This is a genomic window from Dyella sedimenti, assembly GCF_022760995.1.
In the GTDB taxonomy this organism is placed as follows: Bacteria; Pseudomonadota; Gammaproteobacteria; order Xanthomonadales; family Rhodanobacteraceae; genus Dyella; species Dyella sedimenti.
Genome location: NZ_JAKWJO010000010.1, coordinates 57,672 through 114,185 on the forward strand (window position 1 = coordinate 57,672; position 56,514 = coordinate 114,185).

50 protein-coding genes (1 of these 50 cut by a window edge) are annotated in these 56,514 nt (G+C 64.9%); 26 read left to right on the plus strand and 24 right to left on the minus strand.

Going from position 1 to position 56,514, the window contains the following annotated elements; all coding sequences use genetic code 11:
- Positions 1–54: 54 nt before the first annotated feature.
- Positions 55–351, minus strand: a complete 297-nt coding sequence (locus MJ605_RS17505) for a YcgL domain-containing protein (RefSeq protein ID WP_243042829.1) — start codon at positions 349–351, stop codon at positions 55–57.
- A 303-nt stretch (positions 352–654) separates the two neighbouring features.
- Between MJ605_RS17505 and MJ605_RS17510 the strand changes: the two genes are divergently transcribed.
- Positions 655–2,094: an OmpP1/FadL family transporter gene (locus MJ605_RS17510; RefSeq protein ID WP_243042830.1), complete on the plus strand. Its 1,440-nt coding sequence runs from the start codon at positions 655–657 to the stop codon at positions 2,092–2,094.
- A 219-nt stretch (positions 2,095–2,313) separates the two neighbouring features.
- Here MJ605_RS17510 and MJ605_RS17515 read toward each other — a convergent pair whose 3' ends face one another.
- From MJ605_RS17515 to MJ605_RS17535, 5 genes are all read right to left on the minus strand, one after another.
- Complete coding sequence (locus tag MJ605_RS17515) at positions 2,314–3,726, minus strand: coniferyl aldehyde dehydrogenase (RefSeq protein ID WP_243042831.1); 1,413 nt, start codon at positions 3,724–3,726, stop codon at positions 2,314–2,316.
- Positions 3,727–3,739: 13 nt separating this feature from the next.
- A complete protein-coding gene (locus MJ605_RS17520) occupies positions 3,740–6,205 on the minus strand; it encodes a TonB-dependent receptor (protein ID WP_243042832.1) in 2,466 nt (821 codons plus the stop codon).
- A gap of 61 nt (positions 6,206–6,266) precedes the next feature.
- Entirely contained in the window at positions 6,267–7,415 is a 1,149-nt protein-coding gene (locus tag MJ605_RS17525; protein ID WP_243042833.1) for an SO2930 family diheme c-type cytochrome, read from the minus strand.
- A gap of 10 nt (positions 7,416–7,425) precedes the next feature.
- Complete coding sequence (locus tag MJ605_RS17530; RefSeq protein WP_243042834.1) at positions 7,426–8,664, minus strand: parallel beta-helix domain-containing protein; 1,239 nt, start codon at positions 8,662–8,664, stop codon at positions 7,426–7,428.
- A gap of 280 nt (positions 8,665–8,944) precedes the next feature.
- Positions 8,945–10,015, minus strand: coding sequence for an AraC family transcriptional regulator (locus tag MJ605_RS17535; protein ID WP_243042835.1), 1,071 nt, complete (start codon positions 10,013–10,015; stop codon positions 8,945–8,947).
- Between the two features lie 134 nt (positions 10,016–10,149).
- Between MJ605_RS17535 and MJ605_RS17540 the strand changes: the two genes are divergently transcribed.
- Positions 10,150–10,956: an acid phosphatase gene (locus MJ605_RS17540; RefSeq protein ID WP_243042836.1), complete on the plus strand. Its 807-nt coding sequence runs from the start codon at positions 10,150–10,152 to the stop codon at positions 10,954–10,956.
- Between the two features lie 90 nt (positions 10,957–11,046).
- Here MJ605_RS17540 and MJ605_RS17545 read toward each other — a convergent pair whose 3' ends face one another.
- Together MJ605_RS17545 and putA are read right to left on the minus strand one after the other, a co-directional pair.
- Complete coding sequence (locus MJ605_RS17545) at positions 11,047–11,772, minus strand: TlpA family protein disulfide reductase (RefSeq protein ID WP_243042837.1); 726 nt, start codon at positions 11,770–11,772, stop codon at positions 11,047–11,049.
- 20 nt (positions 11,773–11,792) lie between these two features.
- Entirely contained in the window at positions 11,793–14,948 is a 3,156-nt protein-coding gene (gene putA / locus MJ605_RS17550; RefSeq protein WP_243042838.1) for a bifunctional proline dehydrogenase/L-glutamate gamma-semialdehyde dehydrogenase PutA, read from the minus strand.
- A gap of 456 nt (positions 14,949–15,404) precedes the next feature.
- Here putA and MJ605_RS17555 point away from each other — a divergent pair, with 456 nt between their 5' ends.
- From MJ605_RS17555 to MJ605_RS17575, 5 genes are all read left to right on the plus strand, one after another.
- Positions 15,405–15,848, plus strand: a complete 444-nt coding sequence (locus MJ605_RS17555; RefSeq protein WP_243042905.1) for a DUF2244 domain-containing protein — start codon at positions 15,405–15,407, stop codon at positions 15,846–15,848.
- Positions 15,849–15,868: 20 nt separating this feature from the next.
- Positions 15,869–16,834, plus strand: coding sequence for a cytochrome c oxidase subunit II (gene coxB, locus MJ605_RS17560; RefSeq protein ID WP_243042839.1), 966 nt, complete (start codon positions 15,869–15,871; stop codon positions 16,832–16,834).
- A gap of 43 nt (positions 16,835–16,877) precedes the next feature.
- Positions 16,878–18,494 carry a cytochrome c oxidase subunit I gene (ctaD, locus tag MJ605_RS17565; protein ID WP_425601027.1) on the plus strand — a complete coding sequence of 539 codons (1,617 nt, stop codon included), beginning with the start codon at positions 16,878–16,880 and terminating at the stop codon, positions 18,492–18,494.
- The gene (locus tag MJ605_RS17570; protein WP_243042840.1) at positions 18,457–18,678 is read left to right on the plus strand and encodes a hypothetical protein; all 222 of its coding nucleotides are present in this window, start codon (positions 18,457–18,459) and stop codon (positions 18,676–18,678) included. The genes ctaD and MJ605_RS17570 overlap by 38 nt, the downstream gene beginning before the upstream one ends.
- Positions 18,679–18,790: 112 nt before the next feature.
- Positions 18,791–19,681 (plus strand): cytochrome c oxidase subunit 3, encoded by an 891-nt coding sequence (locus tag MJ605_RS17575; RefSeq protein WP_243042841.1) that lies wholly within the window; start codon positions 18,791–18,793, stop codon positions 19,679–19,681.
- Positions 19,682–19,932: 251 nt separating this feature from the next.
- Here the strand turns inward: MJ605_RS17575 and MJ605_RS17580 are convergent, their stop codons facing one another.
- Complete coding sequence (locus MJ605_RS17580; RefSeq protein ID WP_243042842.1) at positions 19,933–20,154, minus strand: twin transmembrane helix small protein; 222 nt, start codon at positions 20,152–20,154, stop codon at positions 19,933–19,935.
- 59 nt (positions 20,155–20,213) lie between these two features.
- On the opposite strand from MJ605_RS17580, the gene MJ605_RS17585 reads away from it, so the two are divergent.
- From MJ605_RS17585 to cyoE, 4 genes are read left to right on the plus strand one after another with little or no spacing between them, the layout of a single operon-like run.
- The gene (locus MJ605_RS17585; protein WP_243042843.1) at positions 20,214–20,954 is read left to right on the plus strand and encodes an SURF1 family protein; all 741 of its coding nucleotides are present in this window, start codon (positions 20,214–20,216) and stop codon (positions 20,952–20,954) included.
- Entirely contained in the window at positions 20,951–21,520 is a 570-nt protein-coding gene (locus MJ605_RS17590) for a hypothetical protein (protein WP_243042844.1), read from the plus strand. Before MJ605_RS17585 ends, MJ605_RS17590 begins: the two co-directional genes overlap by 4 nt.
- Positions 21,520–22,686, plus strand: a complete 1,167-nt coding sequence (locus MJ605_RS17595; RefSeq protein ID WP_243042845.1) for a COX15/CtaA family protein — start codon at positions 21,520–21,522, stop codon at positions 22,684–22,686. The genes MJ605_RS17590 and MJ605_RS17595 overlap by 1 nt, the downstream gene beginning before the upstream one ends.
- Positions 22,687–22,688: 2 nt before the next feature.
- On the plus strand, positions 22,689–23,600 hold the full coding sequence (gene cyoE / locus MJ605_RS17600; RefSeq protein ID WP_243042846.1) for a heme o synthase: 912 nt from the start codon (positions 22,689–22,691) through the stop codon (positions 23,598–23,600).
- Positions 23,601–23,750: 150 nt separating this feature from the next.
- Here cyoE and MJ605_RS17605 read toward each other — a convergent pair whose 3' ends face one another.
- From MJ605_RS17605 to MJ605_RS17615, 3 genes are all read right to left on the minus strand, one after another.
- Entirely contained in the window at positions 23,751–24,443 is a 693-nt protein-coding gene (locus MJ605_RS17605; RefSeq protein ID WP_243042847.1) for an HAD family hydrolase, read from the minus strand.
- A 14-nt stretch (positions 24,444–24,457) separates the two neighbouring features.
- On the minus strand, positions 24,458–25,714 hold the full coding sequence (locus MJ605_RS17610; protein WP_243042848.1) for a LysM peptidoglycan-binding domain-containing protein: 1,257 nt from the start codon (positions 25,712–25,714) through the stop codon (positions 24,458–24,460).
- A gap of 375 nt (positions 25,715–26,089) precedes the next feature.
- Positions 26,090–27,460, minus strand: coding sequence for a Do family serine endopeptidase (locus tag MJ605_RS17615; RefSeq protein WP_243042849.1), 1,371 nt, complete (start codon positions 27,458–27,460; stop codon positions 26,090–26,092).
- A 341-nt stretch (positions 27,461–27,801) separates the two neighbouring features.
- Here MJ605_RS17615 and MJ605_RS17620 point away from each other — a divergent pair, with 341 nt between their 5' ends.
- The 5 genes from MJ605_RS17620 to MJ605_RS17640 all read left to right on the plus strand — a co-directional run bounded on the left by MJ605_RS17620 (position 27,802) and on the right by MJ605_RS17640 (position 33,470).
- Positions 27,802–29,949 carry an adenosylcobalamin-dependent ribonucleoside-diphosphate reductase gene (locus MJ605_RS17620; protein WP_243042850.1) on the plus strand — a complete coding sequence of 716 codons (2,148 nt, stop codon included), beginning with the start codon at positions 27,802–27,804 and terminating at the stop codon, positions 29,947–29,949.
- A 116-nt stretch (positions 29,950–30,065) separates the two neighbouring features.
- The gene (locus MJ605_RS17625) at positions 30,066–30,638 is read left to right on the plus strand and encodes a histidine biosynthesis protein HisIE (protein WP_243042851.1); all 573 of its coding nucleotides are present in this window, start codon (positions 30,066–30,068) and stop codon (positions 30,636–30,638) included.
- Between the two features lie 238 nt (positions 30,639–30,876).
- Positions 30,877–31,614, plus strand: coding sequence for a TSCPD domain-containing protein (locus tag MJ605_RS17630; protein WP_243042852.1), 738 nt, complete (start codon positions 30,877–30,879; stop codon positions 31,612–31,614).
- A 121-nt stretch (positions 31,615–31,735) separates the two neighbouring features.
- The gene (locus MJ605_RS17635) at positions 31,736–32,773 is read left to right on the plus strand and encodes a ParA family protein (protein ID WP_243042853.1); all 1,038 of its coding nucleotides are present in this window, start codon (positions 31,736–31,738) and stop codon (positions 32,771–32,773) included.
- A 1-nt stretch (position 32,774) separates the two neighbouring features.
- Complete coding sequence (locus MJ605_RS17640; protein ID WP_243042854.1) at positions 32,775–33,470, plus strand: hypothetical protein; 696 nt, start codon at positions 32,775–32,777, stop codon at positions 33,468–33,470.
- 3 nt (positions 33,471–33,473) lie between these two features.
- On the opposite strand, the gene MJ605_RS19380 is transcribed toward MJ605_RS17640, so the two are convergent.
- The 8 genes from MJ605_RS19380 to MJ605_RS17680 form a co-directional block, all read right to left on the minus strand.
- Complete coding sequence (locus tag MJ605_RS19380; RefSeq protein WP_243042855.1) at positions 33,474–34,205, minus strand: CPBP family intramembrane glutamic endopeptidase; 732 nt, start codon at positions 34,203–34,205, stop codon at positions 33,474–33,476.
- A 42-nt stretch (positions 34,206–34,247) separates the two neighbouring features.
- The gene (locus MJ605_RS17650; protein ID WP_243042856.1) at positions 34,248–34,850 is read right to left on the minus strand and encodes a DUF3267 domain-containing protein; all 603 of its coding nucleotides are present in this window, start codon (positions 34,848–34,850) and stop codon (positions 34,248–34,250) included.
- Positions 34,851–34,852: 2 nt separating this feature from the next.
- A complete protein-coding gene (locus MJ605_RS17655) occupies positions 34,853–35,512 on the minus strand; it encodes a DUF3267 domain-containing protein (protein ID WP_243042857.1) in 660 nt (219 codons plus the stop codon).
- A gap of 17 nt (positions 35,513–35,529) precedes the next feature.
- Positions 35,530–35,892 carry a hypothetical protein gene (locus tag MJ605_RS17660; protein WP_243042858.1) on the minus strand — a complete coding sequence of 121 codons (363 nt, stop codon included), beginning with the start codon at positions 35,890–35,892 and terminating at the stop codon, positions 35,530–35,532.
- A gap of 133 nt (positions 35,893–36,025) precedes the next feature.
- Positions 36,026–36,208, minus strand: a complete 183-nt coding sequence (locus tag MJ605_RS17665; protein WP_243042859.1) for a hypothetical protein — start codon at positions 36,206–36,208, stop codon at positions 36,026–36,028.
- Between the two features lie 74 nt (positions 36,209–36,282).
- Positions 36,283–38,445, minus strand: a complete 2,163-nt coding sequence (locus MJ605_RS17670) for a peptidase domain-containing ABC transporter (RefSeq protein ID WP_243042860.1) — start codon at positions 38,443–38,445, stop codon at positions 36,283–36,285.
- Positions 38,438–39,685 (minus strand): HlyD family secretion protein, encoded by a 1,248-nt coding sequence (locus MJ605_RS17675; protein ID WP_243042861.1) that lies wholly within the window; start codon positions 39,683–39,685, stop codon positions 38,438–38,440. Before MJ605_RS17675 ends, MJ605_RS17670 begins: the two co-directional genes overlap by 8 nt.
- 272 nt (positions 39,686–39,957) lie before the next feature.
- Positions 39,958–40,437 carry a bacteriohemerythrin gene (locus MJ605_RS17680; RefSeq protein ID WP_243042862.1) on the minus strand — a complete coding sequence of 160 codons (480 nt, stop codon included), beginning with the start codon at positions 40,435–40,437 and terminating at the stop codon, positions 39,958–39,960.
- A gap of 250 nt (positions 40,438–40,687) precedes the next feature.
- Between MJ605_RS17680 and MJ605_RS17685 the strand changes: the two genes are divergently transcribed.
- The gene (locus MJ605_RS17685) at positions 40,688–41,623 is read left to right on the plus strand and encodes a M14 family metallopeptidase (protein WP_243042863.1); all 936 of its coding nucleotides are present in this window, start codon (positions 40,688–40,690) and stop codon (positions 41,621–41,623) included.
- A 28-nt stretch (positions 41,624–41,651) separates the two neighbouring features.
- Here MJ605_RS17685 and MJ605_RS17690 read toward each other — a convergent pair whose 3' ends face one another.
- Complete coding sequence (locus tag MJ605_RS17690) at positions 41,652–42,482, minus strand: restriction endonuclease (RefSeq protein WP_243042864.1); 831 nt, start codon at positions 42,480–42,482, stop codon at positions 41,652–41,654.
- A 284-nt stretch (positions 42,483–42,766) separates the two neighbouring features.
- Here MJ605_RS17690 and MJ605_RS17695 point away from each other — a divergent pair, with 284 nt between their 5' ends.
- The 4 genes from MJ605_RS17695 to MJ605_RS17710 all read left to right on the plus strand — a co-directional run bounded on the left by MJ605_RS17695 (position 42,767) and on the right by MJ605_RS17710 (position 47,049).
- The gene (locus MJ605_RS17695; protein ID WP_243042865.1) at positions 42,767–43,072 is read left to right on the plus strand and encodes a DUF2845 domain-containing protein; all 306 of its coding nucleotides are present in this window, start codon (positions 42,767–42,769) and stop codon (positions 43,070–43,072) included.
- Between the two features lie 330 nt (positions 43,073–43,402).
- Positions 43,403–45,025, plus strand: a complete 1,623-nt coding sequence (locus MJ605_RS17700; RefSeq protein WP_279237657.1) for a methyl-accepting chemotaxis protein — start codon at positions 43,403–43,405, stop codon at positions 45,023–45,025.
- A gap of 279 nt (positions 45,026–45,304) precedes the next feature.
- Positions 45,305–46,435: a Cache 3/Cache 2 fusion domain-containing protein gene (locus MJ605_RS17705; RefSeq protein WP_243042867.1), complete on the plus strand. Its 1,131-nt coding sequence runs from the start codon at positions 45,305–45,307 to the stop codon at positions 46,433–46,435.
- A gap of 50 nt (positions 46,436–46,485) precedes the next feature.
- Positions 46,486–47,049, plus strand: coding sequence for a DUF8082 domain-containing protein (locus MJ605_RS17710; protein WP_243042868.1), 564 nt, complete (start codon positions 46,486–46,488; stop codon positions 47,047–47,049).
- A 116-nt stretch (positions 47,050–47,165) separates the two neighbouring features.
- Here MJ605_RS17710 and MJ605_RS17715 read toward each other — a convergent pair whose 3' ends face one another.
- On the minus strand, positions 47,166–48,155 hold the full coding sequence (locus MJ605_RS17715; RefSeq protein WP_243042869.1) for a zinc-dependent alcohol dehydrogenase family protein: 990 nt from the start codon (positions 48,153–48,155) through the stop codon (positions 47,166–47,168).
- 587 nt (positions 48,156–48,742) lie between these two features.
- On the opposite strand from MJ605_RS17715, the gene MJ605_RS17720 reads away from it, so the two are divergent.
- The 4 genes from MJ605_RS17720 (at position 48,743) to MJ605_RS17735 (ending at position 51,894) form a co-directional block, all read left to right on the plus strand.
- Positions 48,743–49,054 (plus strand): hypothetical protein, encoded by a 312-nt coding sequence (locus MJ605_RS17720; protein ID WP_243042870.1) that lies wholly within the window; start codon positions 48,743–48,745, stop codon positions 49,052–49,054.
- Between the two features lie 283 nt (positions 49,055–49,337).
- Positions 49,338–49,676, plus strand: a complete 339-nt coding sequence (locus MJ605_RS17725) for a YnfA family protein (protein ID WP_243042871.1) — start codon at positions 49,338–49,340, stop codon at positions 49,674–49,676.
- A 142-nt stretch (positions 49,677–49,818) separates the two neighbouring features.
- On the plus strand, positions 49,819–50,538 hold the full coding sequence (locus MJ605_RS17730) for an IclR family transcriptional regulator (protein ID WP_243042872.1): 720 nt from the start codon (positions 49,819–49,821) through the stop codon (positions 50,536–50,538).
- A gap of 81 nt (positions 50,539–50,619) precedes the next feature.
- Positions 50,620–51,894, plus strand: a complete 1,275-nt coding sequence (locus MJ605_RS17735) for an MFS transporter (protein WP_243042873.1) — start codon at positions 50,620–50,622, stop codon at positions 51,892–51,894.
- Here the strand turns inward: MJ605_RS17735 and MJ605_RS17740 are convergent.
- Both MJ605_RS17740 and MJ605_RS17745 read right to left on the minus strand, forming a co-directional pair.
- A complete protein-coding gene (locus MJ605_RS17740; RefSeq protein ID WP_243042874.1) occupies positions 51,873–53,042 on the minus strand; it encodes a mandelate racemase/muconate lactonizing enzyme family protein in 1,170 nt (389 codons plus the stop codon). The two genes, MJ605_RS17735 and MJ605_RS17740, sit on opposite strands and share 22 nt — an antisense overlap.
- Positions 53,039–53,971 (minus strand): dihydrodipicolinate synthase family protein, encoded by a 933-nt coding sequence (locus MJ605_RS17745; protein ID WP_243042875.1) that lies wholly within the window; start codon positions 53,969–53,971, stop codon positions 53,039–53,041. Before MJ605_RS17745 ends, MJ605_RS17740 begins: the two co-directional genes overlap by 4 nt.
- A gap of 271 nt (positions 53,972–54,242) precedes the next feature.
- Here MJ605_RS17745 and MJ605_RS17750 point away from each other — a divergent pair, with 271 nt between their 5' ends.
- On the plus strand, positions 54,243–56,514 hold the 5' portion of the coding sequence (locus tag MJ605_RS17750) for a TonB-dependent receptor (protein WP_243042876.1). It continues 464 nt past the right edge of the window; 2,272 of the gene's 2,736 nt are visible here — the first part of the coding sequence; its start codon is at positions 54,243–54,245; the stop codon falls past the right edge of the window.

Here is a 56,514-nt window from a genome sequence, read left to right on the forward strand (position 1 = left end):
ATCGTTACGACCCCAGACGGTAATCCGGTGTTAACGGCGGCGAATGCCGCGACTTCAGTGCTTGCCGCCGCGGTCCTGCGGCGTGCTCATGTAGGCGGGATGATTGGCGGTGGCCAGCGAATGCGGCGGTGGCATCTGCAGGTGCCAGCCCTGCTGCTGCAGGTGCTTGAGCACTTGCTGCGCGTCCTCCAGCGGCAGCTTGCGCTGGCCGGTGAGTTCCACTTCCAGCGCGAAGCGCAGTTCGCCCAGCATCAGGGCCAGTGACTCGGGGATGCAGGCGAAGTCGTCGCGGCGGCCCAGCCACAGGTAGGTGTCGCTCTTGCGTTGGCTGGCATAGACGTAGCAGTGCATGGCGACACCCGTCGGCGTGAATCGGAAGGATGGGCGCACTGGTGCAGCGCGGGTAACAAGGTTAGCAGCCCCGGGCCAGCCCATTCCATGCCGACGTGAGGACGATCTGCAGTCATTCACCTGCGATCGGCGGAGAACGGTGCCCATCGGCGCAAAACGTTTTGCTGCAACCGCACTTGCAAGCCCTGTGGCGAATCGGCACAGTGCCGGCCTGGGGTATCAAACGCGCGTATGAAAATCGATTCCGCCGTCAAGCCCCCGCTACGACCCGAGCCAGACCAAACGATAAGCAGGAGCTTGCTGATGCAGATGTCATTCCGTCAATTTTCGCGTGCGGGCCGTCCGCTCACGCTCGCTGCGCTGAGCCTGGCCATCCTGGGGACGCTTGCGGTGCCGCAGCGCGCGCATGCCAGCGCCTTCCAGTTGCACGAGGACAGTGCCGCCGCCATGGGCCGTGCCTACGCTGGTTCCACCACGGCGGGCGGCGATGTGTCGGTGGTGGCCAACAACCCGGCCGCCATGAGCGAGCTGCACGGTACCTATTTCCAGGCGGACGTCACCGCCATCAACTTCGGCGCCAACTTCAGCGGTTCGGCCCATGATGCGCTGGGTCGCCCGATCAGCGGCGGCAACGGCGGCAACGCGGGCACCACCATGCCGGTGCCGGCCTTCTTCTTTGCCACCCAGCTGGGCGACAAGTGGCATGTCGGCGCGGCCTTCACCGTGCCGTTCGGCTTCCAGACCGAGTACGACTCCAACTGGGTGGGCCGCTACAACGCCATCAAGTCCAAGTTCGAATCGCTGGACGGCACGCTGTCGCTGTCCTACGACGTGTCCGACACCTTCTCGCTGGGCGTCAGCGGCATCGCGCAGAAAACCTCGGCCGAGCTGACCTCGGCAGTCAACTACAACGCCGTGGGCCTGGGCCTGATCAGCCAGGGCGTGGGCGCGGGAGCGATCCCGCCGGCCGCCGCGCCGGGGCTGATCAGCCAGGTCGGTGCCGTGGTGCCGCCGGGTACGGACGGCTATGCGCGCATCAAGGGCGACGACTGGGCGTACGGCTACCAGGTCGGCATGCTGTGGAAGATCAGCCCGAACGACCGCTTCGCGCTGAACTACCGCTCCAAGATCTCGCACACGCTGGAAGGCACCGCCAACTTCACCGTGCCGGCCAACGTGCAGGCGCTGCTGGCCAACCCGACCGTGGCCGCGTTGCTGGCTGGCGCCGGCGGCGTGCCGTTCACCCACACCGACGGCGCCGCGCCGTTCACCACCCCGGCCGAGGCCACCGCCAGCTACTGGCACCAGGAAGAGAAATTCGGCCTGGGCATGGATGTGTCCTGGACCAAGTGGGACGTGTTCAAGAGCCTGAACGTGTACTACGCCAACCCGGCGCAGCCCACCACCAGCGAAGCGTTCAACTGGAAGAACAGCTGGTACATCGCCATCGGCGGCGACTACTACGTCAACGACAAGCTGACCCTGCGCGCCGGCGTGGCGCTGGACACCACGCCGACCCAGACGGCGACCCGCGACCCGCGCGTGCCCGACGGCACCCGCCAGTTCGTCTCCGTCGGCCTTGGCTACAAGGTCAACGAGCGCTTCGAGCTCAACGCCTCGTATGCGCACATCTTCGTCAACAGCGCGCGCGTCAATGCGGCCAGCTCCACTGCCGACATGATTACCGGCGAGTACGACGACTACGGCAACCTGCTGAGCCTGTCGGCCCAGTACAAGTTCTGAGCGCGCCGTTCGCGATGCATCGGGAGGCCGCCCCATGGGCGGCCTTTCTTTTTGCCGAGTGGAACCTCGCTGCCCTCCGCCCTTACCTGTGGGAGCGCACCTTGTGCGCGACAGGCCTACGTAGCGGTGATGCCGAACCTCTCTATCGCGACCGCCGGCCATCGTGGCAAGCGCGTGGCGTCGCGGTCGCGCACAGGGTGCGCTCCCACAAAAAGCGCTTCAGCCCAGCCGCATCAGCAGCTTCAGCATGCGCCGGAAGCGCTCGCCGTAGGGCGGGTTGAGCAGGCCGGCGCCATTGAGGCGGGATTGGTGGAACACCGGCTTGAGATGCGAGAAGGTGCGGAAACCTTCTTCGCCGTGGTAGCCGCCCAGGCCTGACGGCCCCACGCCGCCGAACGGCAGGCCGTGCTGGGCGATATGGTAGAGCGTGTCGTTGACGGTGACGCCGCCGGCATGCGTGCGCGACAGCACGCGCTCGACCCGCGCGCGGTCCTGTTCGAACAGGTACAGCGCCAGCGGCTGCGGATGGGCGTTGACGTACGCGATGGCCTCGTCCAGCGAGTCATACGGCTGCACCGGCAGCAGCGGGCCGAAGATCTCTTCCTGCATCACCGCCATGCGGTCGTCCACGCCGGTCAGCATCACGGGGCTGAGCAGGCGCCGCTCGGGCTGGTCCCGCGCATCGCCCAGCGGCTCGATGCGCGCGCCGGCCGCCACGGCGTCGTCGCGCAGCCGGGCCAGGCGCTGGTACTGGCGGTCGGAGACGATGGAGGCGTATTGCCCTTGTGCGGCCAGGTCGGGATACAGCCGCGCCACGGTGGCGCGCGCCGCGGCGACGAAGGCGTCCAGGCGCTCGCGCGGCACCAGCACGTAGTCCGGTGCGATGCAGGTCTGTCCCGCGTTGACCAGCTTGCCGAACACGATGCGCTCGGCCGCGTGCGCCAGGCGCGCGCCGGGACCGACGATGGCGGGCGACTTGCCGCCCAGTTCCAGCGTCACCGGCGTGAGGTTGGCGGCCGCCGCGCGCATCACGTGGTGGCCCACCGCGGTGGAGCCGGTGAACAGCAGGTGGTCGAACGGCAGCGCGGAGAAGGCCTGGGCCACCTCGGCATCGCCGGTGACCACCACCACCTCGTCCGGCGGGAAGTAGCGCGCCACCTGCTCGGCGAACAGCGCCGAGAAGCGCGGCGTGTACTCGCTCATCTTCAGCATCGCGCGGTTGCCGGCGGCGAGCGCATCGATCAGCGGCCCCACCGCCAGGTACAGCGGATAGTTCCACGGCACGATGATGCCCACCACGCCGCGCGGCTGCGGCAGCAGCGCGGTGCGCGCGGGCAGGAACACCAGGTTGGCCAGCCCGCGCCGGGGCTTCATCCAGCGCCGGCCGTGCCGGAGCGTGTGGCGCAGGTTGGACAGGCTGGGATACAGCTCCAGCAGCGCGGTCTCCTCCGCCGGGCGCCGGCCGAAGTCGGCATCGATGGCCTGGGCAAACGCCTCGCGCTGTTCGAGCAGCAGCCGCTCCAGCGTGCGCAGCCGCTGCGCGCGCACGTTCCACGCGGGCAGCGGGTCGCGCGCCTGCGCCTCGCGCAGGCGCAGCAGGATCGGGTGGAGCGAGGGGCTGGGTTCCTGCATGGTCGACTACCCTCTAGAACTTCGCGCGCAATTCCACGCCCCACAGCCGGGGCGGCGTGATGGTGGCGAACGGGGTGCCGAACACGCTGGTGCTGATGTTGTTCACGCCCGTCACGTACCGCTTGTTGAACACGTTGTTGCCGTACAGCGCAATGCCCCAGCGATCGCCCGGCGCGTGCCAATCCAGACGTGCGTCGGTGCGCTGCTGGCTGGTGCCGAGCCGGAAGTTCGGGCTGATGTCGCATTCGCCCTGCAACGGCGAATCGGCATTGCAGCGCGTCCTGCCGCGATAGGCCTGCGACAGGTCGAACTCCAGGTCGCCGTGCGCCACGCCGCGCCAAGTGTAGGCCAGCGAAAGCGCCCCGGAGAAGTAAGGCGCGCCGGTGGGCTGGCCGGACAGGTCGACGCCGTCCGGTGCGGTGGCCTGGCGGTAGGTGGCGTCGATATAGGCGCCGATGAAGCCGAGCCGCAGGCCGTCGATGGGTTGCCACTGCGCTTCCAGGTCCAGGCCCTTGGCCTCCTGGTTGCTGCTGTTGACGATGTAGATGGGCACGCCCGAACCCGTGCTGTTCGGGTCCAGCGCCAGCGCCTGCATGTTGTCGTAGCGGTAGTAGTACACCGAGGCGTTCAGCAGCAGGTTCTGCTCGGGGAACAGGCTCTTGATGCCGGCCTCGTAGTTGATGACCTTTTCCGGCGCGAAGGTGGAGCCGACCTGCACGCTGTTGTAGCCGCCCGCCTTGTAGCCCTTGGTGATGGAGGCGTAGCCCATCACGTCCGGCGTGAACTTGTAGCTGGCCACCACGCGGGGGCTCCAGTTGTTCCAGGTATTGCTGGCATGCGCAGGCATGCCCACCGCGCTGGTGAAGATCACGTTGTTGCCGAACGCGGCCAGCGCCGCCTGCGCCTCGGGCGGCAGCATCTGCAGGACGCCCAGCCCGGTGAGGCCGGCGATGGTGGCGTCGAAGGCGGGTGCGCTGCGCGGCATGTTGTACCAGCTGAATTCCTTCTCGTCGCGCGTGTAGCGCAGGCCGGTGGTGACATCGAAGCGGTCGCTGACATGCCAGATCACGTCGCCGAAGCCGGCATAGGCCTTGAAGTTGCCGTCGTTGCTGATCGCCTCGTGCCAGGGATCGCCGAGCAGGGTGAATGGCAGGCCGAAGGAGGCCAGCGCGTTGCTGATGTCGGTCAGCGGCGTGCCCGCGCCGAGCACGTTCTGCGCCAGCGTATCGAGGCTATCGGTGTTGATGTTGGTCTGGCTGGTCTGGCGCGCCTGCTCCTGGTAGTAGCTCACGCCGGCCACCCAGTCCATCAGGTCGGTGTTGCCGGAGAGCTTGAACTCCTGGTACCAGCTGTTGTTGTGCTCGATGTTGGTGGTGTCCAGGTAGGTGACCTGGTGGTTGGTGCCGTCGTAGTCGCCGCGGTTGAAAGTGTCGAAGCCACGCCAGGCCGTGGTGGACACCAGTTCGCCCCAGGGAAAGGCGTGGTCCACGGTCAGCGTGGCGCCGTCGAAGCGACGCGTCTCGGCGCCGCCGATGGCGTCGTTGTAGAGCGGCGCGTGCAGCGGGTTGAGGTAGGTGGACGGATCGGGCGGATACGGCGCGCGTTGGTTGGTGTCGTTGGTGAGCGGTACCAGGCCGATCGCGGGCGCGGGCGGCTGGTCGAGCTTCTCGTGGTCCCACGACAGCAGCACGCGGGTGTTGTCGGTGAGGTTCCAGCGATACACCACGCGCGAGCCCCATTGGTCGTCCTTGCCGTAGCGCTTGCCGGTGGCGGCATCCTTGATCCAGCCGTCGCTGCGGTCGTCCAGCACGCTCACGCGCAGCGCCATGTCCTTGTTGATCGGGATGTTGAGCAGCGCGTCGGCGTAGCGTTGCCCCTCGTTGCCCACGCGCACGCGCGCCTTGCCCTCGAAGTGGTCGCTGGGCTCGTTGGTGACGATGGAGATGGCGCCGGCCGCCGCGTTGCGGCCGAACAGGGTGCCTTGCGGCCCCTTCAGCACCTCGATCCGCGCGATGTCGTTGAAGGCCAGCAGCGAGCCGCCCGAGCGCGCCGCGTACACGCCGTTGACGTACACGCCCACCGCCGACTCGGTGCCGATGCCGAAATTGCTGGTGGCGATGCCGCGCAGCTCGTAGGTCGGCTGGGTGGGCTGGGTGGCGTCGATCACCAGGCCGGGCACGAAGATGTCCATCTTGCTGAGGTCGGTCGCCTCCAGTGTGTCGATCTCCTTGGCGGTGACGATCTGCAGCGGGATCGGCACCGACTGCACTTCCTGGCTGCGGCTCTGCGCGGTCACCGTGATGTTGCCCAGCAGCTTGGCCTTCTCCGGATCGGCCGGCGTGGCGGCATCCTTCCTGGTGCCGGTGTCCTGCGGCGCCGGATCGGCGGCGACGGCCACGTTGGGCAGGCTCGCCAGCAGGCATAGCGCGCTTCCCACGAGCAGGCGATGCAGGCAGACGGACAGCGGATGGATCGTCATCGGCGGTTTCTCCCCTCGGAATGGAATGGCCGCGTCCCGCAGGCCGCGGCTTGCTGCGTGTTCAATGGATCGACGTGCAGCCCCCCGACTGCGCGGCGATCCAGGCCTTGATCAGCGCCACGCCCTCGCGGTGCACCGTGCTGCGGCCAAGCTCGGGCATCATCACGCCGGGTTCGGCCGAGGCCATCCGGTAGGGCAGGATGGAGGCTTCCGGCTCTCCCGGCACGAGGTCGAACAGGTGGTCGCCGGTGCCGCGACCGGCGGCGACCGGCGGCTTGCAGAGACCCAGGTGGCGGTCCTCGGCGGCGCTGATGTCCAGCGTCAGCGCGGTGGTGTTGGCCGCGCCCCTGGCGTTGTGGCAGTGCCCGCAGTTGATGTCGAGATAGGCGCGCGCCCGCGCGTCCAGCGAGGCGTGCTCGTCCATCCAGTTCGCGTTGCGCGGCGCCTGTGCCGGCGAAGGCGCGCCGCTCAGGTAGCCCACCTTCGCCAGGTGCGTCAGCTGGTTTTCCTCGCCGCCCGCGTAGCGGTAGTCGCGGTTGAGGTGGCGCGCCTTGGGGCCGATCGGGTGCACCTTGCGCGAGACCCAGTCCTGCGCGTGGCAGCTGGCGCACTGGCTTTCGTCAGGCACCACGTAGTTGAAATCCTCGCGGGCGCCATCGCCGGCCACCAGGGTGAGCGGCAACACCGCGCCGGTGCGGGCCAGCAGCGCGTCGCTCTGGTCGTCCTTCCATACATAGGGAATGGCGGCCCAGCCGGACGCGCGGCGCACCAGGATGCGCGTCTCGACCAGGTGCACGCGGGCCATGTCCAGCCCTTCGCCCGCGAAGTCGCGCGAGCTGTCGTAGGTGCGCGCCACGTCGCTGAAGCTGCCATCCGCCGCGCGCGGGTAATAGAAGGTCTTGCTGATGACGGTGCCGAGCGGGAAGTCGAAGGTATCGGTGGGGTCGTACTTCGCCGAGACGCCCTTGGGCATCCAGATCGTGCGCAGCTTGTGCGCGTAGTCGGTGAACAGCGGCGTGTTCAAGTCGTACGGCACCACGCCCTGGTTCAGCACCAGCCGGCCGCCACGCACCTCGACCACGTGCCAGTCGCTCAGCTTCGGCGGGCGTCCTTCCGCCTGGAAGGCCACCGGGTCCAGGCCGCGCTGGCAGCCCATGGCGGCAAGCAGCAGCGCCAGCAGCAGGCCGGCGCGCGGGAACCATGTCGTCATCGGCGGGCCTTCAGGCTTTCGGGGCTGGATCGAGCACCACCGGCGGCAGCTTGGGCAGCGTGCACTGGTAGGGCTTGGTATCGGTGCTGGGGTTCTTGTAGCCGTGCGGGCCGTCGGCGTTGATCACGCCCACGTCGCCGTTCTGGATGCAGAAGCGGTCCTCCGCCGGCGGCAGGCCGTTCACCAGGGTCTTCTCGTCCACGTAGCCGTCCCACAGGATGTCCGGGAACCTGCCGTTGAGGCCGTACACGGCGGTCTTGAGCGTCTTGAGCTTGAGCCCGTCCGGCGAGTCGCCGCCGCCCTTGAAGCGGTTGTCGTAGATGAAGATGCCCTTGGGATAGGGGTTGTAGTCCGTCGCCACGCCCTTGGTGTTGTAGTAGTTGGTGGAGAAATAGCTGGAGACGATGACGTTGGCCGTGCGGTGGTCGGCGATGTCGTTGTCGAAGATCTCCACCTTGTCGTTGGAGTTCACCACCACGCCCGAACCCCGCGGCACGCTGGCCACCGCCGCGCCCTTGGCGGCGAAGTTGTCGGTGTTGTTGTCGAACACCTTGTTCTTGAACACGCGAGTGCCATGCCCGGCCTGCGAAAGGTTGGGCATGTTGAACACCAGGATGCCGCCGGTGTTGCGCGTGGCGATGTTGTCGTACACGTCGGCGTGCACCGAGTTCTCGATCTCGATGCCGGCCACGTTGTACTCGGCGTGGTTGCGGCGCACCACGATGTTGCTGGACTGGCCCACGTAGATGCCGGCGTCGGAGGCGCCGATCACCACGCAATCCTCCACCAGCACGTTCTGCGTCTTTACCGGATACAGGCCGTAAGCGCCGTTGGTGGTCTTGGGGCCGTCGGTCCACGCCACGCGCACGCCGCGGATGGTGATGTTGCGGCCCTGGTTGATCTTCAGCGCATCGCCCTTGGTGTCCTCGATGGCGAGGTTCTCGATGGTGAAGTCGTTGGCATTGACCAGCAGGCCTTCCGGTCCCACCAGCTGGCCCTTGAACGACAGTACGGTCCGCTCCATGCCCGCGCCCTTGAGGGTCACGCCGTCGGTGCGCAGGCTGAGCCCACGCTGCAGGTGGTAATGGCCGGCCGGGATCTCGATCACGCTGCCCGGCTTGGCATCGAGCAGCTGTTGCTGGAGCCTGGCCTCGAACGAAGCGTCGGCGCCGCTCTGCGCCGCCGGTTCCTCATGGTGGCAGGCGGCCAATACCAACGGCAGGGCAAGCAACGAAAGGGTCTTGCGCATGGTCGCCTTCCTCCCCAGGAGCGGCTATCGGCAATGACGCCTCACTGTCGGGGAATCGCGTCGCGGCGGGGAGGGCGGCAGTGGCGTGGATGGGGGGTAAATCGGCCAGTGTGGAGGCGCTTCTCCTGTGGGAGCGCACCCTGTGCGCGACCTCGGCGCCGCGGTTTATCTCTGCGAACGGTGATCGCCAGGGAGATAAAGGGGCCGTGGCGTCGCCGCTTCGTCGGCTTTTCGCGCACAGGGTGCGCTCCTACAAAAAGCGGCAGGCGGCGTGAAAGCGTCAGGCCGCGTGGCGGCGGGCGTTGCGTGGGGGCATGCCGGTCCAGCGCTTGAAGGCGCGGCGGAATTCGCGTGGGTCGCTGAAACCGATTTCCAGGCCGATCTCGGCCACGCTGAGGTTGCCGCCATGCAGCAGTTCCAGCGCGCGCTCGGCGCGCACGCGGTCGTGGATCTCGCGGAAGATGCGGCCGCTCTCGGCCAGCCGGCGGCGCAGCGAGCGTTCGCTCATGTTGAGCATGCGCGCCACGTCCGGCAGGCGTGGCGGCTGGCGCAGATGGCTGCGCAGCAGGCGTTCCACCGAGGCCACGATCTCCTGTTGCATGCCGGCGGTGTCATGTTGCTGCATGCACAGCGCCAGCGCCTGCTGGGCGGTGAGCGGGTTGTGCGCGGGCAGCGGATGCCCGAGCCATTGCACGTCCAGCACCACGCGGTTGCAGCGCGCGCCGAACACCAACTCGCATTGGAAAAAGTCGGCATACGCTTCGGCGTGCGGCGGCCGTGCGTAGGTCGCTTCCAGCCGCGACGGGCGGAAATGCCGTCCCAGCAGCTCGCGCGCGATCGCCAGCGAGCTGGCGAACAGCTCCTCGCACAGGAACGGCAACAGCGGCGGGTCGTTGAAGCGCGGCCATGCGGCCAGCGCCACCTCGCGCGGGCCGACCTCCTCGAAGCTCACGTCGAGCAGGCTGCCGCTCACACGATGGTGGGCGATGCCTACCTTCATGGCGTCGCCGAAGGTGGCGGAGGTCATCATCGCCAGGCCCAGCAGGCCGAAGCTGCCCAGCGTTTCCGAGCGACCCACGGCCAGCCCCAGGCCGGCGTCGCCGGTCGCCAGCAGGGCGCGCCGGATTACCGAACGGGCCTGCCGGTAGGACACCCGCAGCGTCGGGTCGTTGAGCTGCTCGCGGGTCAGCCCCGAGCCGGCGAACCAGCCATCGCAGCGCAGGCCGCGCGAGAGCGCCAGCTGGGCCAGGTGCACCAGGACATTCGGCGGCGTCTCGGCCGCGGTATAGCGCGGATCGGCGCCCAGCAGCAGCGCCGCATCGTCGAATGGATGGTCTGCGCCAGCGGACATGGTCGTGCCTTGCTCCCTCCCCAGGGCGACACACCGGACAAGCCGGTCCTGTATTGATCTATATCATGTCGTTCAGTTTGCCGCTTTATGCAATGCACCACGTCCCCCTCGTTACATGCCCTGGGAGAGAGCCGATGGACACGCCCCTGCCTTGGAAGCGCCCCGCCATTTGGCTGGGCCTGTGCTGGATGGCCGGTTGCGCGCCGGTGCAGACGCAGATGCCGCCATCCGCACCCGCCACAGCTGGCGCGGCGGCGGCCACGCTGCAGACGGCGGAACTGCTGCCGGCCGCGCCCAAGGCCGGCTCGGCGCGATACGAGGCGGACCGCCAGGTATTTCGCGCCACCCGGCCGTTGGCGGGTTCGCCGCGCTGGCTGCTGGCGCAGAACGACGTGGACTACGCCACGCCGAAGCTGCTGGCCGATTTCAGCTGCGCCATGGGCGTGCCGCTGGACGCCGCCAAGCTGCCCAGGTTGGCGGCGCTGGTGGAGCGGACCAGCAGCGCCGCCGATGCGTCCACCCGGCCCGCCAAGCAGGCCAACCAGCGCCAACGCCCATTCCTGATCGACCCGGGCGCCACCTGCCAGTCCTCCGCCTTGCTGGCGCACAGCTTCGACTATCCCTCCGGCCATGCCACGCGCGGCTGGGCGGTGGGGCTGGTGTTGACCGAACTGGCGCCCGACCGCGCCACCGACCTGCTGCTGCGCGCCCGCGCCTTCGCCGACAGTCGCGTGGTGTGCGGCGTGCACAACCTGAGCGCGATCGAGGCCGGCGCCATGAACGGGGCGGCGGTGGTGGCGACGCTGCATGCGACCGGGGATTTTCAGCGGGAATTAGCGGCCGCGCGCGGGGAGCTGGCGGACTACCGCCGGACGGCGCCCTCGAACGCCGGGCCGCAGTGCGCCGCCGAGCGTGCGTTGATCGAGCCGACGCCGTATTGATGGAAGGGAGGGCGGGTCGCGCACTGGGTGCGCTCCTACAACATCGCGGTGTGCCGTAGGAGCGCACCCAGTGCGCGACCCACGTGGCCCTCACCGCGCCGGCAAGGGCCTCCGCCACTGCCCGATCCACTGCTCGAGATCGGCCAGGCGCTTCTCCCGCGTATCGCGCATCGACATGCCCACGGCCGCGCCGGCAACGCGGCCGGAAGGATCGAGCAGCATCAGCGTGGGATAGACGCCCACGCCCAGCGTATCGACCAGCCCCTGGCCGTCGTGCAGCACGTTCCAGCGCAGGCCGCGCAGCCGCACGAACAGGCCGGCGGTGGCGGCGTCCTGGTAGGTGATGGCCACGAAGTTCATGTCGCCGTGCTCGCGCGCATAGGCGTTGAGCGTGGGCACCTCGGCGATGCACGGCACGCACTCGGCGAAGAAGAAGCTCACCAGCGTGTAGCGGCCATGGAAGTCGGCGAGGCGCTGCGTCTGGCCCTGCAGGGAGGGCAGCTCGAACGGCGGGAATGCATCGCCGCGCCCGAAGGCGAACCGGCCCGCCGGTGCGCCCGGCGGACGCAGCCGCAACACCGCCATGCCGGCCTGGCGGTCGCTGGTGAGGCTGTAGTCGCGGCCTTCGCCCAGCTGCTGCGCGAACGCGGCATAAGCCACCGGCTTGCCGGCCGCGTCGAGGTAGCGGACCTTGGGCGCAGCGCCCAGTTGCAGCGTGGCGAGGAAATGCGGCTCGTCGCTGGTGGCCGATGACGCGTGCGAGGGCGTCGTCGGCACCAGGGCCATCAGGCAGGCCAGCAGCGGGAAGCGTCGCATGGCCGCCGCTGGCCTCAGCGTCACTCGCCGATGGTCAGCAGCGAGGCGTTGCCGCCGGCCGCCGTGGTGTTGATGGTGAGCGTGCGCTCGCCGGCGAAACGCAGCAGGTAGTGCGGGCCGCCCGCCTTCGGGCCGGTGCCCGAGAGGCCTTCGCCGCCGAACGGCTGCACGCCGACCACCGCGCCGATCTGGTTGCGGTTGACGTAGCAGTTGCCCACGCGGGCGTGGCTCTGGATGAATTCCACGGTGTCGTCGATGCGGCTGTGGATGCCCAGCGTGAGGCCGTAGCCGGTGGCGTTGATCTCGTCCACCACCTTCGGAAGCTCGTCCGCCTTCCAGCGGATCACGTGCAGTACCGGGCCGAACACCTCGCGGGTCAGCGTGGCCAGCGAGGGAATCTCGTAGGCGCGCGGCGCGAAGAAGGTGCCGTGGGCGGTGGCGGCCGGGTCGAGCGGGACCTCGGCGATCTTCTTCGCCTCCTTGTCCATGCGCGCGGCATGCTCGACCAGGATCGCCTTGGCGTCCTCGTCGATCACCGGGCCCACGTCGGTGGAAAGCTGGCCCGGGTCGCCGACCTTCAGCTCGGCCATCGCGCCGGCCAGCATGTCGACCACCTTGCCGGCGATGTCCTCCTGCACGAACAGCACGCGCGCGGCCGAGCAGCGCTGGCCGGCGGACTGGAAGGCGGAGGCGATCACGTCCTTGACGATCTGCTCGGGCAGCGCGGAGGAATCGGCGATCATCGCGTTCTGGCCGCCGGTCTCGGCGATCAGCGCGGCGATCGGCGCGTTGCGCGCGGCCAGCGCGCGGTTGATCGCCCAGGCGGTCTCGGTCGAGCCGGTGAAGGCCACGCCAGCCACACGCGGGTCGCGGGTCAACGCGGCGCCGACGGTGGCGCCGTCGCCCGGCAGGTACTGCAGCACCTCGGCGGGCACGCCGGCTTCGTGCAGCAGCTTCACCGCGGCATGGCCGATCAGGCTGGTCTGCTCGGCGGGCTTGGCGATCACCGCATTGCCGGCGGCCAGCGCGGCGCTGACCTGGCCCAGGAAGATCGCCAGCGGAAAGTTCCACGGGCTGATGCAGACGAACACGCCGCGGCCGTTGAGGAACAGCTGGTTGCTCTCGCCGGTGGGGCCGGGCAACTGCTCGGGATGGCCGAACAGGCGGCGCGCCATGGTGGCGTAGTAACGCAGGAAGTCGGCGGCCTCGCGGATCTCGGCGATCGAGTCCGGCAGGCTCTTACCCGCCTCGCGCACGCACAGTGCGATGAACTCGCCGCGGCGTGCTTCGAGCTGTTCGGCGGCATGTTCCAGGATGGCGGCGCGGCTGGCGGCCGGCAGGCGGTCCCAGCCGGGCTGGGCGGCGACCGCATTGGCCAGGGCTTTCTCGACCGTGGGGCTGTCGGCGGTGACGTAGCTGCCCACCACCTGGCGGCGGTCGGCCGGGTTGGTCACCTGCACGGTGGCGCCCGCGCTCCTGGCGCCGGGCACCAGCGGTTCGGCTGTCCAGGGGCCGGACTTGGCGTTGATCGCCTCGGCCAGGGCTTTCAGTTCGTTGTCGTTGGAGAAGTTGACGCCCATGGAATTCTTCCGAAGTTCACCAAACAGGTTGACCGGCAGCGGAATGCGCGGGTGGGGGATGGAGGCGAAGGAACGCACGGTTTCGCACGGATCGGCGACCAGCTCGCGCACCGGCAGGCTCTCGTCCACCACGCGGTTGACGAAACTGGTGTTGGCGCCGTTTTCCAGCAGGCGGCGCACCAGGTAGGGCAGCAGGTCCTCGTGCGTGCCCACCGGCGCGTACACGCGGCACGGCACGTTGAGGTTCGCCGGGCCGATCACCTCGGCGTAGAGGTCGGTGCCCATGCCGTGCAGGCGCTGGTACTCGTACGGGCGGCCCTGCGCGATGTGGTGCACGGCGGCGATGGTGTGCGCGTTGTGCGTGGCGAACTGTGGGTAGATCAGCTCCACGCCGGCGTCGAACAGCTTGCGCGCGCAGGCCAGGTAGGAGACGTCGGTGTTCGGCTTGCGCGTATACACCGGGTAGCCGCTGAGGCCGTTCTCCTGCGCGCGCTTCACTTCCGCGTCCCAGTAGGCACCCTTCACCAGGCGCACGTACCAGCGGCGGCCGCTGGCGCGGGCGGTCTCGATCAGCCAGTCGATCACGAACGGGGTGCGCTTGGAATAAGCTTGCACCACGATGCCGAGGCCGTTCCAGCCCTGCAGCGAGGGATGCGCGAACACATCGCCGATGATGTCCAGCGACAGCTCCAGGCGCTCGGCCTCCTCGGCGTCCACCGACAGTGCGATGCCGTGCTTCATGGCCAGCTGGGACAGCTCCAGCAGCTTGGCGGTGAGGTCGCGGCGGGCGATCTCGCGTTTGGCCACCTCGTAGCGCGGATGCAGCGCGGAGAGCTTCACCGAGATCGACGGCGCATCCGTGTGGTTGGCGAACGGGCCGCGCGAGCCGATCGAGGCGATCGCGTTGCGGTAGTCCTGCTGGTAGCGCTCGGCGGTCTCGCCGGTGAGCGCGGATTCGCCCAGCATGTCGTAGGAATAGCGGTACACCGCGTATTCCTTCTGCGCGCAGCGGTCCAGCGCATCGCTGATGGTCTGCCCCATCACGAACTGGTGGCCCATGATGCGCATGGCCTGGCGCACCGCGAGGCGGATCGCCGGTTCGCCCGCGCGACCCACCAGGCGGCGCAGCGCGCCGGTGAAGTCGTGGCGGGTGTCTTCGGCCAGGTTCACCAGCTTGCCGGTGAGCATCAGGCCCCAGGTGGAGGCGTTGACGAACAACGACTCGCTCTGGCCCAGGTGCTTCTTCCAGTTGGCGTCGCCCAGCTTGTCGCGGATCAGCTTGTCCGCGGTGCTCTTGTCGGGAATGCGCAGCAGCGCCTCGGCCACGCACATCAGCAGCACGCCTTCCTCCGAGGACAGGTCGTACTGGCGCATGAAGGACTCCACCGCGCTCTGGTCCTTGGCGCGGGCGCGCACGCGGGTCACCAGGTCGGCGGCCAGGTCGATCACCTTTTCGCGCTCGGCCGGGGGCAGGGTGGCCTGGGCCAGCAGGTCGTTGACTGCTTCGGTTTCGTCGCGCAGCCAGTGGGCGGTGATGCGCGCGCGCGCCGGCTCGACACCGGTCGGGAGTTCGGGGCTGAGTATGGGTTGGGTCACGGGTTGGCCAGGAGCTGGGTGGGGCGGGGAATCGCGGGATTGTACGCGTGGGGTGGGGCGTACGCATCCGTGCGGCGCTGCTGCGGTGCGGCAGGCGCCATACATATATATGCGGGGCTGGAGGGCCGGGTCGTACAGACGTTGCAAGGCATGCGTGGGTGCGGCAGTTTGCCACATCCGAGTCATTGCTCCTGCGCGACGCGCCTCGGCGGCAAATCATGCGCCGGCCATCGGTCGTCGTGCCCCCGCACCCCAATCCCAACCCCGCAACCGGCATCCACCAGCGCGCGACACACACCCATCCCTACGGCACAGGCCGCCATCCGTTATCAAATCAACGGTCTGCGGCATTCTTGCCCATCGACACGTTGGCGGCCTATCATGCCTGCGTTCCAGGCACGCCGGGTTCTCATGATCGTGCTTCGACCAGCAGCTGCCGGCTTGCCGTGCGCGACGATGTGGCTCAAGCCCAATCGTTCACTCAGCCGCCGCGACCTGCGTCGATTGATCGGAGTACTGGCGGCGCTGGCGCTGACGACGGCCGTGCTGGGGGCGTGGCAGGGGAATGTGTTCGCTCCGCTGTTCGCACTGGTCGAGTCCTCCGCGGTGGCCTTCGCCCTTGGCGTGGCCTGGCGGGCCGGCGACCGCAGCGAGCGCATCACCCTCGACGAATCGTCGCTGGAGGTGCAATCCCTGCCAGGCCGGCGCAGTGCGCGCTTTCAGACGTATTGGGTGCGCGTGCGACTCGTGCCCGGCAAGGGAAGGGACCGCCTGCTGCTGACGTCGCATGGGCGGGAGCTGGAAATCGGGGCCTTCCTCGGGGAAGAGGAGCGTGCCGAGCTGTCAAGGAAACTCATGGTGTTGCTGGCCGACATCCACCGTGGTCCGCAGCGCAGGTAGGTTCAACAAAGGTCAAAGACATGACATCTGGCGGCATCAGGCCTGGCAGTATCAAGCGAGCGGTTGCGGCATGCGCGCTCCTCGCCTTCACCATGTTCGGCGGCGTGGCGTTCGCCAATCCGCAGCCAGGGCAGTTGAACATGACGCGCGGCGTGTCCGAGTGGTCGCCGGAGGCGTACTTCCTCAACAACGTCGCGCTCGGTGTCTGCGTCGTCATCGGCATCCTGGTGTTCGGCGCGATGTTCATCGCCATGTTCCGCTTCCGCAAGTCGCGCGGCGCGGTGGCCGAGAAGTGGTCGCACAACACCACGCTGGAAATCGTGTGGACCACCATCCCGGTGATCATCCTGATCGTGCTGGCCTACCTTGCCACCGGCGGCCTGCGCACCTTCGCCGACACCACCGGCTCGGAGATGACCGTCAAGGTCACCGGCTACCAGTGGAAGTGGCGCTACGACTACGTCGACTACAAGGGCAAGGCGATCGAGAAGGTCGGCTTCATGTCCAAGCTCGACCGCGAGAGCGACGAGACCCGCCAGCTCGATTCGGGCCTCGATCCGAATGCGGTGAAGGTGGATGGCTACAACACCTACCTGATCAACGTCGACAAGCCGCTGGTGGTGCCGGTGGGCACCAAGATCCGCTTCGTGATCACCGCGGGCGACGTGATCCACTCGTGGTGGGTGCCGCAGCTGGGCTGGAAGATGGACGCCATCCCGGGCATCGTCAACGCGGCCTGGACCAACATCCGGGAGCCGGGCGAGTACCGCGGCCAGTGCGCGGAACTGTGCGGCCAGGACCATGGCTTCATGCCGATCGTGGTGAAGGCGGTGCCGAAGGCCGACTTCGAGAAGTGGCTGGCCGACCAGGAGGCGGAGGCCAGCAAGCCGGCGCAGCCCGCCGCCCCGGCGGCGGCCTCCACCGCTGCCGCGCCCGCCACCGCGCAGGCTACCGACGCACCCGTTTCCCAGGGCCACCAGGGCTGAGCGGCCCATCCACAGCATTCGTATTTAGGTAGAGGTGTAAGGCATGGCCCACGCAGCTACACACGATCATCACGACGATCATCACGGCGCGCCCAGCAACTTCTTCGTGCGCTGGTGCATGTCCACCAACCACAAGGACATCGGTACGCTGTACCTGGTGTTCTCGCTGCTGATGTTCTTCATCGGCGGCAGCTTCGCGATGGTGATACGCGCGGAGCTGTTCAAGCCCGGCATGCAGCTGGTGCAGCCGTACTTCTTCAACGAGATGACCACGATGCATGCGCTGGTCATGATCTTCGGCGCGGTGATGCCGGCCTTCGTGGGCCTGGGCAACTGGATGATCCCGCTGATGATCGGTGCGCCCGACATGGCGCTGCCGCGCATGAACAACCTCTCGTTCTGGATCCTGCCGTTCGCCTTCGCGCTGCTGTTGTCCACGCTGTTCCTGCCCGGCGGCGGCCCGGCCGGCGGCTGGACCATGTACCCGCCGCTGTCGATGCAGGGCGAGTCGCTGGCCTACGTGGTGTTCGCGGTGCACCTGATGGGCATCAGCTCGATCATGGGCGCGATCAACATCATCGCCACCATCCTCAACATGCGCGCGCCGGGCATGGACCTGCTGAAGATGCCGGTGTTCGTGTGGAGCTGGCTGATCACCGCGTTCCTGCTGATCGCGGTGATGCCGGTGCTGGCCGGCGCGGTGACCATGCTGCTCACTGACAAGTACTTCGGCACCAGCTTCTTCAACGCGGCCGGCGGCGGCGACCCGGTGCTGTTCCAGCACATCTTCTGGTTCTTCGGGCACCCCGAGGTCTACATCATGATCCTGCCGGCCTTCGGGCTGGTGTCCGAGATCATCCCGACCTTCGCGCGCAAGCCGATCTTCGGCTACAAGGCGATGGTGTTCGCGATCGCCTCGATCGCCTTCCTGTCGTTCATCGTGTGGGCGCACCACATGTTCGCGGTGGGCCTGCCGCTGGGCGGCGAGATCTTCTTCATGTACGCCACGATGCTGATCGCGGTGCCCACTGGCGTGAAGGTGTTCAACTGGGTCAGCACCATGTGGGGCGGCTCGATGACCTTCGAGACACCGATGCTGTTCGCCATCGCCTTCGTCATCCTGTTCACCATCGGCGGCTTCTCCGGCCTGATGCTGGCGCTGGCGCCGGCCGACTTCCAGTACCACGACTCCTACTTCGTGGTGGCGCACTTCCACTACGTGCTGGTGACCGGCGCGGTGTTCGCCATCATCGCGGGCACCTACTACTGGCTGCCGAAGTGGACCGGCCACATGTACTCGGAGACCTGGGGCAAGATCCATTTCTGGAACAGCGTGGTGTGGGTGAACGTGCTGTTCTTCCCGCAGCATTTCCTGGGCCTGGCCGGCATGCCGCGCCGCATCCCCGACTACAACGTCGCGTTCGCCAACTTCAACATGATCAGCTCGATCGGCGGGTTCCTGTTCGGCGCCTCGCAACTGATCTTCGTGGGCGTGATCGTGCATGCCGTGTGGTTCTCCAAGAAGAAAGCCCCGGACCGCGCGTGGGAGGGCGCCAAGGGCCTGGAGTGGACCGTGCCCTCGCCGGCGCCGTTCCACACCTTCGAGGTGCCGCCGGTGATCCATGACGAAGAACTGGCCCACGGCCACGTCGAAGATTGAAACCTTGCATGACCGCTCCGGCCTCGCGCCGGGGCGGGCGGAAGCGAAGCGGATGAAGCAGACCTCCAGGCCAGTGATCGAGGAAGCACGGAAGAAGGGAGCGCGCCGCACCGCGATGGTGGTCGGTGCGATTGCCTTCGCGATCTTCCTGCTTTCGCTGCTGCAGGGGTTGAGGTATTCCTGACACGCGGCCGCCGCAGTATTCCTCCGTTGCGCCGGTGAGGCGCGGCGGGTTGCAGTTGCCGCGGACGACGCGGGAACGGAAGTAAACAAGAGAATTCCACGGGGATCTCAGCATGGGTGGTCAGCAGCAAGGCGCTTATTTCGTACCGGCCAAGAGCCAGTGGCCGATCGTGGCCGCGGTGGTCATGTTCGTCACCGTGTTCGGTGCCGCGCACTGGCTCAACGCACCGCCGGGCGAGGCCAGCTTCGGCAAGACCGTGCTCGGCGTCGGCTTTCTCGGCGTCCTGCTGATGTTCTTCGGCTGGTTCCGCTCGGTGATCCGCGAGTCGCTGGCCGGCAGCTACAACACCCAGGTGGACCGCTCGTTCCGCATGGGCATGATGTGGTTCATCTTCTCCGAGGTGATGTTCTTCGGCGCCTTCTTCGGCGCGCTGTTCTACGCCCGCATGTTCGCGGTGCCGTGGCTGGGCGGCGAAGGCCACGGCGTGCTGACCCACCAGTTCCTGTGGAGCGACTACACCGCGGCGTGGGGCGCCGGCGGCGGCAACGGCCCGGAGCGCATCGGCGGCGATTTCCAGACGGTGGCGCCATGGGGCCTGCCGCTGATCAATACGCTGATCCTGCTTTCCTCCAGCGTGACCATCACCATCGCGCACCATGCGCTGAAGGCGGGGCATCGCGGCAAGATCCTGGTGTTCCTCGGCCTCACCGTGCTGCTGGGCGCCACCTTCCTGTACTTCCAGGCGCACGAGTACATGGAGGCGTACAAGGAACTGAACCTGACCCTGCAGAGCGGTGTCTACGGCTCGACCTTCTTCATGCTCACCGGCTTCCACGGCATGCACGTGACGCTGGGCACCATCATGCTGGCGGTGATCTGGCTGCGCGTGGCCAAGGGCCATTTCAGCAAGGAACACCACTTCGGCTTCGAGGCGGTGGCCTGGTACTGGCACTTCGTCGACGTGGTGTGGCTGGGCCTGTTCATGTTCGTCTACATCCTCTGAGGCGCTGGCGCGCCGCAGCAAAAAGCCCGCCGCAAGTCGGGCTTTTTTTGTGCCCATCATTTCCCCTCTCTCTCCCTGGCTTTTGTGGGAGCGCATCCTGCGCGCGACAAGCCTACGGAGCGGAACCGTCCACTCCCAAGTCGCGCACAGGGTGCGCTCCCACAGGGGAAGCCGCCAAAGCGAAGGCCCGCCGATCGGCGGGCCTTCGAACGAACCGGATGTCGCAGCGAAGCGCTTGCGGCGGGGTGACGCTACAATGCCTGACCCACGCCGTGCGGGTGCAGCCAGCCCATCCAGATGCCAAGGATGACCATGAGGATGAGCAGCACCGACAAACCGATGCGGCGCGTCAACGCCCACACCGTGCGCTTGCTGCCTTCCTTGTCGGTCATCATGAAGTACAGGGCCTGACCGAGATTGAACAGCACCACCAGCAGCAGGATCACCAGCGCGTATTTGTAGATGGTTTCCACGTGATAGGTCCGTACGTTTTCGACAACCGCAGTATAGCGGCCGTGCGCGGTGCCTCCGCGTGAAGTGGCTGCGCCGTCCTTCCTGGTTCGCGCTGCTGTTGACGGCGGCGGGTGCCTTGTTGTTCATACGTTTGGGCGTGTGGCAGCTGCATCGCGCGGATGAGAAGGAACACATTCTGCGACGGTATGCCGCAGCGGAAACGGCGCCGCCGCGCGACTTCGCCGCAGTGGCCGAAAAGCCCCCCGTCGATGCGTATGCGCGCGTGAAAGTGCAGGGTGCATACATCGCCGACAAGCTCTACCTGCTGGACAATCCCAGGCACGACCAGCGCGGTGGCGTGGAAGTCTATGCGCCTTTCCGTCCGCATGGCGGCGACCGTTTGCTGCTGGTGGATCTGGGCTTCCTGCCGGGCAACGGTACCGACGAGTCGCCGCAGTTGCCACCGCTGCCCGCCGGCGAGCAGGCGTTGCAGGGCTTGTACGTACCGGCGCCGGGCGTGGGCTTCGAGATGGGCGGCAATGCGCTGGCTCGCCAGTCGCGATGGCCCAAGACCACCGTGTATCTCGACCTGCCGCAGGTGGCCGCCGACCTCGGCGCGCCGCTGTATCCGCAAGTGCTGGCGCTGGACCAGGACACGGCATCCATCTACGTGCGCGAGCACACCATCGATTTCTCCGCGATGCCGCCGGCGCGCCATCGCGCCTACGCGTTCCAGTGGTTCACCTTCGCTGTCGTCGCGGTGGTGGTGCTGCTGGTGCTGCATCGCCGCCGCCCCACCCGGCCCCCGGACGAGTCATGAGCCAAACCGATCCTTCCGCGCTGCGCGCGAGTCGCCTGAAGCTGCTGCTTATCATGCTGGTGTTCGCCGCGCCGATCGTCGCGGCCATGCTGCTGACGCTGGCCGGCTGGCAGCCCTCGGGCAAGGCCAACGGGCAGCAGGTGACGCCGCAGCGCAACTTCGCCGCCGAGCAGATTCCCGTCTCGCTCGCCAATGGCGATACCTGGACCTGGCGCGCCAGGGAGCCGCAGCTCACCCTGCTGGCGCTGGCCGGGCCCGACTGCGCGCAGCGCTGCCTGGACGTGCTCACCAAGATGGCCGCGGCGCGCATCACGCTCAACCAGAACGCCTCGCGGCTGCGCCTGCTCTACGTGGGCAAGCCGCCGGCCGGCGCCGAGGCCAACGGCATGACGAACTACTGGACGCTGGGGCAGGACCCGCTGGGCGCGTTTGCGCCGTTCACTCCGGCCACGCCCGACAGCGTGAGCGCGCTGCTGGTCGAATCGGACGGCACCGCGCTCTCCTACTATCCCGCCGGTTTCGATCCTTCCGGCCTGCGCAAGGATCTGCAGAAGGTGATCCGTTGATGTCCGCCCGTACCCACAAAGTCCTGCGCGGCCTGGCGTCGCTGGCCGCGGTATTCGCCTTCGGCGTGGTGATGTTCGGCGCCTTCGTGCGCCTTTCCAACGCGGGCCTGTCCTGCCCGGATTGGCCGACCTGCTACGGCCGCGCCGCCTGGCCGGAGCAGCAGCACGAGATCGCCCAGGCGAACCAGGCCTTTCCCGATCGCCCCTACGAGACGCACAAGGCCTGGCGCGAGCAGGTGCATCGCTTCCTCGCCGGCACGTTGGGCACGCTGGTGTTCGCGCTGGCGCTGGTCGCCAGCTGGCGGCGTGCCTGGGCGCGCTACGCGGTGATCGTGGGCGCGCTCTGCGCGGCGGCAGGGGTGGCGCTATACATCCGCGGCGAGCATCACTGGTCGCTGCTGCTGTCGCTGGTGGCGATCGGCCTGCCGCTGCTGGCGGCGCTCGGTCTCGATCGCCCCGATGCGTGGCGCATCAGCGTGCTGGCGCTGGCGGTGGTGGTGTTCCAGGCCATGCTGGGCATGTGGACGGTGACGCTGCTGCTCAAGCCCATCGTGGTGATGGGCCATCTGATGGGCGGCATCACCACCTTCGCGCTGCTGGCCTATGCGGCGCTGCGCTTTGCCGGGGTCGGCGCCGGCGATGATGGCTATGCCGGCGTGCGCCGTGCCGTGGTACTGGGCATCGTGCTGCTGCTGTGCCAGATCGCGCTGGGCGGCTGGACCTCGTCCAACTATGCCGCGCTGGCCTGCGGCACCGATTTTCCCACCTGCCTGGGGCAGTGGATGCCACCCACCGATTTCCGCGAGGGCTTCGTGCTGTGGCGCGGCATCGGCGTGAACTACGAAGGCGGCGTGCTCGACATGGCCGCGCGCAGCGCGATCCAGATCGCCCACCGCATCGGCGCCCTGGTGGTGTTCTGCTACCTGGCCTGGCTGTCGCACCGGGTCTCACGCCGCGGCCTGCGCGGCTACGGGCTGGCGATCGCCGTGGTGCTGGTGGCCCAGGTGCTGCTGGGCATCAGCAACGTGCATTTCGGCCTGCCGCTGCCGGTGGCCACGCTGCACAATGGCGTGGCGGCGCTGCTGCTGTTCACCCTGCTGGCAACGCTGGCGCGCACGCAACGGCGTCGCGAGGATGCCCTGTTCCTGGCCTACGGACACCGATAAGCATGACCCACCGTTTCCACGAATACATGGAACTGACCAAGCCGCGCGTCGTCGCGCTGCTGGTGTTCTGCGCGGTGATCGGCATGTTCCTGGCCGTGCCGGGCGTGCCGCCCTGGCGCGCCTTGGTGTTCGGCACGCTGGGCATCTGGATGGCCTCCGGCTCCGCCGCCGCGTTCAACCACCTGATCGACCAGCGCATCGACAAGGTGATGGCGCGCACCGCGCATCGCCCGCTGGCGACCGGACATCTCACGCCGCGGCAGGTGCTCACTTTCGCGCTGGCGCTGGGCGCGTTGTCGATGCTGGTGCTGGTGCTGCTGGTGAACCCGCTGACCGCGCTGCTCACCTTCGGCGGCCTGATCGGCTACGCGGTGATCTACACCGCCTATCTCAAGCGCGCCACGCCGCAGAACATCGTGATCGGCGGCCTGGCCGGCGCGATCCCCCCGGTGCTGGGCTGGACCGCCGTCACCGGCGCGCTGCATCCATTTGCGCTGCAGCTGTGCCTGATCATCTTCGTGTGGACGCCGCCGCATTTCTGGGCGCTGGCCATCTTCCGCCGCGACGACTACTCACGCGCGCAGGTGCCGATGCTGCCGGTGACGCACGGCGTAGTGTTCACGCGCTGGCACGTGCTGTTCTACACCATCCTGCTGGTGCTGGTGACCCTGCTGCCCGCGTTGACCGGCTACAGCGGATGGATCTACCTCGGCGGTGCCGTCGTACTGGGCGCGGGGTTCCTCTATTACGCGATCCGCCTGCTCGACCCGCCGGACGAGTTCTTCGCGATGAAGGTGTTCAACTACTCCATCGTGTACCTGATGGCACTGTTCGCCTTCCTGCTGGCCGACCATTGGCTGATGGAGCCGCTGCCGTCGCACCCGCAGGGCATGGTGTTCGAGCGCGCGGGCTGAGCGCGTGTAGCGTCTGCGCTAGTCGGCTTACCCCTCCCCAGCCCTCCCCTGCGTGCAGGGGAGGGAGCAGTGCATGCTTATGCTCCTCCCCCTGCTTGCAGGGGGAGGCTGGGAGGGGGTAAGCGCGCTGCGCCACCACGCAGAGCAACGTCAGCCCTCGCGCTCCAGCCAGTCAGCCAGCTCGCCCATGTCGCGCAGGTCCAGGTCCGGCGCCGACCCCAGCGCGCCGGGCCAGGGATGGCCGGCGCGGTTGATCCAGGCCGTGCGCAACCCCGCCTCGCGCGCACCCACCACGTCCAGTTCCGGGTCGTCGCCCACGTGCAGGATTTCCCCGGGCGCCAGCCCCAGCCGCTCGGCGGCGGCAGTGAAGATGCGCGGGTCGGGCTTGGCCACGCCGGCGTCGCGGGCACTCACGTGGTGCGCGAAGTGCGTGCGGATGCCGATGCGGTCCAGATCAGCGTTGCCGTTGGTCAGGCTGGCCACCGGCCAGCGCCCGGCGATGCGTTGCAGCGCGGGCAGGCTGTCGGGATACAGCTCGACGCTGTTGCGGGCGGCGAAGTAGATCTCCCATAGCGTTTCCAGCGGCGCCTCGTCGATGCCGCAGTGGGCGAACGCGCGCCGCATGGTGAGGTGGCGCTGCGTGGTGAAGTCATGGGCAAGGTCGGTGCGCTCGGCGGCCACCTCGGCGCGCAGCGCGCGCATGGCCGGGATGGGCCACGCGCGCGCCACGTCGGGATAGTGCTGGCGCAGGTACGCGTCCAGGTCGCGGTCCGCGCGCTCCAGGGCCGGCAGGACCGGCCACAGGGTGTCGTCCAGGTCGAGCGTGAGGGCGCGGATGCGCACGCCGCCCTCCGCGCTCAGTTGCCGCTGACCTGCAATACCTGGTCCAGCTTCAGGTTGTCGCTGGAGAGATGATTCCAGCTCTTGAGCTGGGCCACCGTCACCGAATATTTCTTGGCGATGGTCGACAAGGTATCGCCCTTGGTCACCGTGTGGGTCTGGCTGGCCGTGGGGCTGGCGGTCGTCGCCACGGCATCCGTGCTGTTGCGCACGTCCATGGCCTGCTTGGCGGCCAGCGTCTGCTCCGAGGTCGGCGCGGCGGCGGCGCCTGCGGCATAGGTGGCGCCGGGGGCGGCCACCGGCGTCGTTTCCGGTGCGGGCGCCGGGGCCGGCTCGTCCGGCATCGGGATGCCGTTCTCGGCCAGCAGCTTCTCGCGGCGGGCCTTGTCGTTCTCGGCCAGCTGCGGTGCATCGGTGTACGGCACCAACTGGTGCTGGCGGGCCAGCGCCTTCACCTGGTCGGTGTGCAGGAATTCCATGAAGGCCTGGATCTGCGCAGTCTTGGGGTTGTTGCGGTTGGTCACCAGGTACAGCGGGGTATACAGCAGGTAGCTGCCGTCGGAGACGGTGGCCAGGCTCGGATGCACGCCATCGACGTTGACCATGCGCACCTTGGTGTTGGCGGCCACGCCGGACAGGGTGGTCACGCCCAGCGCATTCGGGTCGAGCGTCACCGCCTCTTCCAGCTTGGTGGTGTTCACGTACAGGCGCGGCGCCGCCACCGGCTGGTTGCCGCGGCCAAAGATCAGGCGGCGCAGGCTGTATTCCACGCCGTCGCCAGGGCTGGCCACGGCGTACAGGTCGATCGGCGCGTCCTTGCCGCCCACGTCCTTCCAGTTGGTGATCTTGCCGAAGTAGATGTCGTGCAGTTGCTTGACGGTGAGGTTGGGCACGCTGTTGGACGGGTGGGTAATCATCACCAGCGCATCGAACGCCACCGGGGTGAACACCAGATCGCTCTCGGTGCCGCCCGCGCTGCCGCGCGCGCTGCCGGCCACGTCGGCCAGGCCGTGCGCCACCGCGTCCAGGCCCGAGGCGGTGTTGAACGGCTGCACGTCGATGCGGCCCTTGCCGCTCTTTTCCCAGGCCTTGCTCACATCGTCGACCACGCCGCGCGCGGTGGCGTAGTCGCCGCGCCAGACCAGGGAGGGCAGCGCGGGTGCGGCCGGCTTGGACGGCTTGGTCTTGGCCTTGCCGGCGGCGAGGGCACCGCTGGCCGCGCATGCGGTAATCAGCGCAACGAAAAACAGGCGGGAAAATCGGAAAGACGACATGGTGGTGGGGAACCCCGGAACAGGAAAAGTGGCGTTCGCGGCCGCCTTGGCCAGGCGCGCGTGCGGGAAGCGATGTGATTAGGGTATTTCAGCCAGCTCAACGGCAAACATCAAGCGAATTCGTGGGTCCGCACCGGGGAAAAACGCGACGCCGGGCACGTGGGATGGCCCCCGTTCATCGGGGGTTGCTCGTCTCAGCGCGACCTGTACGGTCGCAGTCGAGATGCGACGGCAAATGACTAAGAGCCTGTTCACGATCTTCCCGTAGCCCGCGCCGGGAAAATCGTGAACAGGCTCTAAGGGTGTCCCTTGCGAGGTGGCACCTAACGACGTCATCCCGGCCTGCGCCGGGATGACGAATCGGTATGGCCCCGGCTAGCGGATCTCCACATAGCGCACGCCATCGTCGCCCGACACCACCAGCACCAGCTGGCGCGGATTCACGCCGGCCAGCCGTTGCAGCGTGCGCAGGTCGGGCACGCGCAGGTTGCCAATGCCGATCACGATGTCGCTGGTCTCAAGGCCCGCCTGCGCGGCGCGGCTGTTCGGACGCACCGCGCTGATGCCCACGCCGGCGACGCCCTGGCCCCGCATGTTCTGCGGTAGCTCGCTGAAGGTGACGCCGGCCAGCCGCGGGTCCAGCTTGGCCCCGTCCAGCGTGGCCAGCTTCTCGGGCGCCAGCCGGGCAGTCACCTCGCGCGCGCTGCCGTTGCGCAGCACGGTGAGCTTCACCGTGCTGCCGATGGGCAGCAGGCCCTCGGCGTTGCGCAGCTCCTGCGCGTTGCGCAGCGGCTTGCCGTCGATGGCGATGATCACGTCGCCCACCTGGATGTCGGCCGTCTCCGCCGCCGAGCCGGCGGTCACGCGCGTCACCACCGCGCCATTGGTGTCCTTCAGGCCCAGCACCTTGGCGATGCGCGGGGTGATGTCCTGCGTCTCCACGCCCAGGTTGCCGCGGTTGACCTTGCCGTTGGCAATCAGCTGCTGCATCACCTCGCCGCTGAGGTTGGTCGGGATGGCGAAGCCGATGCCCACGTTGCCGCCCGAGGGCGAGAGGATCATGGTGTTGATGCCCACCAGCTCGCCGCGCAGGTTCACCAGCGCGCCGCCGGAATTGCCCGGGTTGATCGAGGCATCGGTCTGGATGAAGTTCTGGTAGCCCGAGCCGCCCAGGCCCGAACGGCCCAGCGCGGAGACGATGCCCGAGGTCACCGTCTGGCCCAGCCCGAACGGGTCGCCCACCGCCACCACGAAGTCGCCCACGCGCAGCCTGGACGAGTCCGCCATCGGCAGTGCCTGCAGGCCGCTGGCCTGGATCTGCACCACCGCCACGTCGGTCTCCGGGTCGGTGCCCACCAGCTTGCCCTTGAAGTCGCGGCCGTCCTGCAAGGTCACCGTGATGTCGTCGGCACCGCCGACCACATGGTTGTTGGTAAGGATGTAGCCCTTGGCCGCATCCACGATCACGCCCGAGCCCAGGCTCTGCTCCACCCGCGAGCGGGGCACGCCGGACAGGCCGAAGAACTGGCGGAACACCGGGTCGTCGAAGAACGGGTCGCGCACCTGCACGCGGGTCTTGGTGGAGATGTTGACCACCGCGGGCGTCACTTTTTCCAGCATCGGCGCCAGCGAGGGCAGCGGTTGATCGCCTACGGCCGGCGGCAGTCCGGCGTGGCTGGCGAGCGGCGTGGCGGCCATGGCGAGCAGGCCCAGCGCGGCCAGTCGGCGGGCAAGACGGGCAAACATGCGAGAAGCTCCTTTTGCGGATCAAACAGCGGTCGTTCGACTCGGCAGGATGACAACGGTTCCATCGAGGCGAACGGCGTCGAAACCACTTTACATCGACGCATGCCGGGGGTAACGTTCACATCCGTTCGCGACCACAACATCTTGTGTGGCGACGCTGGGAATCAACCCAAGAGATGGTGTCATAAAGCACTCTCAGGGGGAGTGGTCGAAGGTCGGGCAGGGAACGCGAGGGTCAGGCGGCACGCCGGCTGCGCTTCCGGTGCGGGCCTGATGCGAGCGGCTTAGCCGAATCAACGAAACCAACGGCCGCGAGGCCGTGCCGGGAGGTCAGGAAGCCGATGAGCACCGCGCGTGCACCAGCCGTAAGCCGTGATAGCGCAGCCATTCCGCTGCAGCCCGCGTCGTACGACATCTGGGACAAGAAGTACCGCCTGAAGGCCAAGTCGGGCGAGCCGGTCGACGGCAGCGTCGACGAAACCTACCAGCGCGTCGCCCGTGCGCTGTCCGAGGTGGAAGCCACGCCGGAGCTGCGCGAGCACTGGTTCGAGCGCTTCCTGTGGGCGCTGCGCCGCGGGGCCATTCCCGCCGGCCGCATCACCTCCAACGCGGGCGCGCTGGCCCACAAGCCGGCCACCTCCACCATCAACTGCACCGTCTCGGGCACCATCCGCGACTCCATGGACGACATCCTGGAGAAGGTGCACGAGGCTGGCCTCACCCTGAAGGCCGGCTGCGGCATCGGCTACGAGTTCTCCACGTTGCGCCCGCGCGGCGCCTACGTGTCGGGCGCGGGCGCCTACACCTCCGGCCCGCTGTCCTTCATGGATATCTACGACAAGATGTGCTTCACCGTCTCCTCCGCCGGCGGTCGCCGCGGCGCGCAGATGGGCACGTTCGACGTCAGCCACCCCGACGTGAAGGAATTCATCCGCGCCAAGCGCGAGGATGGCCGCCTGCGCCAGTTCAACCTGTCCCTGCTGGTCACCGACGGCTTCATGCAGGCGGTGGAGCATGACCAGGACTGGCCGCTGGTGTTCCCGGTGCACGTGAAGGAACAGTCCGAGATCGACCTCGCCGACCCCACCAAGGTGGTGTGGCGCGAGTGGCCCACCCACGAGAACTACGTCGAGCGCGAGGACGGCCTGGTCGCCTGCAAGATCTATGGCCACATCCGTGCGCGGCACCTGTGGGACATGATCATGGTGTCCACCTACGACTTCGCCGAGCCGGGCTTCATCCTGATCGACAAGGTCAACGAGATGAACAACAACTGGTGGTGCGAGCACATCCGCGCCACCAACCCCTGCGGCGAGCAGCCCCTGCCGCCATACGGCTCGTGCCTGCTGGGCTCGGTCAACCTCACCACCTTCGTGCGCGACCCGTTCGGCCCCAAGGCCCGCTTCGACTGGGACGAATACCGCGAAGTGGTGAAGATCTTCACCCGCATGCTGGACAACGTGGTGGAGATCAACGGCCTGCCGCTGCCCCAGCAGCGCGAGGAGATTCTCTCCAAGCGCCGCCACGGCATGGGCTTCCTGGGCCTGGGTTCCACCCTCACCATGCTCAAGATGCGCTACGGCAGCGCCGACGCCGTGGCTTTCACCGAGGACGTCTCCCGCGAGATGGCCGTGGCCGGCTGGGAGGTCGCCCTCGACCTCGCCAAGGAAAAGGGCCCGGCCCCGGTGCTGGCCCGCGACTACACCGTCACCGGCGACATGCTGCGCAAGCGTCCGGAAATGGCCGCCGACGGCTACCGGGTCGGCGACACCATCCCTGGCCGGGTGCTGCACGCCAAGTACAGCCGCTACATGCAGCGCGTGGCCGAGGTGGCACCCAACCTGGTGGCCCAGCTCGCCGAAACCGGCGCCCGCTTCACCCATCACAGCTCGATCGCCCCCACCGGCACCATCTCGCTCTCCCTGGCCAACAACGCCAGCAACGGCATCGAGCCCAGCTTCGCCCATCACTACTCACGCAACGTGATCCGTGAGGGCCGCAAGACCAAGGAAAAGGTGGAAGTCTTCAGTTACGAGCTGCTGGCCTACCGCGCCCTCATCAACGCGGACGCCATGCCGTTCAGCGACGACCCCAAGTCCAAGCTGCCCGACTACTTCGTGGCCGCCGACGACATCTCGCCCAAGGAGCACGTGGACATCCAGGCCGCCGCGCAGCGCTGGGTGGACTCCTCCATCTCCAAGACGGCGAACGTCCCCACCGACTACCCCTACGAAGACTTCAAGGACATCTACTTCTACGCATACAAGCAGGGCCTCAAGGGCTGCACCACCTTCCGCTTCAACCCCGCCGCCTTCCAGGGCGTGCTGGTGAAGGAGGCCGACCTTGAGAGCACCCTCTACCGCTTCGAGTTGGAGGACGGTAGTGTTGTGGAACTGAAAGGCAACGAAGAAGTGGAATACGACGGCGAAACCCATACCGCCGCCAACCTGTTCGATGCCTTGAAGGAAGGGTATTACGGAAAGTTCTAATATAGCGGCCGGCGCCTGGTTTCCAGGTGCCGGCTTGCTTGCGAGAGCGACTTCCGGATGCCTAGAAGCAGGGCTCACTACAAGTTCCAGAATCCACGTCGGAGGGGATTACACGCATGTCCATCGATACCGAGTTTGATGTGAAAGAAGACGCCGTTGCGGTCGTAGACGCGCCGGTCGAGGTCCCCGTGGTCGAAGCGACCCCGGCACCCGCCCCCAAGAAGGCTCGCGCCAAGAAGGCGGCCGCAGCCAAGAAGGCTGCTCCGGCCAAGAAGGCAGCGAAGAAGGCGGCCAAGAAAGCCCCCGCCAAGAAGGCTGCGAAAAAGGCCGTGAAGAAAGCCCCCGCCAAGAAGGTCGCCAAGAAAGCGGTGAAGAAAGCCGCCGCCAAGAAGGTGGCCAAGAAGGCCGTGAAGAAGGCCGCCGCCAAGAAGGTCGCCAAGAAGGCGGTGAAGAAGGCCGCCGCCAAGAAGGTCGCCAAGAAAGCGGTGAAGAAGACCGCCGCCAAGAAGGCTGCAAAGAAGGTCAGCAGCAAAAAGACGGCCAAGAAGGCCGCAGTGAAGAAGACGGCCAAGAAGGCCGCCGGTAAGAAGACCGCCGCCAAGGCGGTCAAGAGGTCCACTGCCAGCAAGAAGGCGAGCGTGAAGAAGGCCGTGCGCAAGCCGGCCAAGAAAGCCGTCCGCCGCAAGTAAGCCGTACCCGATCCGGCCCGGCGTGCCAAACGCCGGGCCGGACCGTTTAAAAGCCACTGTTGTGACCGCATATTTGAGTAGCTAGTCACCCGGCTTTTAGCTCGTCAGTCCTGCCTTTTAGCTCGTCATTCCGGCGCACGCCGGAATCCAGAGCCTCGATAACCAGTTTTCGCGAAGCGTACAGTTCGCTCTCCGCCCCAGGCTGCAACGCCGCCAAATCCGTCAGAGAACCAAAGTCATGGCGATCAAGATCGAAAAAAAGATCAAGGGCTACAACGTCGTCAAGCCCGAGGACAAGGCCGCGCCCGCCGCCGCACCCGCCCCGGCCGCTCCCAAGGAAGCGCCCAAGGCCGAAGTCATCCAGATGCACGAGAGCCTGGAACGTCCCGAGACGCTCGTCGGCTCCACCTACAAGATCAAATCGCCGCTGTTCGAGCACGCGTTGTACGTCACCGTCAACGACATCGTGCTCAACGCCGGCACCCCGCACGAACAGCGCCGCCCCTTCGAGATCTTCATCAACTCGAAGAACATGGACCACTTCCAGTGGATCGTGGCGCTCACCCGCATCATCTCCGCCGTATTCCGCAAGGGCGGCGACGTCACCTTCCTGGTGGAAGAGATGAAGGCCGTATTCGACCCGCGCGGCGGCTACTTCAAGGCCGGCGGCATCTACATGCCCAGCATCGTCGCCGAGATCGGCGCCGTCATCGAGCAGCACATGAAGATGATCGGCCTGATCCACGACCCGGACATGGACGAGAGCACCCGCCAGCTCATCGCCGAAAAGCGCGCCGCCTACGAGGCCGCTGCCACCGGTGCCAAGAAAGCCCCCACCACCGACGACGTCCCCACCGAACCCTCCAACGGCTTCCCCCCAGGCGCTACCCTCTGCGCCAAGTGCAACACCAAGGCGCTGGTACTGATGGACGGCTGCCAGACTTGCTTGAATTGTGGGTATAGCAAGTGTGGATGAGTTTTGATGAGTAATTGAAAAGCTGCCTTATCCAAGGCAGCTTTTTTTTTGCTCATTGGATGCTTCGATTAGTGCGAAAATACGCCAAATCTATTAATTGGCTTCAAAAGGGGGCTGGCGAATGACAAAAATTCTCGCTCTATATAACCACAAAGGTGGCGTGTCAAAGACAACGACGTCGTTTAATCTGGCGCATTCGCTTTCGGTGCTAGGGAAAAAAGTTCTATTGGTGGATGCCGACCCTCAATGCAACCTGACCGAACTCTGTCTGACTACCGTCATTCAGGAGCTCGATGAAGCACTTGTCGAAGGAGCTCAGGAGGGAGTCTTGCCTGGAACTACTGTTCTTGAAGCACTACGTCCTCGATTTGATGGTGAGCGCCCATCCGTAGATATTGATGCCATTGAGTTGGTCCAGCTTCAAGATAAAGGCGTAAGTCTTTTTAGGGGGGATATCGGCTTAAGTGAAGCAGAGGACGTACTGTCTGCGGCTCATAGTCAACGCACTACTAACGATATTCACCAGAAGCGGAACTATGTGGCTATATACGACATGCTTAGCCGCCTGGGTGAAAAATTTAATTTTGATTTCATAATCATTGATGTCGGCCCCAGTGCGGGAGCGTTGACGCGGTCGTGCTTCCTAGCAGCTGATTTGTTCCTTGTGCCAGTTGTACCTGATCGTTTCAATTTTCAGGCGATTGGGTCTCTTAAGACTATTATCGCAAAATGGGTCCGAGAGCACTCTGCAATTATTTCGGATTTCAAATCGCTGGGGCTCAACGTCGCTCGCGGATCACCTCAGTTTCGTGGTCTAGTAATGCAGCGTTATCAGCGATATGGAGGGAACGCCAAGCCAGCATTTCAGCATTGGATGGATCGAATTAAAGAAAGAGTCACTGCGGAGCTTTTGCCATCAATTGTAGTGGCAAGTGGCAGCAAGGAAATTGTCGCCGAGGTTTGTTGGAACTCTCCCGTGGCGATTGAAATTCCGGAATTCGCAAGCCTCGGACCTATGATGCTGACCCAAGGCAAGCCAGTATGGGCACTCACAAAAGCTGAGACCGGTTGGACGGGAGCTGTCTGGGAGGACCGAAAGCCCGCGATGGAGGATTTCGGTAAGAGGTTTACGGACCTGGCTTCACGGGTGCTTACGTAATATGGAGTACCACGTCGTTGCATTTATGGACGTGCTTGGCTTTTCTCAGATGGTTAGGTCTGACTCGGGAAGCGAAATACCAGAGTACTTGCCAATCTTTCGCAAAGTTCTGGCCGAGGTGAGAAATCGCTTTGACGGTAAGGAAGGCCTTGATGTCAAAATGTTTTCGGACTCGGTTGTTATCAGCGCACCTCTTTCCCCAGAGAACGTTGGTGAAGTAGCGAACGCTTGTGCTGTTATGCAATGCCAATTCCTTGCTCAAGGAATTTTATTGCGAGGCGGTATTTCATTTGGGAAGCATTTTTCAGACGATTTGGTGTTGTTTTCCTCTGGAATGATTTTGGCTTACGAGCTTGAGAGTAAAAGAGCTAAGTTTCCGAGAATTGTTGTCGATAAAAATCTATTGGATTATTTTCTAAATTACCCTGGCTTGAAGCCTGGGTTACGTAATAATGTGTGTGGGATTGTGTTAGAAGACCCTGATGGGTGCGTATTTATTGATTATTTGTTTTCCGGAGACTTTGTGCTTCTTAGTAAGAGTGTGGAAAAGCTTTTTTCTCGCGTACACACTGGAGAGGATGGCGTACTAGAAAAGATGCGATGGCTTCATGACTACCATTCTTATTGCGCCACACGGCTGTCTAGAAAAGATCTTCTTCTTAGCAATTTTAAATCTGGCTTTTCATTGGTTGGCTAAGAGTTAGCCTTTGGCTAGCATCAGCATGGTTCCGGCATTGACGAGATTGTGGGCCGCCAAAGGGCCAAGAAGGCTCCCTGTGATCTGGCGCAGATACATAAAAGCGCATGCCCCGATGCTGACCATGGCGAATGTGCTGGGGCTGAAAGAGAAGTGGCCGTTCGAGAAGCGCAGGGCATGAATCGATGTGAAGATTAGGCTTGGTATCAAGAGGGCTATGGCCTTGTTGACCTTCCTTTGGCGGCCGGTGGCTACTTGGTTGATGAGCAGCGCAGGCATAAGGCCTCTGAATACAAGCTCTTCGTCTGTTCCTGAGGCCGCCAGCATGAACAAGAGCATGTTCATGGAAAGCTCTTGGTGCTGATGGCTGCTTTGGATTGCGCTCCAAGTTATGGCGCCCAGTACGACGAAGAGTAGGACTGTGGTTCCGATCCTTCTGGGGTTGGGGGCGCAAATGCCAATGTCCCGTAGCGTTAATTTGTCTCTGCAAATGGCGATAAATAGGGCCAAGCCAATTAACGAGAACGCTTTGGCTGTCCAAAGCGTGTGGTGGCTTCCATTTTCACTTATGAGTATCCCGGCATATAAGCAGATGCATTGAACTAGGAATGCCAAGTTGAATAGGGCTAGGGAGCGGATGCTTGGCAGTGCCTCCTTGAGAAATGCCTTTGATGGCAAAATAATAATGGTGGAAATTGAGAAAATGCAGAGCGATGGAATAAAGAAGGCTGGCACACTATCGCTCCGCTAATAAAAATGTTGATGGTTTTATTAAGTTTAGGTGGGCTTGCTACTGTTGTGGTCGTTGGTAGTACTGAACCCAAAATACTCACCATGGCAGATGGCGTCGGGAGGAACTTCCCGGATGACTTTGTAAGTAAGCATCATATCTCCCGTGGAAGCCATGCCGTTGAGGATTGAAAGACCGGCGAGAAAGGGAACGACGGATGGTGTTACCCAGGGAGCTATTAAAAACGGCGGGATGGTCAGTAAAACAAGGGGTGACATTAGCGTAATTATCAGGCGTCGCCTGCTTTGTTCCCCTTGGTAGGCTGCGTAAAAAACCAAGCGTTTGGGTAGCATGCCAACAATTGATTCGTTAGACATGCCGGCTTGCGGATGTGCTATAAGATGAATGAATTCATGCAATATGACGATTGAAAAGGTGAGAGGTAGAAATATTTCCGGCGGCTGGTCAAAGACGCCAAATATGTCTCGATTGCTCCACATGCTTCGCCAGGCAATATAAATAGCGGGTAAGACAATAAAAATGGCTATGACCGTGCCGATAACATGTACGCGAGAGTAGTCAACGACGATCTTGGTCTTGTTTTCAAGATGACAATCTACCTCTGATGGCATGCCGTATTTAAAGCGCATATCTAATCCCCCTGATAGTCTCGGCTGTCGTTCACGCTAAATCCGAAGTAGTGGCCATGGCACATGGCATCGCGTGGAACCGTGCGAATAACCAAAAAAGTCAAAAGAATGTCCCCGGCCGATCCCACGCCATTAATGATGGATAGTAATGGAAGAAAAGGAACTATAGCGGGCGGTATAAAGGGCGCTAATAGAAAGGGCACGAAGGTAAGCACTATTAATGGCGCCAGCAGCGTGACAATAAGGCGTTGACGGCTCTGCTCGCCTTGATAGCTCGCGTAGGCCATTCCACCCTTTGGAATGATGCCGACCACAGAGTCGCTTGACAGTCCTGCTCGTGGGTGCGTTAAAAGATGTACGAATTCGTGCAAGATGATTAAGCCTAGTAACGACGGGATGAATATTTCCGGGGGCTGTTCGAAGATGCCGACGATCACGTCGTTGGTCCACATGCTTCGCCACATCAAATAGAGACTTGGGCCTATAATAAGAAACCCAAGCATTATGGCCTTGACATGTAGCCGCTTATAGTCAACGACGATCTTGGTCTTGTTTTCAAGATGACAATCTACTTCTGATGGCATGCCATATTTAAATCGCACTTGTGTTCCTTCGGTAGCCCGGGGAATGGAAAATCCTATGGATTTCCCTAATGTTTTCATAATAAATAATCAAGCCATTATGCTGATAACTTGTTTAGGATGGCGAAGGTCAAGGCCGCTGTTGCAATTACGAGCAAGATGAGGGCCTTTTTGTTTTGTCTTACATCCTTGCGTGGCGCGCTGGAAAGAAAGACGAGATCATCAAGCCATTTTTGGCGGACGAAATATTTTGACCATTTTGGTGGATTGGATGGGCGGTAGCCAAAAAGGTACGTTGCTGTTATTAGGTAGAAATAAGTCAAAAAGACCAAGCCATCTGTCCAGTTACTACCGTTATGTATCATGCGGTAAATGTGAGCTGGAATGCCAAATAAAAGGCCTGCCCACATGGCAAATTTTGAGGCAATTATGTAGGATTTATCCTGGATATCTTTTTTCATTGGGTTGAGTGTGTGGCGGGGCGGGCGGCAGGCTGATGTCTACCGCCCGCATTGTTGAAACCCACGATTAAATGGGCGTGTCACGCATTTGATTTATTGCGTGGTTTTCGTTCAGTTTTAAAGATTGTTGGCGTCAGCCGATTCCTTTCCAGATGGAAAGGCCTTCCCAAATTATTAATCCGGCAAGAGCGCCGACGGCGGAGCCCACGGGGCCCCCAATAAGGCCAACCGTGGCCCCGACAACCACCCCGGCTGTCGCCGTGATGCCATCTCCACCGCTGACAGCATCGGTCTGTTCAATGGTCAGTTCTTGCATGTCTATCTCCTTTCATTAATTGCGTCCTGATTTGAATTGCATTGCCGGCAGGACGCGTCGCCGGCAATCCTTGGTTAAGGCGCCGCGTCTGTGGATGGCTTTGGGATATCGGTCGTTCTGGGTTGGCCGAGGCTGATAACGCGTTCAGCGCTTGCGATGGTTTCCGGCCGGTGGGCAATGACGATGCGCGTCATGCGCATGTGGCTTATCGCGGTGTTGATCTGCCGCTCGCGCTCAATATCCAAATGGCTGGTGGCTTCATCGAGCACCAGCACCCTGGGTTGCTGGTACAGGGCGCGGGCCAATATCACGCGTTGCTTTTGTCCGCCGGAAAGCGTTGAGCCCATGTCGCCGACTTGGCTCAGGTAGCCCATGGGCATGGCGGCGATATCGGTATGGATGGCCGCCAGGTGGGCGGCTTGCACCACACGTTCCGGCGTGGCTTCGGTGTCGAAGAAGCTGATGTTTTCGGCGAGGGTACCCGCGAAGAGCTGGTCGTCCTGCATAACGGCCGATACCAGGCGGCGATAGTGCGACAGGCCCAGGCGGTGGATATCGATGCCGCCGAAGCGGACTTCGCCGGTGGTTGGCTTGAGCAGGCCGAGCGCCAGCTTGGCGAGCGTGGTCTTGCCGCAGCCGCTGGGTCCGACGATGGCGACGCTTTCGCCGGCCTCGATACGCAGGCTGCACTCCTTGAGTATCCACGGCTCGTCCTCCGCGTAGCGGAAGCTCACGTTGCATAGCTCGACGCTGGCGTCCGCCGGTTCGAAGGCTTGGGCTTCGCCGGATGATTCGGGCACGGCCAGGGCGATGTCGGCCACGCGCTCGGCGTGGAGCCGGAGCATGCGGAAGTCCACCCACTTGTCGACCAGCCCGATGGCACGGCTGGTGAACTGGTCCGCGTAGGCGATGAAGGCGATCAACATGCCGGCGGAGAACGTGTTGTCCAGTGCCAGGGCGGCGCCGATCCACACCAGGGCGATGCGGCCGAAGCCGAAGAGCAGTTGATTGGTCAGCGTGAAGGCGATGGCCAGTCGCTGGATGCCGATATCGCGGTTGGCGGTGGCGACGGTGGCGTTGGCATAGCGCGCCTGTCGTTCGCTTTCCTTGTTGGCCAGCTTGAGGGACAGGGCGCCCCGGATGGATTCCAGCAGCTCCGTCTGCTGGCGCGCGGCATAGATGATCTGCTCCTCGCTGGTCCGCCGCAGCGGCTTGAAGAAGGCCCACCGGACGAGGCCGTAGACCACGAAGAGCCCCGCGACCAGCAGAGCAAGCCACGCGTTGTAGAAGCCCATGACTACCAGCGTCACCAGCGACATGGCACCATCGAGCAGGGAACCGATGAATTGCGTGGTCAGCGTTTTCTGGATGCTCTGGATAGAGCCGAAGCGGGACACTACGTCGCCCATGTGCCGCTTTTCGAACCACTCCAGCGGCAGGCGCATCAGATGGCCGAACAGGTTGCTGGCCCATTGGACGTTTAGGTTCGCTCCCAGCCACATGACGACCCAGGAGCGGGCCGCATTGGCGATGGCCGAGAAGGCGGTGATGGCCAGGAACCCCAGGCCGAGCAGGGTGAGCAGCTCCCTGTCGGCCGAGACGAGCACCTGGTCGACCACCCATTGCATGTAGAACGGGGCGGCGAGGGTGAACACTTCCAGCGCCACCGCGAGCAGCCCTATCTGGAACAGGGCCGGCACCACGCCATGCGGGCGCCCGGTCAGGGCGCGCAAGGCCACTGGCTGCCGCTCCCGGATGGGCGAGAAATCGGCCGAGGGCCTCAGCTCCAGGGCAACGCCCGTAAAGTGCTGGGATACCTCCGCGAGGGGCAGCTGGCGAATGCCTTGCGCCGGGTCGTGGACGATGGCGATGCCGCGCCTGACGCGCTGGAGCACGACGAAGTGGTTCAGGTCCCAATGCAATACGCAGGGCGTCTGCAATTGGCCCAGGTGATCCATGTCCAGGCGAAGGGGGCGGCAGGTAAACCCCAATTGGCCGGCCATGGCGATCAGGCGCGTCAGCGTGATGCCCTTGAGCGACGAGGCGAACCGGCGGCGCAGGCCGGCCAGGTCCACGTCATGGCCGTGATAGCTGGCGAGCATGGCCAGACAGGCGAGGCCGCATTCGGTGGCCTCGGTCTGCAGCATCACGGGCAGGTGCCGAGACCAGCCGAATCGCAGGGCGGCCAGGAAGCCCTTCCTGGGTGGTTGCGGCTCGTGGGCCGATCCATCAGCCATGGGTATCCCGCTCCAGCAGGCGATGGCCCATGCCGTACAGGGGCTCGAACACCCACTCGATCAGGCGGCGCCTTTCCATAAGGATGTCCGCATCCAGCGCCATGCCGGGCTTGACCGGCTCGGGCCTGCCATAGGCCACGACGTGCTGTTGGTCCAACCGCACGTGTATGCGGTACATGGGTTCGTTGACCTGCTGGCCGATCAGACCGCCCGCCTCCGTTGGTGACAGCGCGCTACGGGAAATCTCGCTGACGGTGCCGTATTGCTGGCCGAACTTCTGGAAGGGATAGGCCTGGTAACGTAGGACGACCCGGTTGCCCGGTTCGATAAAGCCGATGGCCCGGCTGGGCGCGAGCAACTGAGCCTGTAGCGTTGCCCCAGCGGGAAGGATGGAGAGCACGGGCTGGCCACTGGCGACCGCCTGGCCTTGCTTGGGGAGGATGGCGGACACCACGCCGTCCTCCGGTGCGCGCAGTACCACCGCCCGTTCCGCCTCGTTTTGCGCCATGGACTGGCGGACGGAGGCCAGTTGGCGCTCGGTATCGTTGCGCTTGGCTTCCTCGTCCAGTGGAAGCTGTGCCAGTTGTTGCTGGGCAGCCTCGACCTGCTGTTGCGTATCCAGCCTTTGGCGGGCCAAGGCCTTGTATTGCGTCTGCGCATCCAGCACGGCGGTCTCCTGTTGCTGGATCTGCAAGGCCGAGACATAGCCCTTGCTGGCCAGGGGCGTGATGCGTTCCAGCAGCGCCTGGTTGCTGGTGACCTGGCGCTGCTGGATGGCGAGCTGGTCATCGATCTGCGCCAGTTGCGACCGCAGCAGGGAAAGCTTGGCTTGCAGGGCATCGCCCTGCTGCCGGGTCAGGGCCGCCTGTGTCACCAGGTCGGCCTGCAGGGCGATTTGTTGTGAATCGAGCTGGCGGCCCACCAGCTCATGGGTATCGCCCAGGGCGGCACTGTCCTGGCGGCTTGCTACCTCCAACAGCACGTCGCCAGCCTTGACCACCTGGCCTTCGCGGGCGGCAATACGGATGACGGTTCCGGCATTGCTGGCTGTCAGCGTCAGCAGGCCGGCGCTGGGCAACAACTGGCCGGTGACCGTCTCGCGACGCGTGTATTGGCCTATGAAGAGGAAAAGCAGCAAGGCCATTGCTGTTGCGGTGATAAAGGCTATGGCAATCCACCGCGACGGCGGGGAAGCGATGATGATCGCGCCAAGCCATTCGCCATGGCGCGCCTGCGCCACTTCCGGCCTGAACAAGGGTCTTTCCGTCACAACCGACTCCACGATGTTTGGACGTCCATCCGCCGAAGCTAGGTGGCGATGGAGGTCCCAACAAAGGGATGAAGTGATGCTAGGCTCGTAGGAATTACCTGAAAGTTAGCGTGGTATGCCGAAGGCACAAGCCAAAGGTGATCTGCGACGCACTTGGAGAAGGCTGGGGAGCATGGCGGGGCCAAGGGGCGAAGGATGCATGGCCCGCCCGCAGCTTTCTCCTGATTTCAAAAGCGGTGTGGCTATCGCGATGCGGCAGCGAGCTTCCTGTCCAGCTTCATGATGTGGTTGACCAGCCAATCCTTCAGGAATTTCGATACGCGGACCGAAAGCATGGCGTTTCCGGCGCTGAATTTTGCGTGCAGGTCCGATACTTCCTTGATGAAGATTTCGTGTTCCTGTTTGTGCGAGGCAAAGTCCGCGTAGCGGATGCTTTTCATGTGATCTTCCTCGCGCTGGAAATGTTCCTTCGCGTAGCGAATCAGCTCATCGAGGATCTTTCCCAGGATCTCCTTGCCATGCCCCTTCGCCATGGCTTCATGAAGCTGGTTGATATAGTCGACCAGCATTTGATGGTCGCTGTCGATAAAAGCATTTCCAACGGATAATTCATCGCTCCACACAAAGTACGACACATATCCCCCTAAGATTTGTTGTGTCTTTTCGGTGCATGAAGCAACAGCGTGCCCATGGCCGCCTTGACGGCGACCTTGTTGATTCATGCGTGGCGGAACGGTTTTGAGTCTATGCAGGCGGTGGCGATTGCGGCTTGACTCAAGTCAGGCGGAAATGCGGTCAGTCATGGCCTGGGTAATCTGTCCTCTCATTGGGCGAGGGCGGGATCCCTACGCCAAGGCGTCAATGGGATAGTTCGGAAAGGAAAGCGGTTACGTTATTCTTTGCCGGCCACCGCGATGTGGTCGTGGGTCAATCCGATATCCTCCCTAACCCGTATTTGCCAAAGCAGGTCGCATGACAGCCGACGCCTCTTATCCCATCGGAACACCTGGACAGCCTTGGGGTAGCGCCGAGGTCGCCCTCTGGCTTTCGCGGCAAACCCGCAAGCGCAGCTACGAATCGGAAGTGCTGAGCGTGATCGAAAAGCTGCGCGGCCGCTTCGATGTGGAGCAGTACGGTCAACTGGATTATCGGGGCGAAAGCTTCCCGCTGTTCGCACTCAAGAGCCAAAACTGGCGTGATGATCTTCCCTACGTGCTGGTCACGGGTGGCGTGCACGGCTATGAAACCAGCGGTGTGCATGGCGCCTTGCAGTTTGCCGGGCAGCATGCGGCGGCCTATGCGGATCGGGTCAACTTGATGATCGCGCCTTGCATCAGTCCGTGGGCCTACGAGCGTATTCATCGCTGGAATGCCAATGCCGTCGATCCCAATCGCTCGTTCCGCGAAAGCAGCCCGGCGCAGGAATCGGCGGCGCTTATGCGCCTGGTCGCGCCCATCCGCAATCGTGTGCTGATGCATATCGACCTGCACGAAACCACCGATAGCGACGAATCCGAGTTTCGCCCGGCGCTGGCCGCCCGCGATGGCGTCCCCTTCGTGCCGGGCGAGATTCCCGATGGCTTCTACCTGGTGGATGACAGCGAGTGTCCGCAGCCGGCGTTCCAGCAAGCGATAATTGCTGCGGTGGCGAAGGTCACCCATATCGCGCCCGCCGACGTCCAGGGCAACATCATCGGCTCGCCCATGGTTGCGCCGGGCGTTATCGAGTATCCGCTCAGGAAGCTGGGCCTATGCGCCAGCATCACCGACGCGCCCTACAAGACCACCACCGAGGTCTATCCCGATAGCCCACGTGCCACTCCTGAGCAATGCAATGCGGCACAGGTGGCGGCCGTATGTGCGGCGATTGATTTCGCTTTGAAGTATCGAGACGGATTCGCTTCTTGAAGGAAGCGATTCCGTCAAAATTTTTGCATCATGTCGATTGGACAGTGCGAGTTCCTTTGCAGCGCGGGTAACTGGGGCAACCCCAGAATGCCTCCCGGGTACGTCGGTTTTGGCGTTGAACCATTGCCGATCCACAGGAAGGACATGTAGGCGTATCGCTTTTTTCGGCTGCGCCAGGTGCTGCCGCGAAAGCCGGCGGCGCTTGCGTGGGTTCCGCCGGCGTCTGGACGGCTTGCACCATGGCGAGCAACTGGTCGCCATTGATCAGTTCGATGGGCTTGCCTTGTACGAATCGTTGCGCATCTACCGTGTAGTTGCCGGTGGAAACAATGATGATGGCATCGGCCTTATGGTGGACCAAAAGCCCAAACATTTCGCGCGCGACCATCACAGGGACTTGTCGCGTGCGCCATTGCTTGCATTGCACCAGCACGGTTTGGCCTTGCTTGCGCAATATGAGATCGATACCGCCATCGGCACCGCCAAGGCCCGTTTCCTCCACCGCATAGCCTTGGCGCCGAAAGGCCTCGCCAACGATCAATTCGAACGCTTTCCAATGCATCGACCGTAAACTACGTAGGCCGGTCTGCATGTCCAGAAGCCGCTTACGATGTCGCTGCCTGAAGTAAGAAACCAGCGCCCCGAGCCAACAGGCAAACAAGGCTATCCAGGCGATGGACGTAAATGCACCGGCCGCACTAGCTTTGCCGAAGTCGGCTAAGAACGGGTTGGTGCTGGACGTCAGCAGCCATCCGAGGCCATACCGAATAACAGGGTACGCAATGAGGCCTAGGACAACGCCCGCCTGCCACGGCAGAGAGGCAATAACCTCCATACCACTTTCCTTGCGCTTCGTCATAACTCCCCCTGATTTGCGACTTTTCCTGACAAGTCGCCATTCGGATCCAAAGAGGCGTTAGTGTCAAATGTGGGATGGTCCGTGCACGTCTATGCGATGTCCCCCGACAGACATCCGACCTTTCGAGGCCTACCGTCGGTCTATGACTTTGCGTGGACTTTGCCAGGGCCATCCAGGTGGTCATGGCAGCAAGTCATAAGGGTAGATGTGTCCAGATGCCGCCCCGAGCCTTCCGTGCAGATAGCGCTTGTAGTAGCGCTTCACTTCAAGCCAAGGATCATTCCATGAAGCGAGTCAATCTGTCGCCTTGTCTGATTTCAATGCTCTGGATCGCAAGCGCAAGCTCCTTCGCGGAGACCTCGCTTCGTGTGAATAACAAAGTGCTGACCGTCGGCGATAGCGCGACGCGCGTCTTGCAATTATTAGGTCAGCCGGCGATTCGTTCCTTTACCAGTTCGCCCATCGCTGGCTTGCCGGCCAATCAATTGGCGCCCGGCGAAGATTGGCATTACGAGCAGAACGGAAAGACAATCATCGTCACCATTGTCGGCGGAAGGGTTGCCAAGTTCGAAACGCTGTACCAGCAATGATGTTGTCTGTTCACCGGGGCGCTGATGGCCGGTATCAGCGGCTCATGCATTACTTCTCTGAAGCGGCATCCGCACGCTTCCTTGCCAATTGCGTCTCGAAACTTTCGCGCGCGTTTTTCGCGTAGGCCTGGCATCCCATAGGGTCAATCAATGCATCCGTGTCGCCTTGATCGCGCTTGGCGATGCGTTTCCAGAAATTCACCATCTCCGGATGTGGCGAGTGGAATGGCCTGGTTATGCCCGGCACCCGGAATCGCAAGAACTTGCCTGTTAAGTCCGGCCGTCCGAAGCCGATAGCGTGACCTGGGGAATTGCCACTAGGTCACGTCTATGCGTTTTACCGTGCGTTTGAAGATTGGCGCGGCGATGGGGGTCGCCTTGGTTATCGCAGCTGGCATGGGCCTGGTCGGCTTGCTCGGCGTAAGCGCCACGTATCGATTGGTCGATGGAATGTATCGCACCAATGTGACGGGTATTGCGGCCGTCAGCGACGTGCGCGCGGCGATTGTCGACAACCGGCTTGCCTTGAGCCGCTCGTTGATCGATCCCAGCAAGCGGGACGTGATGAAACACATCCAGGCGAACCAGGTGCGCATTACCGAAGCCTGGCACCGTTATTACCCGGCGCTGGTGTCCTCCGACGCCGAGCGCGCCGCCGCGCAGGAGTTCGAGGCGGGCCGTGCCGCGATGGGGCCGCTGGTCAAGCAGGAGGCGCAGTTGCTTGACGCCGGCAAGACCGAGGAGGGGCGCCAGCTGCATATCAACAAGGTCACCGAGGGCATGTCCCGCTCGACGGCGGCGATCGACCGCCTGGTCGCGGCCAATGAGAAGCAGGCCGAATGGGCGGCTGCCCAGGCGGCACAGCATTACTCCCGCACCTGGCAATTGGTGCTGGCCGTACTGGTGGTGGGTGTGCTGGTGTTGCTGGTCGCGGCACTGCTGCTGACCCGCGCCGTGGTCCGTCCGCTGGAGCAGGCACGCAAGTTGGCCGGCGCCATCCAGGAAGGCAGGCTCAACAATGCGCCGGTGATCGTCGGCAATGACGAGTTCAGCGATACGCTGCACTCGCTGGACCAGATGGATCGCCAGCTCACCAGCATCGTGACGCAAGTGCGTGACGTGGCCGAGCAGGTGAATGCGGCGGCGCACGATCTCTCGCAGGGCAACGACGACCTGTCGCAACGCACGCAGGAGCAGGCCAGCTCGCTGGAGGAAACCGCGGCCTCGATGGAGGAATTGGCCGCCACGGTCAGGCAGAACGCCGAGGGCGCGGGCCAGGCGCGCGACATGGCCGTGCGCATGCGCAAGCGGGCCGAGGAAGGCCGCGACATCGCCAGCTCGGCGGTTGGCGCGATGCAGGCCATCACCCAGGCCAGCAGGGAGGTGGGCGAAATCGTGGGCATGATCGACGAAATCGCCTTCCAGACCAATTTGTTGGCCTTGAACGCCGCGGTGGAAGCCGCGCGTGCGGGCGAGCAGGGCCGCGGCTTCGCCGTGGTGGCGACGGAAGTGCGCAACCTGGCCCAGCGCAGTGGCGTGGCGGCCAAGAGCATCAAGTCGCTGATCCAGGACACCGGCGACAAGGTGGCCGAAGGCGCCGAGCTGGTGCAGCGTACCGGCCATGCACTCAACGACATCGCGGCGGACGTGCGCGAGGTCAATACGATCATCGAGGTAATCGCTGCCGCGTCGGAGGAGCAGTCGGCCGGCATCGGCCAGGTCAACAACGCGGTGACCGCGCTGGACGAGGTCACCCAGCAGAACGCCGCTCTGGTGGAAGAGGCCAGCGCGGCCAGCAGGAATACGCTGGATCTTTCACAGGTGCTGATGGGGCAGGTGGCCTACTTCACGGTGCAGGGCGCCGCGGCGCCGCATGCCCACGATGGCGCCGAATCGGCACGCTCGGCAGCGCGGAAGCGGCGCGCCGAACCTGCATTGGCGGCCGTCGGCTAGAAATAAAGCGAAGCACGGCAATGGCATGGTGCCTGGCTGGCGCCCAGGTAATGTGATGGCGGGGCAAAGCGATGCCGCCTTCACCTCGGTTTGCGGGTGCGCCTGGTGAGATAGGCATCCCATTGGCGGCGGCTGGTTCTTTGCTATCCTCGGGTGGTAGTTGCTGGCAGGCGTCGGGTGTCGTTAGCCGTTCTGTAACCTGTGCCTGCCACGTTTTGAGGGGGCGGTGTGGCCCGTAGGCCACACGGCAAGCAAAACGTCGTGGAAGGGGAAAAGCCGATGTTCCGTCACTCCTTGCGAGTGCGCCTGCTGTTGCCTGTGCTGGCGCTGGTTTTCGTGGTGGTGGTCGTGGTGGCCGTGGTGCTGGCCGTGGTGGAGGCCAACCGGGTAAGGGCCGAGGCCGATGCCTCGATCAGGAGCCAGACCACCGCGTTGCAAAGCCTTTTCGCGGTCACCCGCTCGATCATGCTCGATCGGGTGCACGACTCGATGCGCCTGCTGCGCCAGCAAAGCGATGCGCTGGGTACCCCCGATACCGGTCCCGAGATCACGGTGGCCGGCCGTTCAGTCGCCGACCTGCGCTTCGGCAATACCTCCCAGAGCAATGACTTCCGGCTGGTCGACGGCGTGACCGCGACGATGGAAGGTACGGCCACTATCTTCTCCAGCGAGGGCGACGATTTCGTCCGCGTGGCGACCAATGTGAAGAAGGACGATGGCTCGCGCGCCATCGGAACGGTGCTCGACCCGCAGGGCCCGGTGATCGAGGAAATCCGCAAGGGCCGCAGCTTCTACGGCGTGGTGGATATCCTCGGCACGCCCTATGTGACAGGCTACGAGCCGATCTACAACGGCAAGACCGCCAAGCCGGTCGGCATCTGGTATGTCGGCTACAAGACGGATCTGCAGGCGCTCGATGCGGTGGTCAGCGACGCCCAGGTGCTCCAATCGGGCTTCATCGCGGTGTTCGACAGCAAGGGCAAGCTTCGCTTCCAGTCCAAGACCGGTGCCACGGTCGATCCGGCGCAGATCGAGAGGGTGGCCCACGACCAGCCGGCGGACTGGGTGGTGGACAGGCAAAACGTGCCGGATTGGGGATTCTCCCTGGTGTCGGCCTACCCCAAGAGCGACATCAACAGTGCCATCACGCGCCAGTCGATTCTGATCGGCGTGGCCGGCCTGCTGATCTGCGTACTGCTCCTGGGTCTACAATCGGTGCTGATCTGGTCGCGCGTGTTGCAGCCGATCCAGCGGCTGACCACGGTGGCCGAGGATCTGAGCATGGGCAAGTGGCATCACCAGAACATCGAGGAAACGAAGCTCAACGACGAGATCGGCACCCTGGCCAGGGCGATTTCACGCTTGTCCAACAGTGTTCGACTGGCCATGGAGCGACTCAACAAGCGCTGATTGCGCTCGTCGTCGGGTGTCCGCTGCGATAACCGCCGAGGGAGACGAGGATGGCCAACGAATTCCGTCCATTGGCAGAGGTCCTGCGGGAGCTGAAGGCTCTGGTGCAGCAGAAGACCTCGGGTTTCTTTTTCATCGCGACCGAAAGCAACAATTCCTCGATCATTCGCCTGCGCGAGGGACAGATCGACGACGTTGCCTTCAGCCGCTACCACAGCGACGAGGCCGTGCAGCACCTGGCCAGGGTGGGGACCGCGCGGGCGCGCTTCCAGCCCGGCCTTATCAGCACGTCCCTCAAGCGGATGCCGTTGAGCGAAACCACCCTGCAGTGGCTGCTCGGTGGCTTCGAGGGCGATGCGCCGCCGACACCGTCCGCCAGCTCCGCATCGCCACCGGCCAAGGCGGTGGGCAGCGACGAGGAGTGGCGCGAAATCGTGAGCCAGGTGGCGCTGAGCTATCTTGGCCCCATCGCGCCCCTGCTCTGCGATGAGGCATTCGCCGCCGCCGGCGATATCGAGCAGGCGCTGGCGCAGATCGCCACCAATATGGCTACGGACGAGGAATCCCGCCGTTTCCTGGCCGAGGCGCGGTCGGCGCTGGGCAAGGGCAAGTGAGCTACGCCCATGGGGACTGGCCGCCCTGGCAGGCGATCCGAAGCGCTGCGGCATGAAGCAAAGGGGCAGTCCCATGACCGCCCCTTTGCTGTTGCGGCGATGGTGCACGGTGCGGGTCAGACGGTGACCACGACCTTGCCGAACTGGCCGTTGCTTTCGAGGTAGCGGTGAACCTCCCGCATGTCGTCGAAGGCGAATACGCGGTCGATGACAGGCTTGAGCGCGCCGCTCTCGAAACCCTTCAGGACGTATTCGACGGCAGCCTTGCGGCGCTTTTCGTCGCCGCTGGTGCCCCAGATGTTGTGGGCCTTCACCGTGGCCAGCTTGGCGATCATGTCCAGCACGGGGATCGTGGTCGGTTCCTCGCTCAAGGCGCCATAGATGAAGGCGATGCCCTGGAAGGAGAGCAGGGATACCAGCTTGGCGAAGTTGGGGCCACCGACCGGGTCGAACACGACGCGGACGCCGTTGCCACCGGTGATCCGGCGGATCTCGGCCACGAAATCCTGCTCACCGGTGACCACCACATGGGCTGCGCCAGCATCGAGAAGCTGTGGTTTCTTGTCGGCGGTGCGGGTCAGCGCGATGGCCGATGCACCGGCATAGTTGGCGATCTGGATCGCCGCCAGGCCCACGCTGCTGGAGGCGGCGGGAATGATGACGAAGTCGCCCTTGCCTACCTTGGCGTCCTCGACCAGCGCGCCGTAGGCGGTGACGAACATCATCCAGATGGAGGCTGCCTGGGTGAAGTTCAGCGACTTGGGCTGCCGCACTACGGCGTAGTCGGGGGCGAGGATAACTTCGCCATACGTGTGGTACTGGTTCATCGAGAACGAGGGAATCAGGTTGACCTCGTCGCCCTGCCTGAAGTCGCGGACGTTCTCGCCGACCGCATCCACGATGCCGGCCGCCTCGTAACCGAGGCCTGCGGGATAACTCACCGGCTCGATGTACTTGTCGTTGCGCCACATCGACTCGGCGCGATTGATGCCGATGGCTTTGACGCGGATGCGTACTTCGCTCGGGCCGGGGGCGGGAATGGTGGTCTCGACGAATTCCAGGACGTCAGGGCCGCCGGCTTTCGCGAATTGGATGGTGCGTGACATGGGGGATCTCCTTGGGGTGAGATGGGGCGAATCAGGTGACGACAGTGTCGGAGATGGAGGCGGAAGGGGCGTCGGCATGGCCTTTCCGATGCCAATGGGACATTCCCTGGTCCAGCGCCATCGCTCGCTCGTGGGGGCCAAGCTACGTCGCTGGGCGATACCGCGGAAAGACTTTGTGGGTACCTGACTATGCCTGGAAGGCATGCCAGATGAACGCAGCAGCCCACACCGGGACATGCATCCAGCGCATGGTTCGGCATGATCGTCGGTCACCCTATCAGGTGCGCCGACAGGGCTTCTAGAAGAAACCTTCCGTTTTTCGGCAGGTCGCGCAGCAGGGGGCGTCCTGGCGCCGGGCACGCCTTGAAGGTGCGATCCGGCAGCCTGCATGGCGGTTGGCAAGTATGGCGCGACGGTATTCCCTGACAGACGGGCAGGGTATGGCTGGCTACGCTGGACTCATCAGCCACGTCATCTTTTGATGAAGTGGCGTGATTGGCATTGCAGGTATCCTGTGGCACAGCGCGGATCGCAGGGGACGCAGCACGCGCGGTCCGCCGCCTATCGCCACTTCCTTGGAGTTGATCATGGCCAAGCCGGATCACGCGGTATTCGTGCACCCATCGAATACCTCGGTTGACCCTCTTGCCTCCGCGCTTCCCGGCGTGGTGTCGCAGCGGCCTCGCTCGAAGGCGGCGGACATCGCCATGGCGGTCTATGCCATCTCGCGCCTGTTGGCAGACAGCCATGCCCATCACCACGCTCGGGCCAACGACCTGCCCACCGAGCCGAGCCGCTGGCCGTTGACCTCGGTGTATACCGAGGGGCTGACGGTAGCGGTCCATTACCTCAATGAATACGCCAGCTTGCTTGGCCATGGGGCGGGGCCGGTGCGTTGATGGCCCGGATGCCCAGGGTGGGGCGGTAAGGCATCTTGCCGCGCGTGGCGCCAGTCGAAACCAAGGAAGACATCATCCATCGCTCCACCGCCGCCATGTTCGTCAAGTATTTCGGCGAGGGGCGCGTCCTTATTCCATGGCGCTCGCGGAAGAAGTGGCGGATGGCGGCTGGGGGCGCGCCGACGAGACGCTGACTTCTGGAGAAGGTGGGCTTGCGAAAGAAAGACGGGCCCTGGGCGGCCATTCTGCGAGAATGGGCGTCCACTACGGCTGGTTGCATGGCATGTCCGCGCTCGACTTCCTCAGGCAGGTTGCCTTGTTCGTGCTTACCGCGCTGGCCGAGATCGTCGGCTGCTACCTGCCCTGGCTCGTGCTCAAGCAGGGCCGGAGTCCGTGGCTGTTGGTGCCGGCGCTGGTGTCGCTGAGCGTATTCGCCTGGCTGCTGACCCTGCATCCCACGGCCGCCGGCCGTACTTATGCCGCGTATGGCGGCATCTACATCGCCGTAGCCCTGGCCTGGCTGCGGATCGTGGATGGCATGAAGCTGTCGGGCTGGGATGTGCTTGGCGCGTGCGTTGCCCTGCTGGGCATGGCGATCATCGTCGTGCAGCCGCAGTCCTAGGCCGCCTGCTTCGAGGTCTTTGCGCGGTCGAGCACCTGCGCCTCACCCGCCCGGAGTTCCTTTCAAGAGGGCGCTCATGCGTGGCAAAGGTTCTTGGGCGGCAGGCTGGCCGAGCGGCCTGCCGTGCCGCTAATCTGCGCGCATGCGTGCCAAGCCCAATGCCCAGCCCAACCAGAGCCTGATCGATGGCATCGTGACCTTGCAAGCGCTGGCCTCCGCACCCGAACCGGTCGGTTGCCGCGAGCTGGCCCGCCAGCTGGGCGCCAATACCACCCGCGTGAATCGCCTGCTCAAGACGCTGGCCTACATGGGCATCGTGCGGCAGACCTCGGATCGCAAGTACACGCCCGGGCCGGGCATGCACGTGCTGGCGGCGCAGAGCCTGTTCGCCTCGGGCCTGATCCGCCGGGCGCTGCCGGTGCTGGAGCACCTGCGCCGCTTTGGCCACACGGTGGCGATGGGCGTGCTGTGGAACGATAGCGTGAGTTACCTGTTCCATGCGCCGCCGGGTATCGAGGCGGCGCGTGGCCTGGGGCGCATCGGCCTGCTGCCGGCGACCACCAGCGGCATCGGCATCGTACTGCTGTCCAAGCTGCACGACGAGGATGTGCGCGAGCTGTATGCCAACCGCGAGATCCCGATGTTTCCCGAGGGCGTGGAGAGCCTGCTCGCCACACTGGCCCTCACCCGCGAGCAGGGGTATGCGCGCGTGCACGTGGCGGACGAGCGCGATCACCACATCGTGGCCGTGCCGGTCGGCAACCCGGTCTACGCGGGGATCGCCATGTCCGGCTGGATTCCCGAGTCGGCCACCGCCGAATTGGTGGAAGCATTGCTGTCGGCGGCACGGGAGATCGGTTGAGCATGCGCTGCAGCGCGCATTGACGCGTTGCTAATTTAGTAATACGGTCCCAGCCCGATCTGGGTGGGAGAGGGGTAGTCGATGGGCGAGCGGTCATCCGGTGGCTTCGGCCGCCTGCGCTGGGGCCTGTTGGCCTTGCTGTTCGCCTCGACGGTGATCAACTACCTGGACCGCCAGGCGCTGTCGATCCTCGCCACCACCATCCAGGTGGACCTGCATGTCGACGACCTGGCCTACGCGCGCATCGTGCAGGGTTTCCTGCTCGCCTACACGCTGGCCTACCTGCTGGCGGGGCGCATCACCGATGGCCTGGGTTCGCGGCTGGCGCTGGCCTTGTTCGTGGGCTGGTGGTCGGTGGCCAATGTGCTTACCGGGATGGCCCGCAGCGGGTTCCAGCTCGGCGCGGCGCGTTTCGCCATGGGCCTGGGCGAGCCAGGCAACTACACGGTCGGCTCGAAGGTGGTGTCGGAGCGTTTTCCCCCGGCCGAGCGTGGGCTGGCGTTCGGCATCTATACGGCGGGCGCGATGGTCGGTGCCACGCTGGCGCCACCCCTGATCGGCGGCATCGCGATGGCCTACGGCTGGCGCGCGGCCTTCCTCGTCACCGGCCTGGCCGGCCTGCTGTGGCTGGTGGCATGGCTGGTGGTGTATCCACCGGAACCGCGCGGCGCGGTGGTGGCGGCCGGGCCGCGTGGCGAGAAGGGCCTGTGGCTCGACTTGCTGCGCGACCGCTCGCTATGGCTGTTGGTGGGCTCGCGCGCGGTGGCCGACCCGGTGTGGTACTTCTACCTGTTCTGGTTTCCCAAGTACCTCAACGACCAGCGCGGCATGACGCTGGCCGGCGTGGCCGCGCTTGGCTGGGTGGTCTACCTGGCGTCGGACCTGGGCAGCATCGGCGGCGGCGCCATCTCCAGCGCCCTGGTGCGGCGCGGCGTGGCGCCGCCGCGCAGCCGGCTATGGGCGATGACGGGCGCGGCGACGCTGGCGCCGGTGGGGCTGTTCGCCGCCTTCCATCCCGCCTTGCCGCTGCTGTTCGCGATCGCCTCGGCGGTGGCGTTCGCCCACCTTGTCTACCAGATCAATATCAGCACGCTGGTGGTGGACCTTTATCCCGGGCGCTACATCGCCACGGTGTTCGGCATCATCGGCGCCGGCAGCGGCCTGGGCGGCATGCTGTCGGCGCAGGTGGTGGGCGAGCTGGTGGCGAGCGGGCAGTTCGACCTCAGCTTCATGCTGATGGCCACCCTGCATCCCATCGCGCTGCTGCTGGCCTGGCTGGCGCTGCGCGCGGCGCCGCGCTCGAAGCTGATCGATGGCGCGACGCTGGCGGCCGTTCAGGCGACCGGCTCGGCGTAGTTCCAGAAGCGCGGACCCGGACGCGCGCCCAGGCCCGGGCCGCTGGGCAGGCGGTAGCTGCGGTCGGCGTAGGCCATGTCGGTCTCCAGCAGCTCCAGCGAGCGCGAGAACACCGAATGCTGCCATTCGTGGCGCCACAGGCCGGGCAGGGTCGCCGAGGCGTGCAGGCTGGCGGCCAGGAACAGGCCCGCGCCGATGGTGGCGTGCGGCGCTGTCTGCACGCCGCCGGCCTCGGCCAGCGCGTTGATGCGGCGGAACTGGGTGATGCCGGCGTGGCCCATCTCGGGCTGGATGAAGCGCACCGCTTGGCGATCCAGGCGCAGCTTCGCCTCGTAGGCGGTGTACCACTCCTCGCCGGCGGCGACCGGCACCGGCGAGCGCGCGGCCAGCCAGGCCAGGCCGTCGATGTCCTCAGGCTTTACCGGTGCCTCGATGAAATGCAGGCGGTAGGGCGCCAGCCGCTCGGCCAGGGCCAGCGCCTCGGGCGCCGGGAACTTCCAGTGCAGGTCCACCATCAGCAGGGCCTCGTCGCCCAGCGCCTCGCGCAGCGCGGCGACTTCCTCCTCGATGCCCTCGCTGCTGACCACGGTGTGGATCTTGAAGGCGTCGTGCCCCTGCGCGTGGAACTGGCGCGCCATCGCCACGCGGCCTTCCAGGGTCGCCGCCGGCAGGCCTGACAGGTAGCCGGGCACGTGCTCGCGGCGCCGCTCGCCGATCATCCGCCACAGCGGCACGCCGTGGGCGCGGGCGCGCAGGTCCCACAGCGCGATGTCCAGCGCGGTGATGGCATCCACGTGGAAGCCGCCGGTGCAGCCGCGCACTCGCATCAGGCCGTAGAGGTCGTCCCACACCTGTTCCACGTCGTCGGGATGGCGGCCGATCAGCTCGGGCACCAGCAAGTCGTTGATGATCTCGCAGGTCGCGCGCGGGGCGCAGATGCCGTAGGTCTCGCCCCAGCCTTCGCTGCCGTCCGCCGTGGTGACGCGCACGGCGATGGAGCGGTCCACCGTGGGATAGAGCGTGCCGTTGCCCTTGCGCACCACGTAGCCGCGTCCGTTGACGCGCTCGCCCGGACCCAGCGGTCCGAGGTACGGCGTGTCGCGCGGCACGGTGACGATGAAGGTCTCGACCTTGCTGACCCGGCTCATGCGGGCATGCTCGCATGCTGGCCCGGGGCGTGGTCCAGCGGCAGCAGGTCGGCGATGCGGGCAAGCAGGGCGTCCAGCTCGCGCTCGTCGTAGGCGTCGAGCGCCGGGCCGGCGGCGCGCACGAAGTCGCTGGCGATCAGGCCGCGCCGCTTCAGCACGGCCTTGGTCAGGCGCCAGCGGAACACGGCCTGCATGCTCAGCAGCGGCAGGGTGCGTTCGAACAGCGCGCGGGCGCCGTCGACGTCGCCACGGTTGAAGCGAGCCAGCATCTGCACGTGCACCTCGGTCACCTCGCAGGCGGGCATGGTGCCGGTGGCGCCGCGTTGCAGCTCGTCGATCAGGTAGCGCGCCCCGGCGCCGCCGAACACCGCGTCGAGCCCGTTCCCGGCCAGGGTGGCCAGCGCGGTGATGCAGTGGCCGGACGGCTGGGTTTCCTCCTTCACGTAGCGGATGCCCTCGACCGCGCGGGCCAGCGCGGCCACCTGTGCCACCGCCAGCCCCACGCCCATCGGCGCCGGTGCGTTCTGCAGCATGATGGCGATGCCCGAGGCTTCGTGGACCTGGCGGAAATAGCGCGCCATTGCCTCCATGTCGCGTGCGTGGGCATGCGGGGTCAGCACCATCGCCGCGACGGCGCCGGCCTTGGCGCCGGCGCTCGCCAGCCGCGACGCCACGGCCACATCGGGATGGCTCGCCCCGATCACCAGTGGCGCGCGGCCGTTGATCCAGGCGCCCAGCATGGCCGTCAGCTCCAGCCGTTCGTCCACCGACAGCGTGTCGTATTCGCTGGCCAGGCCGGGAAAGACCACGCCCGCCGCACCGGCGGCAAGGATGTACTCCAGGACATTGCGCGTGCCGGGCAGGTCGAGCTCGCCCGTGGACGTGAAGATGGTCGGGAGGATGGGAAACACGCCAACCAGGCTCGTCATGCGCTGTCCTTTTGATGTTGCTCAGTGAACGACCGTTAGGTCGGAAAGTGCCCACCGGGCGCCGCCTCGATTCATTGTGCGGGCGCCCTTGCATCGAAAAATGCATTGCTATAATAGTTACATTGCGCCAGGTGGTAAATGCCTGGCGAACGGCAGTTCTTGCAGCCATTGACGCTTGGTGAGACTGGGAAGAGGGCGACGGCCCGACTGTCCGCGCAAGAGGCGGGACAGCGCTCTCCCGGGCTCGTAACCTCGGGGGAGGAAAACCGTAATGCGCAACATCCGTCGTACGATCCTGTGGACTCTTCTGGCGCAGGCGCTGGTCGCCGCGCTGCCCGCCGCGGCGCAAACCAGCGATGCCGCACAGACGCCGCCGGCCAAGCCCGCCGCGCCGGCCGGCACGCCGAATACCACGCCGCAGGCAACGGACCAGCCCGCGGACAAGTCGCAGGCCAAGACGCTGGGCCAGGTCTCGGTCACCGGCATCCGCGGCAGCCTGGAGGCGGCGCGGGACGTCAAGCGCGATTCGACCCAGATCGTGGACGCGGTGGTGGCCGACGACATCGGCAAGCTGCCGGACACCAACGTGGCCGAGTCGCTGGGCCGTGTTTCCGGCGTGCAGCTGGTGCGCGGCATGGGCGAGGGGAGCGACATCCTGGTGCGCGGCCTGCACCAGAATGTCTATCTCTACAATGGCCGCGAGATATACGACGCCACCGGCCGCGGCGGCGTCGGCCTGGACCAGCTGGGCACCTCGACCTATGGGTTGCTGACCCTGGTGCCCTCGCAGCTGATCTCGCAGTTGTCGGTGACCAAGCTGGCCAGCGCCGACCAGGTGGCCGGCGCGCTGGGCGGCATCATCGACATCAATACGCGCATGCCACTGTACGGCGACGGCGACCAGAACGTGGTGGCCGTGTCGGGCACCTATAGCGGCCTGGCGCACAAGGCGGGTGGCTCGGGCTTCGCGCTGCTGTCCGCGCGCAGCAAGGACGACCGCTGGGGCGCGATGGTGGCGGCCACCTACAGCCATGCCGACGTGGTGCAGCAGGGCCTGGACACCTTCTCCGGCTATGCCGCCTTCAAGGACCCGGCCAATCCCTCGGTCACGCGCTTCGGCAGCACCGACATGCGCGCGCAGAACATCGACGACGACCGCGACAAGACCGGCGTCAGCGCCATCCTGCAATGGCGGCCGGCGAGCGGCGTGGAGATCACCGCCGACACCTTCTACTCGCACCAGCAGGCGGACCGCGACCGCTACTGGCTGGCGTTCAATCCCAGCGCTGGCCTCAGCAACGCGGTGTATTCGAACAACATCCTGGTGGCGGGGCGCTCGACCAGCCCGGTGCTTTCCAATACCGAGGTGGCGGACATCGACGCCGACGTGTGGTCCAGTGCGTTGAAGGCTTCGTTCCGCGCCGGCGACCACCTCGATGGCTCGGCGGAAGTCTCCTTCGACCATTCCACCGCCGAGTACCACCAGCTCTACATGCGGCTGCAACCGGCGGCGGGGATCAACTCGGTGACCGATTTCGACCTGCGCAACGGCGACTTCGGCAGCTTCAACGTCAGTGGCGTGAATCTGTCCGATCCGTCGCAGATGAGCATGTCGATCCTGTTCGACAACGACTACCGCGCCCGGACCAACAGCCCCGAGGCGCGCACCGACTGGACCTGGAGCTTCGACTCCGATACCTGGAAGTCGCTGGACTTCGGCCTGCGCTACAACCAGCTCGACACCAAGGAGGACCCGCTGCGCGCCGACATCCGGCCGGTCGGCGGCATTCCCGCCACCGAGCTGGGCGATTTCCTGCGGATTTACAGCAACAACAACTTCATGAACGGCCAGTTCGCCGGGCTGCCGCGCTCGTACCTGGCCAGCTACCGCTCCGCGCTGACCGGTTGCGCGGCGTTCACCCAGTTCCCGCAGATCAGCCAGGATCCGCAGTGCCTGAACGGCGCCGACAACGCGCTGGCCTATGCCGGCACCTACGATATCAATGAGGATTTCTACGAGGGCTACGCCAAGCTGGACTGGGAAACCCAGGTCGGCAGCCTGCCGCTGTCGGGCAACGTCGGCATGCGCTACGTGCAGCGCCACCTCGATTCGCGCGGCAACCTGCTGTCCGGCGCGGGCGAGCCGCTGCCCACCGACTACCAGCGCACCGACCGCGAGTGGCTGCCCTCCGCCATCGCCAAGCTGGACATCTCCGACTCGCTGCTGCTGCGCGGCGGCGTGGCGCGCGTGGTGGCGTTCCCCAATACCCAGGACCTCAACAACGGCGTGACGCTCAACAACAACGCCGTGTTCCAGAACGGCGTGCAGATTACCCCGGGCACCGGCTCGGGCGGCGCGCCGGGCCTCGATCCGTTCAAGGCGACCCAGTACGACCTGTCGCTGGAGTACTACTACTCCGACCAGGGCCTGCTCTCGGCCGGCCTGTTCTACAAGGACGTCTCGACCTTCATCGTGCAGCAGCAGAGCGCCGAGAGCTATGGCGGCGTGAACTACCTGATCAACCGCGAGGTGAACGGCGACC

What these genes read in the sequence shown, in the direction of transcription:
- MJ605_RS17695 (WP_243042865.1), top strand. Translation starts at nt 42,767, where the DNA reads ATGAAGCGAGTCAATCTGTCGCCTTGTCTGATTTCAATGCTCTGGATC.
- MJ605_RS17705 (WP_243042867.1), top strand. Translation starts at nt 45,305, where the DNA reads ATGTTCCGTCACTCCTTGCGAGTGCGCCTGCTGTTGCCTGTGCTGGCG.
- MJ605_RS17515 (WP_243042831.1), bottom strand. Translation starts at nt 3,726, where the DNA reads ATGCAGGAACCCAGCCCCTCGCTCCACCCGATCCTGCTGCGCCTGCGC.
- MJ605_RS17735 (WP_243042873.1), top strand. Translation starts at nt 50,620, where the DNA reads ATGGGCGAGCGGTCATCCGGTGGCTTCGGCCGCCTGCGCTGGGGCCTG.
- MJ605_RS17525 (WP_243042833.1), bottom strand. Translation starts at nt 7,415, where the DNA reads ATGACGACATGGTTCCCGCGCGCCGGCCTGCTGCTGGCGCTGCTGCTT.
- MJ605_RS17690 (WP_243042864.1), bottom strand. Translation starts at nt 42,482, where the DNA reads ATGACGAAGCGCAAGGAAAGTGGTATGGAGGTTATTGCCTCTCTGCCG.
- MJ605_RS17650 (WP_243042856.1), bottom strand. Translation starts at nt 34,850, where the DNA reads ATGCGCTTTAAATACGGCATGCCATCAGAGGTAGATTGTCATCTTGAA.
- MJ605_RS17630 (WP_243042852.1), top strand. Translation starts at nt 30,877, where the DNA reads ATGGCGATCAAGATCGAAAAAAAGATCAAGGGCTACAACGTCGTCAAG.
- MJ605_RS17615 (WP_243042849.1), bottom strand. Translation starts at nt 27,460, where the DNA reads ATGTTTGCCCGTCTTGCCCGCCGACTGGCCGCGCTGGGCCTGCTCGCC.
- MJ605_RS17555 (WP_243042905.1), top strand. Translation starts at nt 15,405, where the DNA reads ATGTGGCTCAAGCCCAATCGTTCACTCAGCCGCCGCGACCTGCGTCGA.
- MJ605_RS17625 (WP_243042851.1), top strand. Translation starts at nt 30,066, where the DNA reads ATGTCCATCGATACCGAGTTTGATGTGAAAGAAGACGCCGTTGCGGTC.
- cyoE (WP_243042846.1), top strand. Translation starts at nt 22,689, where the DNA reads ATGACCCACCGTTTCCACGAATACATGGAACTGACCAAGCCGCGCGTC.
- MJ605_RS17620 (WP_243042850.1), top strand. Translation starts at nt 27,802, where the DNA reads ATGAGCACCGCGCGTGCACCAGCCGTAAGCCGTGATAGCGCAGCCATT.
- MJ605_RS17510 (WP_243042830.1), top strand. Translation starts at nt 655, where the DNA reads ATGCAGATGTCATTCCGTCAATTTTCGCGTGCGGGCCGTCCGCTCACG.
- ctaD (WP_425601027.1), top strand. Translation starts at nt 16,878, where the DNA reads ATGGCCCACGCAGCTACACACGATCATCACGACGATCATCACGGCGCG.
- MJ605_RS17590 (WP_243042844.1), top strand. Translation starts at nt 20,951, where the DNA reads ATGAGCCAAACCGATCCTTCCGCGCTGCGCGCGAGTCGCCTGAAGCTG.
- MJ605_RS17610 (WP_243042848.1), bottom strand. Translation starts at nt 25,714, where the DNA reads ATGTCGTCTTTCCGATTTTCCCGCCTGTTTTTCGTTGCGCTGATTACC.
- MJ605_RS17520 (WP_243042832.1), bottom strand. Translation starts at nt 6,205, where the DNA reads ATGACGATCCATCCGCTGTCCGTCTGCCTGCATCGCCTGCTCGTGGGA.
- MJ605_RS17715 (WP_243042869.1), bottom strand. Translation starts at nt 48,155, where the DNA reads ATGTCACGCACCATCCAATTCGCGAAAGCCGGCGGCCCTGACGTCCTG.
- MJ605_RS17655 (WP_243042857.1), bottom strand. Translation starts at nt 35,512, where the DNA reads ATGAAAACATTAGGGAAATCCATAGGATTTTCCATTCCCCGGGCTACC.
- MJ605_RS17740 (WP_243042874.1), bottom strand. Translation starts at nt 53,042, where the DNA reads ATGAGCCGGGTCAGCAAGGTCGAGACCTTCATCGTCACCGTGCCGCGC.
- MJ605_RS17535 (WP_243042835.1), bottom strand. Translation starts at nt 10,015, where the DNA reads ATGTCCGCTGGCGCAGACCATCCATTCGACGATGCGGCGCTGCTGCTG.
- MJ605_RS17670 (WP_243042860.1), bottom strand. Translation starts at nt 38,445, where the DNA reads ATGGCTGATGGATCGGCCCACGAGCCGCAACCACCCAGGAAGGGCTTC.
- MJ605_RS17635 (WP_243042853.1), top strand. Translation starts at nt 31,736, where the DNA reads ATGACAAAAATTCTCGCTCTATATAACCACAAAGGTGGCGTGTCAAAG.
- MJ605_RS17685 (WP_243042863.1), top strand. Translation starts at nt 40,688, where the DNA reads ATGACAGCCGACGCCTCTTATCCCATCGGAACACCTGGACAGCCTTGG.
- MJ605_RS17700 (WP_279237657.1), top strand. Translation starts at nt 43,403, where the DNA reads ATGCGTTTTACCGTGCGTTTGAAGATTGGCGCGGCGATGGGGGTCGCC.
- MJ605_RS17725 (WP_243042871.1), top strand. Translation starts at nt 49,338, where the DNA reads ATGTCCGCGCTCGACTTCCTCAGGCAGGTTGCCTTGTTCGTGCTTACC.
- MJ605_RS17545 (WP_243042837.1), bottom strand. Translation starts at nt 11,772, where the DNA reads ATGCGACGCTTCCCGCTGCTGGCCTGCCTGATGGCCCTGGTGCCGACG.
- MJ605_RS17730 (WP_243042872.1), top strand. Translation starts at nt 49,819, where the DNA reads ATGCGTGCCAAGCCCAATGCCCAGCCCAACCAGAGCCTGATCGATGGC.
- MJ605_RS17745 (WP_243042875.1), bottom strand. Translation starts at nt 53,971, where the DNA reads ATGACGAGCCTGGTTGGCGTGTTTCCCATCCTCCCGACCATCTTCACG.
- MJ605_RS17665 (WP_243042859.1), bottom strand. Translation starts at nt 36,208, where the DNA reads ATGCAAGAACTGACCATTGAACAGACCGATGCTGTCAGCGGTGGAGAT.
- MJ605_RS17720 (WP_243042870.1), top strand. Translation starts at nt 48,743, where the DNA reads ATGGCCAAGCCGGATCACGCGGTATTCGTGCACCCATCGAATACCTCG.
- MJ605_RS17575 (WP_243042841.1), top strand. Translation starts at nt 18,791, where the DNA reads ATGGGTGGTCAGCAGCAAGGCGCTTATTTCGTACCGGCCAAGAGCCAG.
- MJ605_RS17505 (WP_243042829.1), bottom strand. Translation starts at nt 351, where the DNA reads ATGCACTGCTACGTCTATGCCAGCCAACGCAAGAGCGACACCTACCTG.
- MJ605_RS17640 (WP_243042854.1), top strand. Translation starts at nt 32,775, where the DNA reads ATGGAGTACCACGTCGTTGCATTTATGGACGTGCTTGGCTTTTCTCAG.
- coxB (WP_243042839.1), top strand. Translation starts at nt 15,869, where the DNA reads ATGACATCTGGCGGCATCAGGCCTGGCAGTATCAAGCGAGCGGTTGCG.
- MJ605_RS17660 (WP_243042858.1), bottom strand. Translation starts at nt 35,892, where the DNA reads ATGAAAAAAGATATCCAGGATAAATCCTACATAATTGCCTCAAAATTT.
- MJ605_RS17570 (WP_243042840.1), top strand. Translation starts at nt 18,457, where the DNA reads ATGACGAAGAACTGGCCCACGGCCACGTCGAAGATTGAAACCTTGCAT.
- MJ605_RS17540 (WP_243042836.1), top strand. Translation starts at nt 10,150, where the DNA reads ATGGACACGCCCCTGCCTTGGAAGCGCCCCGCCATTTGGCTGGGCCTG.
- MJ605_RS17595 (WP_243042845.1), top strand. Translation starts at nt 21,520, where the DNA reads ATGTCCGCCCGTACCCACAAAGTCCTGCGCGGCCTGGCGTCGCTGGCC.
- MJ605_RS17530 (WP_243042834.1), bottom strand. Translation starts at nt 8,664, where the DNA reads ATGCGCAAGACCCTTTCGTTGCTTGCCCTGCCGTTGGTATTGGCCGCC.
- MJ605_RS17710 (WP_243042868.1), top strand. Translation starts at nt 46,486, where the DNA reads ATGGCCAACGAATTCCGTCCATTGGCAGAGGTCCTGCGGGAGCTGAAG.
- MJ605_RS17680 (WP_243042862.1), bottom strand. Translation starts at nt 40,437, where the DNA reads ATGAATCAACAAGGTCGCCGTCAAGGCGGCCATGGGCACGCTGTTGCT.